General features: G+C 72.1%; 33 protein-coding genes (1 of these 33 cut by a window edge). 16 read left to right on the top strand and 17 right to left on the bottom strand.

The window, feature by feature from the left end; genetic code table 11:
• The first annotated feature begins 114 nt into the window (after positions 1–114).
• From QFW81_RS02375 to QFW81_RS02340, 8 genes are all read left to right on the top strand, one after another.
• Positions 115–3,291: an efflux RND transporter permease subunit gene (locus tag QFW81_RS02375; protein ID WP_280576956.1), complete on the top strand. Its 3,177-nt coding sequence runs from the start codon at positions 115–117 to the stop codon at positions 3,289–3,291.
• Positions 3,292–3,401: 110 nt separating this feature from the next.
• Entirely contained in the window at positions 3,402–4,148 is a 747-nt protein-coding gene (locus tag QFW81_RS02370; protein WP_280576955.1) for an SDR family oxidoreductase, read from the top strand.
• Positions 4,142–5,602 (top strand): efflux transporter outer membrane subunit, encoded by a 1,461-nt coding sequence (locus QFW81_RS02365; RefSeq protein ID WP_280576954.1) that lies wholly within the window; start codon positions 4,142–4,144, stop codon positions 5,600–5,602. The genes QFW81_RS02370 and QFW81_RS02365 overlap by 7 nt, the downstream gene beginning before the upstream one ends.
• Before the next feature lie 227 nt (positions 5,603–5,829).
• Positions 5,830–6,435 carry a GTP cyclohydrolase I FolE gene (gene folE / locus QFW81_RS02360; RefSeq protein WP_280576953.1) on the top strand — a complete coding sequence of 202 codons (606 nt, stop codon included), beginning with the start codon at positions 5,830–5,832 and terminating at the stop codon, positions 6,433–6,435.
• 13 nt (positions 6,436–6,448) lie between these two features.
• On the top strand, positions 6,449–6,832 hold the full coding sequence (locus tag QFW81_RS02355) for a YchJ family protein (RefSeq protein ID WP_280576952.1): 384 nt from the start codon (positions 6,449–6,451) through the stop codon (positions 6,830–6,832).
• 668 nt (positions 6,833–7,500) lie between these two features.
• Positions 7,501–8,694, top strand: a complete 1,194-nt coding sequence (locus tag QFW81_RS02350) for a lytic murein transglycosylase (RefSeq protein ID WP_280577047.1) — start codon at positions 7,501–7,503, stop codon at positions 8,692–8,694.
• Between the two features lie 681 nt (positions 8,695–9,375).
• Positions 9,376–10,149 carry a hypothetical protein gene (locus QFW81_RS02345; protein WP_280576951.1) on the top strand — a complete coding sequence of 258 codons (774 nt, stop codon included), beginning with the start codon at positions 9,376–9,378 and terminating at the stop codon, positions 10,147–10,149.
• Positions 10,150–10,262: 113 nt separating this feature from the next.
• A complete protein-coding gene (locus QFW81_RS02340; protein ID WP_280576950.1) occupies positions 10,263–11,513 on the top strand; it encodes a TCR/Tet family MFS transporter in 1,251 nt (416 codons plus the stop codon).
• A 138-nt stretch (positions 11,514–11,651) separates the two neighbouring features.
• On the opposite strand, the gene QFW81_RS02335 is transcribed toward QFW81_RS02340, so the two are convergent.
• Entirely contained in the window at positions 11,652–12,086 is a 435-nt protein-coding gene (locus QFW81_RS02335; RefSeq protein WP_280576949.1) for an I78 family peptidase inhibitor, read from the bottom strand.
• Between the two features lie 102 nt (positions 12,087–12,188).
• Complete coding sequence (locus QFW81_RS02330; RefSeq protein ID WP_280576948.1) at positions 12,189–13,073, bottom strand: hypothetical protein; 885 nt, start codon at positions 13,071–13,073, stop codon at positions 12,189–12,191.
• A 188-nt stretch (positions 13,074–13,261) separates the two neighbouring features.
• Here QFW81_RS02330 and QFW81_RS02325 point away from each other — a divergent pair, with 188 nt between their 5' ends.
• Complete coding sequence (locus QFW81_RS02325) at positions 13,262–17,161, top strand: patatin-like phospholipase domain-containing protein (protein WP_280576947.1); 3,900 nt, start codon at positions 13,262–13,264, stop codon at positions 17,159–17,161.
• Between the two features lie 211 nt (positions 17,162–17,372).
• On the top strand, positions 17,373–19,040 hold the full coding sequence (locus QFW81_RS02320; protein WP_280576946.1) for a serine hydrolase: 1,668 nt from the start codon (positions 17,373–17,375) through the stop codon (positions 19,038–19,040).
• Positions 19,041–19,155: 115 nt separating this feature from the next.
• Here QFW81_RS02320 and QFW81_RS02315 read toward each other — a convergent pair whose 3' ends face one another.
• Positions 19,156–19,767 carry a hypothetical protein gene (locus QFW81_RS02315; protein ID WP_280576945.1) on the bottom strand — a complete coding sequence of 204 codons (612 nt, stop codon included), beginning with the start codon at positions 19,765–19,767 and terminating at the stop codon, positions 19,156–19,158.
• Positions 19,768–19,794: 27 nt separating this feature from the next.
• Positions 19,795–23,502 carry an indolepyruvate ferredoxin oxidoreductase family protein gene (locus QFW81_RS02310; protein WP_280576944.1) on the bottom strand — a complete coding sequence of 1,236 codons (3,708 nt, stop codon included), beginning with the start codon at positions 23,500–23,502 and terminating at the stop codon, positions 19,795–19,797.
• A gap of 214 nt (positions 23,503–23,716) precedes the next feature.
• On the opposite strand from QFW81_RS02310, the gene QFW81_RS02305 reads away from it, so the two are divergent.
• Complete coding sequence (locus QFW81_RS02305; RefSeq protein WP_280576943.1) at positions 23,717–25,549, top strand: putative bifunctional diguanylate cyclase/phosphodiesterase; 1,833 nt, start codon at positions 23,717–23,719, stop codon at positions 25,547–25,549.
• A 151-nt stretch (positions 25,550–25,700) separates the two neighbouring features.
• Here the strand turns inward: QFW81_RS02305 and QFW81_RS02300 are convergent, their stop codons facing one another.
• From QFW81_RS02300 to ubiK, 3 genes are all read right to left on the bottom strand, one after another.
• Positions 25,701–27,791, bottom strand: coding sequence for a S9 family peptidase (locus tag QFW81_RS02300; RefSeq protein WP_280576942.1), 2,091 nt, complete (start codon positions 27,789–27,791; stop codon positions 25,701–25,703).
• A 94-nt stretch (positions 27,792–27,885) separates the two neighbouring features.
• Complete coding sequence (locus QFW81_RS02295; protein WP_280576941.1) at positions 27,886–29,400, bottom strand: YifB family Mg chelatase-like AAA ATPase; 1,515 nt, start codon at positions 29,398–29,400, stop codon at positions 27,886–27,888.
• Between the two features lie 10 nt (positions 29,401–29,410).
• The gene (gene ubiK / locus QFW81_RS02290; protein ID WP_280576940.1) at positions 29,411–29,686 is read right to left on the bottom strand and encodes a ubiquinone biosynthesis accessory factor UbiK; all 276 of its coding nucleotides are present in this window, start codon (positions 29,684–29,686) and stop codon (positions 29,411–29,413) included.
• Positions 29,687–29,846: 160 nt separating this feature from the next.
• Between ubiK and QFW81_RS02285 the strand changes: the two genes are divergently transcribed.
• The 3 genes from QFW81_RS02285 to QFW81_RS02275 all read left to right on the top strand — a co-directional run bounded on the left by QFW81_RS02285 (position 29,847) and on the right by QFW81_RS02275 (position 31,296).
• The gene (locus QFW81_RS02285) at positions 29,847–30,185 is read left to right on the top strand and encodes a P-II family nitrogen regulator (protein ID WP_280576939.1); all 339 of its coding nucleotides are present in this window, start codon (positions 29,847–29,849) and stop codon (positions 30,183–30,185) included.
• 125 nt (positions 30,186–30,310) lie between these two features.
• The gene (locus tag QFW81_RS02280; protein ID WP_280576938.1) at positions 30,311–30,985 is read left to right on the top strand and encodes an AzlC family ABC transporter permease; all 675 of its coding nucleotides are present in this window, start codon (positions 30,311–30,313) and stop codon (positions 30,983–30,985) included.
• Positions 30,982–31,296 (top strand): AzlD domain-containing protein, encoded by a 315-nt coding sequence (locus tag QFW81_RS02275; RefSeq protein ID WP_280576937.1) that lies wholly within the window; start codon positions 30,982–30,984, stop codon positions 31,294–31,296. The genes QFW81_RS02280 and QFW81_RS02275 overlap by 4 nt, the downstream gene beginning before the upstream one ends.
• A gap of 25 nt (positions 31,297–31,321) precedes the next feature.
• Here QFW81_RS02275 and speE read toward each other — a convergent pair whose 3' ends face one another.
• Complete coding sequence (gene speE / locus QFW81_RS02270) at positions 31,322–32,170, bottom strand: polyamine aminopropyltransferase (protein ID WP_280576936.1); 849 nt, start codon at positions 32,168–32,170, stop codon at positions 31,322–31,324.
• Between the two features lie 172 nt (positions 32,171–32,342).
• Here speE and QFW81_RS02265 point away from each other — a divergent pair, with 172 nt between their 5' ends.
• Together QFW81_RS02265 and speA are read left to right on the top strand one after the other, a co-directional pair.
• Positions 32,343–34,184 (top strand): M48 family metalloprotease, encoded by a 1,842-nt coding sequence (locus QFW81_RS02265; protein WP_280576935.1) that lies wholly within the window; start codon positions 32,343–32,345, stop codon positions 34,182–34,184.
• Between the two features lie 139 nt (positions 34,185–34,323).
• Positions 34,324–36,213 carry an arginine decarboxylase gene (gene speA, locus QFW81_RS02260; protein ID WP_280576934.1) on the top strand — a complete coding sequence of 630 codons (1,890 nt, stop codon included), beginning with the start codon at positions 34,324–34,326 and terminating at the stop codon, positions 36,211–36,213.
• A 37-nt stretch (positions 36,214–36,250) separates the two neighbouring features.
• On the opposite strand, the gene QFW81_RS02255 is transcribed toward speA, so the two are convergent.
• The 9 genes from QFW81_RS02255 to radC all read right to left on the bottom strand — a co-directional run.
• The gene (locus tag QFW81_RS02255) at positions 36,251–36,631 is read right to left on the bottom strand and encodes a DUF6768 family protein (protein ID WP_280576933.1); all 381 of its coding nucleotides are present in this window, start codon (positions 36,629–36,631) and stop codon (positions 36,251–36,253) included.
• Between the two features lie 202 nt (positions 36,632–36,833).
• Positions 36,834–38,198, bottom strand: coding sequence for an FAD-containing oxidoreductase (locus QFW81_RS02250; protein ID WP_280576932.1), 1,365 nt, complete (start codon positions 38,196–38,198; stop codon positions 36,834–36,836).
• On the bottom strand, positions 38,195–38,659 hold the full coding sequence (locus tag QFW81_RS02245) for a DUF4126 family protein (RefSeq protein WP_280576931.1): 465 nt from the start codon (positions 38,657–38,659) through the stop codon (positions 38,195–38,197). Before QFW81_RS02245 ends, QFW81_RS02250 begins: the two co-directional genes overlap by 4 nt.
• 419 nt (positions 38,660–39,078) lie before the next feature.
• Entirely contained in the window at positions 39,079–40,329 is a 1,251-nt protein-coding gene (locus QFW81_RS02240; protein WP_280577046.1) for an MFS transporter, read from the bottom strand.
• Positions 40,330–40,560: 231 nt separating this feature from the next.
• Positions 40,561–41,316 (bottom strand): SDR family NAD(P)-dependent oxidoreductase, encoded by a 756-nt coding sequence (locus QFW81_RS02235; RefSeq protein ID WP_280576930.1) that lies wholly within the window; start codon positions 41,314–41,316, stop codon positions 40,561–40,563.
• A 169-nt stretch (positions 41,317–41,485) separates the two neighbouring features.
• Entirely contained in the window at positions 41,486–41,851 is a 366-nt protein-coding gene (locus QFW81_RS02230) for a hypothetical protein (RefSeq protein ID WP_280576929.1), read from the bottom strand.
• 76 nt (positions 41,852–41,927) lie between these two features.
• Entirely contained in the window at positions 41,928–42,671 is a 744-nt protein-coding gene (locus QFW81_RS02225; RefSeq protein WP_280576928.1) for an SPOR domain-containing protein, read from the bottom strand.
• 11 nt (positions 42,672–42,682) lie between these two features.
• Positions 42,683–44,383 carry an arginine--tRNA ligase gene (argS, locus tag QFW81_RS02220; protein ID WP_425603953.1) on the bottom strand — a complete coding sequence of 567 codons (1,701 nt, stop codon included), beginning with the start codon at positions 44,381–44,383 and terminating at the stop codon, positions 42,683–42,685.
• A gap of 101 nt (positions 44,384–44,484) precedes the next feature.
• Positions 44,485–44,501, bottom strand: partial view of a RadC family protein gene (radC, locus tag QFW81_RS02215; RefSeq protein WP_280576927.1) — the 3' end only. It continues 658 nt past the right edge of the window; the window shows 17 of its 675 coding nt (coding positions 659–675); its start codon lies off the right edge, out of view; the stop codon is at positions 44,485–44,487.

Here is a 44,501-nt window from a genome sequence, read left to right as displayed (position 1 = left end):
CGACGGCCTTCCCGCTCCCTCCCCGACGACGGGAAGGCCGCCGTGCCGGGTTTTTCCTCCGTTTCCCCGCGCCCCGCGCGGACCACGCGGCCGCGCCGCACAGGACACCGCCCCATGGACTTCTCCCGCTTCTTCATCGACCGGCCGATCTTCGCCGCGGTGCTGTCGATCGTGATCTTCGCCGCCGGGCTGATCTCGATCCCGCTGCTGCCGATCGGCGAATACCCCGAGGTCGTGCCGCCCTCGGTGGTGGTGCGCACCGTGTACCCGGGCGCCAACCCGAAGGTGATCTCCGAGACGGTGGCCACGCCGCTGGAGGAGGCGATCACCGGCGTCGAGGACATGATGTACGTCAAGTCGGTCGCCGGCTCCGACGGCGTGCTGCAGCTCACGGTGACGTTCAAGCCCGGCACCGATCCGGACGATGCCACGGTCAAGGTGCAGAACCGCGTGGCGCAGGCGCTCGCGCGCCTGCCCGAGGACGTGCGCCGGCAGGGCGTGACCACGCAGAAGCAGTCGCCGGTATTCCTGATGGTGGTGCACCTGACCTCCGAGGACGGCCGCTACGACTCGCTGTACCTGCGCAACTACATGCGCCTGCACGTGCGCGACGAGCTCTCGCGGATCGGCGGCGTGGGCGATGCGCAGCTGTTCGGCGGCGGCGACTACGCGATGCGGCTGTGGCTGGATCCGGACAAGATCGCCGCGCGCGGCCTGACCGCCGGCGACGTGCTGCGCGCGGTGCGCGAGCAGAACGTGCAGGTCTCGGCCGGCCAGCTCGGTGCGGAGCCGATCGCCAACGGCAGCGACTTCCTGCTGCCGATCAACGCGCGTGGACGGCTGGAGAGCGTCGAGGAATTCGGCGACATCGTGCTCGAGGCCGGCGCCGGCGGCGAGATCGTGCGCCTGCGCGACGTCGCCCGGATCGAGCTGGCCGCCGGCGACTACACCCTGCGCGCGCGGCTGGACGGCAAGAACGCCGCCGCCATCGGCATCTTCCAGGCGCCCGGCGCCAATGCGCTGGAGATCCGCGACTCGGTGGTGGCGAAGATGGACGAGCTGCGCCCGTCGCTGCCGCCGGGAGTGGAGATACAGTCGATCTACGACACCACCATCTTCGTGCGCGATTCGATCAAGTCGGTGATCACCACCCTGCTCGAGGCGGTGGCGCTGGTGGTGCTGGTGGTGATCCTGTTCCTGCAGACCTGGCGCGCGTCGATCATCCCGCTGCTGGCGGTGCCGGTGTCGATCGTCGGCACCTTCGCGGTGCTCAACCTGCTCGGCTTCTCGATCAACACCCTGACCCTGTTCGGCCTCGTCCTGGCGATCGGCATCGTGGTGGACGACGCGATCGTGGTGGTGGAGAACGTCGAGCGCCACATCGAGGAGGGCGCGCAGCCGCTCGAGGCCGCGCACCTGGCGATGCGCGAGGTGTCCGGACCGATCATCGCGATCACCCTGGTGCTGTGCGCGGTGTTCGTGCCGATGGCGTTCCTGGACGGCGTGACCGGGCAGTTCTACAAGCAGTTCGCGGTCACCATCGCGGTCGCCACGGCGATCTCGGGCCTCAATTCGCTGACCCTGTCGCCGGCGCTGGCGGCCAAGCTGCTCAGGGCCCACGACGCGCCCAAGGACGCACCGACGCGCCTGATCGACCGCCTGTTCGGCTGGGTGTTCCGCCCGTTCAACCGCTTCTTCAAGCGCAACTCGGAGCGTTACGAGGGCGCGGTGTCGCGCACGCTGGGCCGTCGCGGCGCGGTGTTCGTGGTCTACCTGGTGCTGCTGGCGGGCGCGGGCCTGATGTTCAAGGCGGTGCCGGCGGGCTTCATCCCGGTGCAGGACAAGCTGTACCTGATCGCCGGCGTGAAGATGCCCGAGGGCGCGTCGATCGAGCGCACCGACACCGTGCTGAAGAAGGTGGCCGCGATCGCCAAGGACGTCGACGGCGTCGCCAGCGAGGTCGCGTTCCCCGGCCTGAACCCGCTGCAGTTCACCAACACGCCCAACAACGGCGTAGTGTTCTTCACCCTCGACCCCTTCTCGGAGCGCTCGCGCACCGCGGAGGAGATCACCGCCGAGCTCAACCAGAAGTTCGCCTCGATCCAGGAGGGCTTCACCTTCGCCTTCATGCCGCCGCCGATCCAGGGGCTGGGCAACGGCTCGGGCTGGTCGCTGTTCGTCGAGGACCGCACCCGGCTGGGCTACGGCGCGCTGCAGGATGCGGTGCAGGCGTTCCAGGGCGCGGCGGCGCAGACGGCCGGGATGGGCTTCCCGATCACCAGCTACCAGGCCAACGTGCCGCAGCTCGACGCCGACGTCGACCGGGTCAAGGCCAAGGCGCAGGGGGTGCCGCTGACCGAACTGTTCGAGACCCTGCAGGTGTACCTGGGCTCGGCCTACGTCAACGACTTCAACATGTTCGGCCGCACCTGGCAGGTGATCGCGCAGGCCGACGGCGGCTTCCGCGACGAAGTCACCGACATCGCCAACCTGCGCACCCGCAACGAAGCCGGCGCCATGGTGCCGATCGGATCGATGGTGGACGTGCGCCAGACCTACGGCCCCGACCCGGTGATCCGCTTCAACGGCTACCCGGCGGCCGACCTGCTGGGCGAGGCCGATCCGCGCGTGCTGTCCTCGGGCGAGGCGATGGCGACGGTGACCGAACTGGCCGAGCAGGTGCTGCCGACCGGCATGGGCATCGACTGGAGCGACCTGAGCTACCAGCAGGCCACCCAGGGCGGCGCGGCGATGGTGATCTTCCCGCTCGCGGTGCTGCTCGCGTTCCTGGTGCTGGCGGCGCTGTACGAGAGCTGGACCCTGCCGCTGGCGGTGATCCTGATCGTGCCGATGACGATGCTCGCGGCCCTGTTCGGCGTGTGGCTGAGCGGTGGCGACAACAACGTGTTCGTGCAGGTGGGCCTGGTGGTGCTGATGGGCTTGGCGTGCAAGAACGCGATCCTGATCGTGGAGTTCGCGCGCGAGCTGGAACTGCAGGGCAAGGGCATCGTGGAGGCCGCGCTGGAGGCCTGCCGCCTGCGCTTGCGCCCGATCGTGATGACCTCGGTGGCGTTCATCGCCGGCACCGTGCCGCTGGTGCTGTCGAGCGGCGCCGGCGCCGAGGTGCGCTCGGTCACCGGCATCACCGTGTTCGCAGGCATGCTCGGCGTCACCGCCTTCGGCCTGTTCCTCACCCCGGTGTTCTACGTCGCGCTGCGCAAGCTGGCCAACAAGCCGCTGGTCTCGCACGGCCCGGCGCACTCCACTGCACCCGCGCAGCTCGACGCCTGAATGACACGTCCGGAACCGGCCAGCCGTCGCCCCGGCCGGTTCCCCACACTGATCCCGCGCGGCGCACGTCGCCGCGCGCTTCCCTTCCCGCATCACAGGACACGTCCCCCATGAACGCTTCCCCCCGAATCGCCTTGGTCACCGGCGCCACCCGCGGCATCGGCCTGGAAACCGTGCGCCAGCTGGCAGAGGCCGGCGTCCACACCCTGCTCGCGGGCCGCAACCGCGAACGCGCGGTCGAGGCCGCACTGGAGCTGCAGGCCAGCGGCCTGCCGGTCGAGGCGATCGCACTCGACGTCACCGACGCGGCCAGCATCGCCGCGGCCGTCGCCGACGTCGAACGCCGCCACGGCCGGCTCGACATCCTGGTCAACAACGCCGGAATCGTGGTCGACGCGGCCGACAAGGGCGTGTCCGGGCAGTCGCTCGAGACCTGGCGCGCCACCTTCGACACCAACGTGTTCGGCCTGATCGCGGTGACCCAGGCCTTCCTGCCGCTGCTGCACAAGTCGACGTCGGGCCGGATCGTCAACGTCTCCAGCGCGCTGGGCTCGGTGACGCTGCACTCCGATCCGTCGTCCTTCATCTACGACTTCAAGATCCCCGCCTACAACGTCTCCAAGAGCGCGGTGAACGCCTGGACCGTGCAGCTGGCGTACGAACTCAAGGACAGCGCGATCAAGGTCAACACCATCCACCCCGGCTACGTCCGCACCGAGATGAACCACGTCGACGGCGAACAGCGCGGCGAGCTCGACGTGCCCGACGGCGCGCGCACCAGCGTGCGCCTGGCGCTGATCGACGACGACGGCCCGAACGGCGGCTTCTTCTACCTGGAGGAGGCGCTGCCATGGTGAGCCGTCTCGCGATCACCGTGCTGGCCGCGGCCCTGCTGAGCGCGTGCGCGGTCGGTCCCGACCACGTGCGCCCGCACATGGCCGTGCCCGAGCGCTTCGGCGGTGCGGTCACGGCGCCGGCGGACGCGTCGGCCAGCGCCGCCACGCCGGCGGCGTTCGACGATGCCTTCCTCGACGGCCTGGGCGATGCACAGCTGGCGCAGCTGGTGGACGAGGCCCTGCACGCCAACCACGACCTGCGCATTGCGCTTTCGCGCGTCGACCGCGCCAATGCCCTGCTGCGCAACGCGCGCCTGGACGCACTGCCCACGGTCACCGCGCAGGGCGAGGCCGCCGACGTACGCAGCAGCGCCGACCAGGCGCCGGGCCTGTCGCGCGAACAACGCGACGGCGAACAGTGGAACGCCGGCATCTCCGCTGCGTGGGAACTGGACCTGTTCGGCCGCGTGCGACGCTCGATCGAAGCCGGGCGCGCCGGTGCCGGCGCCAGCACGGCCGACCTGCGCGCGGTGCAGGTCGCCGTCGCCGGCGAGGTGGCGCGCACCTACGTCGAACTGCGCGGCACCCAGGAGCGGTTGCGGGTGGCGCGCGCCAACCGCGACAACCAGCAGCGCACGTTCGACCTGGTGCAGGCGCGGCTGGACGCCGGGGCCGGCACCGAGTTCGACACCGCGCGCGCACGTGCGCAGCTGGAAACCACCGCGGCGCGCATCCCTGCGCTGGACGCGCAGCAGCGCGTGGCCATGCACCGGCTGGCGGTGCTGACCGGACGCGATCCGGCCGCGCTGGTGGCGGCGCTGTCGCCGCAGCAGGCGTTGCCCGCGCTGCCGCCCCGGATCGATCCGGGTGCGCCCGGCGAACTGCTGCGCGCGCGGCCCGACGTCGCCGCCGCCGAAGCGCGCCTGCACGCGGCCACCGCGCGCATCGGCGTCGCCACCGCGGACCTGTTTCCGCGCTTCACCCTGGGCGGGCTGATCGGCAGCCAGGCGATCGACGCCGACGCGCTGTTCGAACGAGACAGCGAGACCCGCATCGTCGCGCTCGGCATCGACTGGTCGTTCCTCGACATCGGCCGCGTGCGCGCGCGCATCGCCGCGGCGAACGCCGAGGCCGAGGGCGAGCTGGCGGGCTACCAGCAGACCGTGCTGCTGGCGCTGGAGGATGCGGAGAACGCGCTGGTGCGCCATGCCCGCGCACGCACCGAGGACGCGCACCTGGAGCGTGCCGCGATCGACGCCGAGCAGGCGGCGCAACTGGCCCGCGCCCGCTTCGAGGCCGGCGCCTCGGCCCTGCTGGACGTGCTCGATGCCGAGCGCGTGCAGCTGCAGGCGCAGGACGCCTTCGCCGACGGCCGCACCCGCAGCGTGTCCAGCGCGGTGGCGCTGTACAAGTCGCTCGCCGGTGGCTGGCCGCAGGTGGTCCCCGAGCGCGAGCGGATCGCCGGGCGGCGTTGAGCGGCGGACCTGTCGCCACGTCGTCGACCGGCACGGGCTTTCCGCCCCCGTCGGGTGGCGCGGGCGGGTAGGGCGCGAGATCCGTCGCGCCGCCTGCGCCGTTTCCGCCCGCGTCATGTCGTGATGCGGGCCGTCGCGGGCCATCGTCCCGGCAGGGCCGCCACCCAACGACCCGTGCTCGGGCCGCGGTACCATGTTCAGCCCGAATCCGCGCCCAGGACCCACTCGTGACCGACTCCGACGACGCCCGCAACGGCGTGCCGCGCGCGCAGGCCGAGGAGGCGGTGCGCACCCTGCTGCGCTGGGCCGGTGAGGACCCGGGGCGCGAAGGCCTGATCGACACGCCCAAGCGCGTGGCCAACGCCTACACCGAGTGGTTCAGCGGCTATGCGCTGGATCCGGACGAGTACCTGCGGCGCACGTTCGAGGAGGTCGCCGGCTACGACGAGATGATCGTGCTGCGCGACATCGAGTTCGAGAGCCACTGCGAGCACCACATGGCGCCGATCATCGGCCGCGTGCACGTGGGCTACCTGCCCGCCGGCAAGGTGGTGGGCATCAGCAAGCTCGCGCGCGTGGTCGAGGCGTATTCGAAGCGCTTCCAGGTGCAGGAAAAGATGACCGCGCAGATCGCCGGCTGCATCCGGCGCGTGCTGGCGCCGCTGGGCGTGGGCGTGGTGGTCGACGGCAGCCACGAGTGCATGACCACGCGCGGGGTGCACAAGCGCGGCGTGAGCATGGTGACCTCGACCATGCTCGGCAGTTTCCGCGAGGACGCGCGCACCCGCGCCGAGTTCCTGCGCTTCATCGAGTCCGGCAACGGCCGGCGCTGAGGGCGGCGGGCGCGTGGCGGCCTGTCCCTGCGGCCGCGGCGGCGCGTACGCCGACTGCTGCGCCCCGCTGCACGCCGGTGCGCCGGCGACGGATGCCGAGGCGCTGATGCGCTCGCGCTACAGCGCCTACGTGCGCGAGGACGCGGACTACCTGCTGGGCAGCTGGCATCCGTCCACGCGTCCGGACGCGCTGTCGTTCGATGCGCCGAAGTCGCAGCGGCCGGTCTGGCTCAAGCTCGACGTGCTGCGCCATCTCGTGACCGGCGCCGACAGCGCCGAGGTCGAGTTCGTCGCCCGCTACCGCATCGGCGGCGGCTCGGTGGTGCGCATGCGCGAACACAGCCGCTTCGTGCGCGAGGACGGGCACTGGTTCTATCTGGACGCGGTGCAGGATTGATCGGATCGGCGGGCGGCCGCGCATGATCGCGCATCGCGTCGCCCGAGCATCGCATAGCCCGGCCAAGGCCGAAGGCCGCCGCCGGGGCGTGGGGTCGGGACATCGGGTGGGATGCGCGCTCGGGTCCCCCCGGGTGCGCTTCGCTTACCCGGGCTACGCGGGAGGCGCCGGAGTGAGGCGACCGTAATCCGTCGCCCGTGCAAGGCCGCAGGCCGCCGCGGGGCGTCTGGTCGGGGCGTCGCGTGTGGTGCGTGTCCGGGTGCCCCGTGCGCTTCGCTTACCCGGGCTACGTGGGAGGCGACGCGGCCGGAATGGTCGGCGAAACGTAGCCCGGCCAAGGCCGAAGGCCGCCGCCGGGGTAGGGCGTCACACGAGATGGAGGTGGAGGACGTTCCCGCGTGCGCTGCGCCGAGCCGGGTGACGCGCCGGCGAATGCGAGGCGCGGAGGTGGCGAATGCCTCCGGCGCGGTCGCTGCGTGTGAATGCGCCGCGAACCGGGGAGTGCATCGCGGCGGACGGCTCGGGACGCGCGGCTATGCTGCGCGCTCGTGTGCGTGCAGGAGCCTTCCATGATCCGACCCCTCGTCCTCGCCCTGGGCTGCGCCCTCCCCATCCTGACGGCAGCGGCGCAGGTGTCTCCTGCACCGCAGGCACAGCCGCAGTCTCGGATGCAGATTCCTGCACCTGCACCTGCACCTGCACCTGCCCCTGCCCCTGCCGCCGCGCCCGATCCGGCGTACGACACCTGCGTCGCCGACCGCCTGCGCCCGCAGGCGGTCGCACGCGGCATCCCGGGCGAGGCGTTCGACCGCTACATGGCCGGCGTCACGCCCGACCGCAGCGTGCTCGACCTGCTCGACGCGCAGCCCGAGTTCACCACGCCGATCTGGGACTACCTCGCCGGCCTGGTCGACGATCAGCGCGTGGAAGACGGCCGCGCCATGCTCGACACGCACCGCGAGCTGCTGGCGACGGTGTCGTCGCGCTACGGCGTCGATCCCGAAACCATCGTCGCGGTGTGGGGCGTGGAAAGCGACTACGGCCGGGTGCACGGCAAGCGGCCGCTGCTGCAGTCGCTGTCGGTGCTGTCGTGCTTCGGTCGCCGGCAGGAGTTCTTCCGCGGCGAATTCCTCGCCACCCTGAAACTGTTGCACGACGGCGACCTGCGCGACCCGGCGATCACGGGGTCGTGGGCCGGCGCGTTCGGCCATACCCAGTTCATGCCGACCACCTACGCGCGGATCGCGGTCGACGGCGACGGCGATGGGCGGCGCGACCTGGTCACCAGCATTCCCGACGCGCTGGCGTCGACGGCGAACTATCTGAAGCAGTCCGGCTGGCAGACCGGACGTCCGTGGGGGTTCGAGGCGAAGCTGCCCGCGGGCTTCGACACCGCGCTGGCCGGGCGCACCAGCCGGCGACCGCTGTCGGACTGGGTCGCGCGCGGCGTGACCCGTGCCGACGGCAGCGCGATCGCGCCGGCCGACACGCGCAGCGCGCTGCTGCTGCCGGCCGGGCGCACCGGGCCGGCGTTCGTGGTGTTCCGCAACTACGACGCGATCTATTCCTACAACGCGGCGGAAAGCTACGCGCTGGCGATCGCCACGCTCGCCGACCGCCTGCGCGGTGGCGCCGGACTGTCCACGCCCTGGCCCACCGACGATCCAGGCCTGTCGCGCGCGCAGCGCAAGGAGCTGCAGACCCTGCTGCTCGCCCGCGGCCACGCCATCGGCGAGGCGGACGGCATGATCGGCACGCTCACGCGGCGCGCGATCGTGTCCGAGCAGCAGCGCCTGGGCCTCACGCCCGCGGACGGTCGCGCCGGCACCAGGATCCTCGAGGCGCTGCGCGCCGGGCGCTAGCGCTGAACGCTGCTCGCGCCCGCGATCCCATCCGCCGGCATTGTCCAACTGCGAAGGGTGCAATCCCCACCGAGCGGTGGCAGAGCGGTGGGTGTCCCGGGAACGTGCGGAGGGATCGCACAGGACGAGTGAGGCCGCATGGGCGGGACGGACCGGCCGATGGCAAGTCGTAGCCCGGATAAGGCCGCAGGCCGCATCCGGGGTCGCCCATCCAACCATCACGCGCGACTGTGCCGTGCACGTTCTCCATTCTGCCTCCTCCCTCCGGAGCGGAGGCACTTCGGGCGCGCGGAAAGAGCCCCTTGGCCGATTGTGCAAGGCGGGCAGACGCTTCGCGCGGCGCGCCGCCTGACCGCACCACCGGTGGCGGCATCCGGCTGGCGGGGCGGGGACCGCTGCCTGATCGCACGTCTGGCAGGCCCATGCGCACCCGTGATACGGCGTGGGGACGGCTCCCCGGGTGCGCTTCGCTTACCCGGGCTACGAGCTTGGGCAGGCCCACAGGTAGGCCCGCGAACTCCGTAGCCCGGATAAGGCCGCAGGCCGCATCCGGGATCCACGAGTCGGCCATCGCACCCGAACCCGGAAGCACCTTGCACCGCTGGCTGGGGTCAGCCCCAGCTGGCAGCGGGCCGGTGCGTGCCTATGCTCGGGACTACATTTGCAGCCAGGGATGCAGCCATGAGCGATGGCAGCGACGGCGCCGGCGGCGTCGGCAGCAGTGGTGGCGGCAATGCCGCCGGCAACGACACCGGCGCGACCAGCGGCGTCGACGGACTCGGCGATGCCGTGTCCGATGCGGTGAGTGGCCTGGCGAGCGCGGTCAGCGACGCGCTCGGGCTGGACGCCAACGGCTTCTCCGATGCGATGTCCGGACTGGCCGGCGCGCTGGGGCTCGACGCGCAGGACCTGCAGGACATCGTCGGCGCGGCAATGATCGGCGCGCTCACCGGCGGGCTGCCGGGCGCGGTCATGGGCGTGGTCAACGGCCTGGTCGGCGGCAGCCTGACCGAGGCCGCTCGCGACACCGTCTCCAGCCAGATGCCGGCCGCGATGCAGCCGCTGGCGAACCTGGCGATCGACGCCTTCGCCAGCCGCGTGCCGGGTGCGAACACCACGGTCGAAAGCGCGCTCTCGAGCTTCGCCACCGGTGCGATCACCGGACGCGCGCCGTCGATCGGCGACCTCGGCGCGGTGGCGCGTTCGCTCACCGACGTGCAGTCGCTGGCCTCAGGCACGATCTCGGGACTCGACCTGTCCAGCCCGCAGGCCGCGGCGACCAGCCTGGAAGGTGCGCTGGGCACCCGGTTCGCCGGCGCCCGCGACATCGCGGCAGGCGTCGCCGACCGCTTCGCGCGCGATGGCGTGGCCTATGCCGATGGCGGACACGACACGTTCGGCAATGCGGTCGAGTCGCTGGCGGTGGACGTGGCCAGGATGTTCGCCGGCCGCTGAGCCGGCGCATCGCGGCGATATGTCGCGCCGTCTCGCGTGCCGTCCGTTCCCGTCCGGGCCGTCGCTCCGGTTTGCGCGGATAATGCGCGCCTTCCCCGATCCGGCGCCCGCGCGTGAGCGAACCCGTCCCGTCCCGCCGCAAGGCCGCGCTGGTCTTCATCTTCCTGGTGGTGCTGATCGACGTGCTGGCCTTCGGGCTGGTGATCCCGGTGCTGCCGCACCTGGTGGAGGAGTTCACCGGCAGCAAGGCGCAGGCGGCACTGTGGATCGGGGTGTTCGGCACCGTGTTCGCGGCGATCCAGTTCCTGTCCTCGCCGATCCAGGGCGCGCTGTCGGATCGCTACGGGCGGCGGCCGGTGATCCTGCTCTCGTGCCTGGGCCTGGGCCTGGACTTCGCGATCATGGCGCTGGCGCCCACGCTGTGGTGGCTGCTGCTGGCGCGGGTATTCTCCGGCGTGTTCTCCGCCAGCTTCACCACCGCCAACGCGTACGTGGCCGACATCATCCCGCCCGAACAGCGTGCGAAGAGCTACGGCATGATCGGGGCCGCGTTCGGCGTGGGCTTCACGATCGGCCCGGTGCTGGGCGGCTGGCTGGGCGAGGTCGACCTGCGGCTGCCTTTCTGGTTCGCCGCCGGCCTGGCGCTGGCGAACTTCTGCTACGGGCTGTTCGTGCTGCCCGAATCGCTGCCGCCGGAGGCGCGCTCGCGGCGCTTCGACTGGACCGCCACGCGCCCGCACGCCGCCATCGTGCTGCTCGCGCGCTATCCGGCGATCATCGGCCTGGCGGCGGTCGTGTTCATCGCCAACCTCGCCCACTACGTGTATCCGAGCGTGTTCGTGCTGTTCGCCGACGTGCGCTTCGGATGGGGGCCGTGGCAGGTGGGCTGGGTGCTGTTCCTTGTCGGCGTGTGCAGCGTGATCGTCAACGTGGCCGTGGTCGGACGCGTGGTGCGCGCGTTCGGCGAGCGCCGGGCGCTGATCCTCGGGCTCTCATGCGGCGTGGTCGGCTTCCTGGTGTACGCGTTCGCGCCGGTCGGCTGGATCTTCCTGCTCGGGCTCCCGGTCAGCGCGCTGTGGGCGATCGCCGCACCCGCCAGCCAGGCGCTGATCACACGCCAGGTCGACAAGGACATGCAGGGCCGCATCCAGGGCGCGCTGATGAGCCTGGTGTCGGTGGCCGGGATCATCGCGCCGATCGCGTTCGCCAGCGTGTTCGGGCTGTTCATCGGCGAACGCGCGCCGGTCGAGTTCCCTGGCGCGCCGTGGCTGCTCGCGGCCGCGCTGCTTGCGGTCGCCGCGGCCATCGCCTGGCGCTACGCGCCGCACCTGCCGGCGCGCGATCCGGTGGTCGGCGCGGGCTGACCGCACGCGTCCGCCGCGGGATGAGGCGGCGCGTGCCCGCAGACGATCGCGCCCGCGCGACGTTGCCATCGCGCGGGCGCGACACGGGCAGGCGCGAGGCCGGATCGCGTACCGTCCGCGACCCGGTGGGGCAGCGGATCAGCCGCAGCCGATCTTCTCGATCATCCCGGCATCGTCGAGGTTGATGTTCATGCGATCCTGGCGGAAGTCCATGGTGGCCGCATCGCCCGGGCGCAGCACCCGCACGCTGGCCGAATTGCTGTCGGCCGTGGCCTTCGTGACCACCGCTTCGGTCGCTTCCTGGCCGACCAGGCCCTGCACCGCATCGGCGTTGCAGACCCGCTGCATGGTGCTGGCGTCGGTCTCGGTGCCGGCGTCCACGGTGTCCACGGCGTCGGGCGGCACGCGGGCATCCGGTGGCGCGGTCGCGGGCGCCGGGGCGGTTGCGGCCGGCGGCGTAGCCTCGGGATCGGGCGCATCCTCGCGCGGCGCGCAGGCGCCGAGCAGCAGCGCCAGCGTGGCCGCGAGCGCAGTCGCGGCCGGCATCCGGGTTCGACGTGTCAGGTGGATCATGGCGGGCCTCCGGGTTCGATGGATTCGTGGTGTGGGGGCCAACATAGCCTCCCGTTCCTGAAGCGTGTCCCGGCCGCGGAACGGGTGCCGGTCGGGTGATGTTCAGCCCACGGCGGCGCGCTTGACCGCCGGCAGGGCCTGCCGCAGCACCGCGTTGAATCCGGTGGCCAGCAGGCCGAAGCCGGCTTCGGTGGGATGGATCTCGTCGTACCAGAAATCGCGATCGTCGATCGCGCCGATGCCGGAGAAGTCGGCGTAGGAGAACAGCGCCGGCCAGGCCGCGCGCGTGGGCGCCAGCACCCGGTCGCGGAAGCCGTCCACCAGCAGCCGCCAGGCGAAGCGCTCGGCCTCGGCCTTGCTACCCAGCACCGGCTGCATCACCGGCCACAGCCACGGCCCGACCGTGCCCATCACCAGCGCGGCCAGGCCGAGGTTCTGCACCGTCAGCGCACCCTGCTTGCCGATCGCATGGCGCGACAGCGGCGCGTAGCCGTGCGCGACCACGCGGAAGTGGCCGCCCACGCCCGCCATCGTCGACAGCAGGGTGTCGTAGCGGGCGCGCAGCCGGTCGAACACGCCGTGCGCGACCACCGCGTCGAAGGCGGCGTCGGCCGACATCCGGCCGCGCCCGGCGAAGACCTGCGCCAGGCGTTCGCCGAGGCAGTCGTTGCCGCCGATGCTCAGGCACAGCAGGTCGAAGCCGCGCGCGGCGAAGCGCTCGGCATGGTTGCGGCAGGCCGCCGGGGCCAACATCTGCGCCGCGGTCAGGCCCGGGCCTCCGAGTCGGATCGACATGCCGTCGATGCGGGCGAAGCTGTTCCAGCACAGGTTCCTGTAGAGCGGGGTGCTGAACCACGAATCGCCCCAGTACGCGATCAGCGGCCGCCGTTCGAGGTAGGCCTGCCATTCGCGCCGCTGCCGCGAGCGCGGCGTGCCGCTGGCGGCCCGCAGCTGGGCCCAGTTGTCGTAGATGCGCTTGATCGCCATCGTCGCGTCTCCTGGCCCCGAGTGTGTCGCCGCACGGACCGGCCCGCCAGTCCCGCGATGCGCTCCGGTGCCCGCCTCGCCAGTCAACGCGTCGCCCGCGGCCGGGCGGCCATGTCCGCGCACCGTGGACGTCCGCGTTGCACTACAGTGGCGACCGGGGGGATCTGCCAACGCACACGGAGGATGCCGTGCGCCTGCAGGATGTATTGCCCGCGCTCCAGGCCCGCTGGGGCGGGCGCCCACAGACCACCCCGGACATCGATGCGGTCAAGGCCGCCGAACTGCGCACCGTGCTCGGACAGGAGCTGCGCGATCCGGGCGCGGTCGAAGCCTGGGGCCTCGCGCTGTCGGGCGGCGGCATCCGCAGCGCCACGTTCGGGCTCGGCGTGCTGCAGGCGCTGGCGCGGCTGGGCCTGCTGGGTTGCTTCCACTACCAGTCGACCGTGTCCGGCGGCGGCTATGCGGGTGCGTTCCTGCAGGGGCTGATCCGGCGGCACGGGTTCGCCCGCGCATTCGCCACCCTGGCGCCGCGCGGCGACCGCACGCCCGCCGACGACGACGGCCCCGGCCAGCGCCCGATCCGCCACCTGCGCGAATACAGCAACTACCTCAGCCCGCGGAAGTCGCCCTTTTCCGGCGACACCCTGGGCATGGTCGGCACCTACGTGCGCAACGTGGTGCTGGTGCAGGTGCAGCTGTGCGCGCTGATCCTGGCGCTGTGCCTGGTCCCGCTGCTGCTGTACGCCGGCGTGGTGGAAGTCACCACGCGCAACCCCACCCTGATGCTGTCGCTGGCAGGCCTGACCGGGATGCTGGCGATCGTGCTGCTGGCCTACGTGAGCACCTATGCCAACCGCCGGCCGCAGGCCGCCGGCGAGCCGGAGCCGCCGCCGTGGCGGGTGGTGGCAGCGGCGCTGGCGACGATCCTCGCGCTGGCGCTGGCCTCGATGCTGGGGGCGCTGGGGCTGGCGCGCTATGAACGGCTACCCGGGCTGTTCGCGACGGCGCTGGGCTGGCTGCCGGCTTCCTGGGCCGAGAGCGGATTCGACCTGGGCATCGTCACCGCGGCCCTGTACCTGACGGTGTGGCACGCCTGGCTGCTGATGGACCCCTGGTATTCGCGCCTGGTGGCGACCGGCGATGCGCCGCCACCCGCGCTGCAGCGGCATCCCTGGCGCTTCGTGCTGGCCACGGTGGGCGCGGCGGCGTTCGCGGGCGTGGCGATCGTCGCGCTGCGCGACTGGCTCTCGGCGTGGCAGGCGGTCGGCAGCCTCTGGCACGTGCTGGCGTTCGGGCCGCCGCTGGTGGTGGCGGCGGTGGTGCTGACCGCGATCGTGCACCTCGGCCTCGCCGGCCCGGCCATGAGCGACCTGCAGCGCGAGATCTGGGCGCGCGTGGGCGGCAAGACCAGCGCGCTGGTGGCGCTGGGCATGACCCTGACGCTGGCGCTGACGATCTACGGCCCCTGGGCGATGCGCTACGGCGCGGGACAGGGCGTGCGCGCGCTGTCGGGCGCGGGCTGGGCGGGCGTGCTGGCGTGGCTGTCGACCACCGGCATCGGCCTGCTGGTCGCGCACGGCAAGCGCGACGGCAGCGGGCGCTCGAAGCGCTCGCGCCTGCTCGACCTGGTGGCACGGGTCGCGCCCTGGGTGTTCCTGCTCGGACTGCTGATCGCGCTCAGCCTCGCCGGCCACATGCTGCTGCAGGCGGCCGGGCCGTGGCTGGAGCGCGTCGCCGGCGGCGCACCGGCGGCGCTTCCGCCCTTCGCCAGCGAGTCGCTGGCCGACTACCTGGCGCGGCTGCACGCGGCGGTGACCGGGCATCCGCGCGCGCTGGTGCTGCTGCTGGCCGGGGCGCTCGCGGTGTGGCTGCTGTTCGGCTGGGCGGTGGACGTCAACGAGTTCAGCCTCAACGCCTTCTACCGCAACCGTCTGGTGCGCTGTTATCTCGGCGCCAGCAACCTGCACCGCAATCCCGAACCGACCACCAACTTCGACGTCCAGGACGACCTGGTACTGGCCGACCTGGTCGAGGTGCAGCGCCACGACGGCGCGCGCCCGCTGTATCCGCTGATCGGCACCGCGCTCAACCTGGTCGCGGCCAAGCAGCTCGACTGGCAGGACCGCAAGGCGGCCTCGTTCTGCCTCAGCCCGGGCTGGTGCGGCTCGCTGCCGCCGGACTCGCGCTTCGGCGAGCCGCCGATCGGCGACCGCATGGCCGCGACCGCGGGCACGGCCTGCCGGGAGGCGTCGTCGACCGCGCCGCGCGACGCGGGCCACGGCGACTCGCTGGCCGGTTCGCTCACGCTCGGCAGCGCGATCGCCATCTCCGGCGCCGCGGTGAACCCGAACATGGGCTACCACAGCTCGCCGGCGGTCACCTTCCTGCTCACCCTGTTCGATGCGCGGCTGGGCTGGTGGCTGCCCAACCCGCGCCATCCCGAGCGTCCGCGCGCCGACGACGCGCCGTTCTTCGGCCGCTGGCTGCTGGCCGAGTTGCTCGGACGCACCCACGCCGGCGGCAAGTTCGTGCACCTGTCCGACGGCGGGCATTTCGAGAACCTGGCCCTGTACGAGCTCGTGCGCCGGCGCTGCCGCTTTATCCTGTGCGTGGATGCCGCGGCCGACGGCGGCCGCGCCTTCGCCGACCTCGGCAACGCGGTGCACAAGTGCCGGGTCGACTTCGGCGCCAACATCGATATCGACGTGGCCGCGCTGGCCGCGGGCGACGGCGGCCTGGCCGGGCGCAGCTGCGCGGTGGGGCACATCACGTATGCCGACGGCAGCGCCGGCACGCTGCTGTACCTCAAGCCGACCCTGACCGGCGAAGAGCCCGCCGACATCGTGCACTACGCGCGCAGCCACGACTGCTTCCCGCACGAACCCACCTCCGACCAGTTCTTCGACGAGGCGCAGTTCGAGAGCTATCGCCGGCTGGGCGAGGACATCGCGCGGCGCGCGCTGGAGCCGGCGCTCGAACGCATCGACGCCGCGCCCGGCTCGCCCGCGCACGACCAGCTGGGCCTCTATGACTCCGCGCTCAAGGACAAGCTGCTGATCGCCCTGCGCCAGCGCTGGGTGGCGCCGCTGCCGCGGCTGGACGATCGCTTCGCGCTGCACGGCGAGGCGCTGACCCGGCTGCTGGGCGAGCTGCGCGACACGCCCGCGCTGGCGGTGCTCGACGCGCAGTTCCACCCGGCGTGGGCGGACCTGGTCGCCGGCGTGCCGGACGCGCCGGGCGCCGCGCCGCCGTCGCCGCTGGAGCTGCGCACGCGGCTGCCCGCGCCGGAGGATTTCCGCGCCTGCTTCTACTTCTGCCAGGAACTGATCCGGCTGATGGAGGCGGTCTACCACGACCTCGGCCTCGAACACGCCTGGTACCATCCGGACAACCGCGGCTGGGTGAACGCGTTCCGGCACTGGAGCTGGGCGCCGATGTTCCGCATCGCCTGGATCGTGGGCGCACCGACCTTCGGCGCGCGCTTCGTCGCGTTCTGCCAGCAGCGGCTCGACCTGCCGCGGCTGGACAACGACGGCGAGGACCGGCGCCGCGTGCTGCGGCTGGAGCGCCATGCGGTCGCGGCGGACGGCGACTGGCAGGGCCTGTGCGATGCGCTGATGGCCGACGGCACGATCAACCACGTCGAACATTCGATCCTGCTGTCCGATCCGCTGACCAGGCATGCGGTGCGCCCCACCCACCTGTACGTCCTGCGCCTGAAATGGTCGGCGGTGCTGGCGCGCACCGCCACCGGCATGCCCGACACCACGCTCGGCGTGGCGGCGATGGCGGAGGGCACGCTGCGCCTGATGCGGGTGCAGGACCACGTCCGCCGGCTGGGCCTGGCGACGGAATTCCTGCGCCTGCTGATCAACCGCGAGGTGCTGGAGGCGGTCGACATCCGCCCGGGCTATTACGGGCTCGGCGGCGTGTGCCGCAACCGGCGCGCGGACCAGGTGCAGGCCTGGCTGGAGCAGGCGCTGGCGCTGGCCCGCAAGCGCCAGCGCGCGCGCAACGACGCCGCCCGCGCCCGGCGCGAAGCGCGGCGCGCCCGGCACATGGGTCCGCCTGCGACCGGCTCCGCATGAACGGCGACGCGACGGCGCCCGCAGCCGTGGCGCGCACGTCCGTGCCATGCGCGGGAGGTGCGGCATCCGGCCTGCGTGCAGCGGGTCGACACGCTGCACGCGCAGCCCCGGTCACGCGCGTCGCCCCGGCCGCGTCGTGGCGTGACCAGTCGCACGTCCGCCCCGGGGTCCTGCCCGCTACGGTGGCCCGACCGCCCAGAAGGAATGTCCGATGCGCCTGACCCTGCTGTTCTGCCTGCTCGTTCCGATCGCCGCCCACGCCCAGCCGCTGCCGTCGAACGCCGAGGTCGCGGCCTTCTCTGCGCGCAGCCTCGAGACGAACTGCGACCCCGGCGCGCCGGGCATGGCGGTCCTGGTGGCGCGCGGGGACGAGGTGCTCTACCGCGGCGCCTGCGGCCGCGCCAGCCTCGAGCTCGGCGTTCCGCTGTCGCCCGACCACGTGTTCCGCATCGGCTCGGTGACCAAGCAGTTTTCCGCCGCCGCGGTGCTGAAGCTGGCCGAGGACGGCAAGCTGTCACTGGACGATCCCCTGTCGAAGTTCGTGCCCGGCTATCCCGGCGGCGACGCGGTCACCGTGGAGATGCTGCTCAACCATACGTCCGGCATCCGCAGCTATACCGACATCGACTCGATCATGTCCGGCGGCGGCATCATGAAGGACCTGAGCACCGCGCAGCTGATCGACACCTTCAAGGACGAGACCCCCGACTTCGCGCCCGGCGAGGGCTGGCACTACAACAACTCCGGCTACGTGCTGGTCGGCGCGGTGATCGAGGCGGCCAGCGGCAAGCCCTGGCATGCGTATCTCGACGAGGTCTTCTTCCAGCCATTGGGCATGGCGCACACCGGTTACGGCAACGAGGCCGATGCGGTGATCCCGGGACACGTCGACGGCTACACCCGCAAGGGCGAACAGTGGGCACGCGCGATGCATCTGAGCATGACCCAGCCGCATGCGGCCGGCGCGCTGGTCTCGACCGTCGATGACCTGCTCAGGTGGAACCGCGCGCTGCACGAAGGCAGGGTGCTCGAGGACGCCGGCTATCGGGCCATGACCACACCGGTCGGCAAGGCCGCCGAGCACGACTACGGCTTCGGCATCTCCACCGGCACCCTGCGCGGCGAGCCGCAGCTGCAGCATGGCGGCGGCATCCACGGTTTCAGCAGCTATCTGCTGTACCTGCCCGGCAGCGACACCACGGTCGCGGTGCTCTACAACGCCGACAGCGGGCGGCCGGACATGCTCGGCACCGGTCGCATCGCCAATCTGCTGGCCGCGCACGCGATCGGCAGGCCGTATCCGGAGAAGACACCGGTCGAGGTCGATGTCGAGGCGCTGGACGATTACGAGGGCGTCTACCGCATCGACGAGGACGCCGCGCGCGTGCTGCGGGTCAAGGATGGCGTGCTGACCTCGCAGCGCACCGGTGGCGTGGCGCACGCACTGATTCCCGTGGCCAGGGATACCTTCCTGTTCGAAGAGGGTTTCTCGCGCATCGTGTTCGAACGCGATACGGCGGGCGCAGTCGCGGCCATGCGCTTCTTCCCGGAGGACGAAGGCGAGGGCGAAGTGGTGCCGCGCAGCGACGAACCGTTGCCGGCGGCGCGGACGGGCCTGCAATTGCCGCGCGAGGCGCTGGAACGCATCGCCGGCGAGTATGCGGTCGGCGGGATGCTGCTGAAGGTCTTCCTCGACGGCGACACGCCGAAGGCGCAGCTCAGCGGGCAACCCGCGTTCGAGATCTTTGCCGAATCGCCTTCGCGGTTCTTCCTGAAGGTGGTCGACGCGACCCTGGTGTTCGCGCCGGACACGGGCACGCCTGCGTCGGTGACGTTGCACCAGGGCGGCCGGGAGACGGTGTTCACGCGGCAGGACTAGCGGCACGCAGCGCGTCCCCCGTGCGCGCCCTGGTCGTGCCGGCCGGCGCGACGCGGCAAGCCTCGCGGCGTGCTCCGCGTCCCAGCTCAGGCCCGCTTGCGGTGTCGCAGCCCGCTCAGCCGTTCCACAGCACGTCCGGTGCGCGCGGGCACTGGCGCACCGGTTCGGGCTCGTCCTCGGTGCTGTCCAGCACCCAGCAGTCGTCCAGGACCGAGCAGTAGCACACGCGCAGCTCCATCCGGCGGCGCTCGCGGTCGAGCGCGTTCCACAACGGGTGCACCGGCTGCGGCTGCGGCACCCGCAGCAGCGCGATCCACTCGTCCGCGCCGACCACGCGGTGCTGGATGCCGCTGCTGAGGAACTGCAGCCGGTCGCGTGCGGCGGCGCCGCCCTCGGCGGCGCAGCAGCGCGACAGCAACGCATCGATGTCGCCGACCGGGACGCCGTCGTGCAGCAGCTGCGCCCAGCGCACGCGCGCCGGTCCGGTGCCGCGGTTGAGCAGGTCGATGGAGATCTGCGGATCGCCTTCGAGCGTGATGTTGCTGGTGCCGGAGATCAGCGAGGGCCACACGCTCGCGGCGAGCATGCGCTCCTGGGTGCGATTGGCGCTGAGCGCGACGAACAGCGAGATCACCGAGATCAGCACCACGCAGCCGCCCATCACCACTTCGTAGAGGCGCAGCGGGCGGCGGCGGCCGGGGCGGGCGATGCGCGGTTCGTCTGCCATGCGCGACTGCTTCCGGTCGGGTTTGCCTCAGGCGGCCTGCACGATGCGCAGCGGGTTGGCCCACTCGCGCAGCAGTTCGGCCTCGCGCGCCTTGGCCGCGTGCAGGTGCGCGTCCTTGACGTGGCCGTAGCCGCGGATCTGCTCCGGGATGCCGGCGATCTCGGCAGCGAGGCCGACGTTGCCGCCGTCGAGTTCGTCCAGCAGGCCGCCCACGGTGCGCTCGTAGTCGTCGATCAGCTGGCGCTCCATTCGCCGCTCGGCGGTGCGGCCGAACGGATCCAGCGCGCCGCCGCGCAGGAACTTCAGCTTCGCCAGCAGTCCGAACGCCCTGAACACCCAGGGGCCGTACTCGCGCTTGACCAGTTCGCCCTTGGCGTTCTTCTTCGCCAGCAGCGGCGGCGCGAGGTGGAAGTGCAGCCGGTAGTCGCCGTCGAACTGCTGCTCCACCCGGCGCAGGAAATCGCCGCTGGTGTACAGCCGGGCGACCTCGTACTCGTCCTTGTAGGCCATCAGCTTGAAGAAGTAGCGCGACACCGCCTCGGACAGGTCGGTCGAACCGGGCGCCTTGGCGTGCTCGGCCTCGCGCACCCGCGCGACGAAATCCGAATAGCGCCTGGCGTATTTCGCGTCCTGGTATTCGGTGAGGAACTCGACCCGGCGCGCGATCAGCTCGTCCAGCGAGCGTGACAGGCGCAGGTCGTCCAGCGGCAGGAACGCGACCGCATCGGTACCGGCGTGTGCGGGCACGTGACGCAGCTCGTCCTCGGCGCGCAGCGGACGCGGCGCGGAGGTCGCGCCCCATTCGGTGCTCTCCCATTCGCCCGGCGGCAGCGACTGCAGCGCGGCGGGCGTGTCCTCGGCGACGGTGGGCGCGTTGCGCACCACGCCGGCGGCCTCGTACACCGCTTCCGGATCGATCGCGGCCAGCCGGCCCCAGGCGAACGCGGTCTTGTTCATCTCCACCGCGGCGCCGTTGAGTTCCACCGCGCGCATCAGCGACTCGAACGACAGCGGCACCAGGCCGCGCTGCCAGGCATAGCCGAGCATGAACAGGTTCGACGCGATCGCATCGCCCATCAGCGCGGTGGCCAGTTCGGTGGCGTCGATCCGCAGCGGCGCATGTCCGCCCAGCGCCTGGGTCACGGCCTGGACGATGTCGGCAGCCGGGAACTGCATGTCCGGCCGGGTTGTGAACGTGCCGGGCATCGCCTCGTACGTGTTGAGCACCACCTGCGAGCGGCCCGCGCGCAGCTTCGACAGCGCCCAGTAGTCGTTGACCACCACCATGTCGCAGCCCAGCACCAGGTCGGCCTCGCCTGCGGCGATGCGCACGGCGTGGATGTCCTCCGGCGTCCTGGCGATGCGGATATGGGTGGTGACGGCGCCGCCCTTCTGCGCCAGGCCGGTCTGGTCGAGCACGGTCGAGCCGCGGCCCTCCAGGTGTCCGGCCATGCCCAGCAGCGCGCCGATGGTCACCACGCCCGTACCGCCGACGCCGGTGATCAGGATGTTCCAGGGCTGCGCCAGGTCGGTGGCGAAGCCCGGCGGCGGCAGGCTGGCCAGGCGGCCGGCGGTGGCGGCCTTGTCGCCCTTGCGCGGCTTGCCGCCGTGCACGGTGACGAAGCTTGGGCAGAAGCCCTCGACGCAGCTGTAGTCCTTGTTGCAGTTGCTCTGGTCGATCTCGCGCTTGCGCCCGAACTCGGTGTCCTTGGGCAGCACCGAGACGCAGAAGCTCTTCTTGCCGCAGTCGCCGCAGCCCTCGCACACCAGGGTGTTGACGAACACGCGCTTGGCCGGATCGGCGATCTTGCCGCGCTTGCGGCGCCGGCGCTTCTCGGTGGCGCAGGTCTGGTCGTAGATCAGCACGCTCGTGCCCTTGACCTCGCGCAGGCGGCGCTGCACCGCGTCGAGCTCGCGCCGGTCCTCGAACTCGGTGCCGGACGGGAAGATCGAGCGGTCGCGCCACTTGCCGATGTCGTCGCTGACCAGGACGATCGTGTACACGCCCTCGCTGCGCACCTGGTGCGCGATCTGCGGCACGCTCAGGGTGCCGTCGACCGGCTGGCCGCCGGTCATCGCCACCGCGTCGTTGTAGAGAATCTTGTAGGTGATGTTGACGCCGGCCGCGACCGACTGCCGGATCGCCAGCGAGCCCGAGTGGAAATAGGTGCCGTCGCCCAGGTTCTGGAACACGTGCGGGGTGTCGGTGAACGCCGCCTGCCCGCACCACGTGACGCCTTCGCCGCCCATCTGGGTGAAGGTGTCGGTGTCGCGGTCCATCCACGTGACCATGTAGTGGCAGCCGATGCCGGCCAGCGCGCGCGAGCCTTCGGGCACGGTCGTGGAGGTGTTGTGCGGGCAACCCGAGCAGTAGTGCGGCACGCGCGGGAACTGCGCGCGCGGCAGCGCCAGTTCGCCTTCCTTCTGCTCCATCCAGCGCAGCACGTCGCGAATGTGCGCGGTGTCGCGGCTGCCTTCGGGGATGAACTGCTGCAGCCGGCGCGCGATCACGCCGGCGATGGTCGCGGGCGTGAGTTCGCCGGTGCTGGGCAGGATCCACTGTCCGGACTCGTCGTACTTGCCGACGATGGACGGACGGTCGCCGTCGAAGTTGTAGAACAGCTCCTTCATCTGGCTCTCGATGAAGGCGTGCTTTTCCTCCACCACCAGGATGTCGCGCAGGCCGCGGGCGAAGGCGCGGATGCCGAGCGGCTCCAGCGGCCAGGTCATGCCGACCTTGTACACGCGGATCCCGAGCTCGCGGCAGCGCTCGGCGTCGAGGCCCAGGTATTCGAGCGCCTGCAGCACGTCGAGGTAGCTCTTGCCGGTGGTGACGATGCCGAAGCGCGCGTCGTCCGCGTCCAGCACCATGCGGTCGATGCGGTTGGCGCGTGCGAACGCCTGCGCGGCCTTGACCGCGTAGCGGTGCAGGCGCATCTCCTGGTCGAGCGGCGGATCCGGCCAGCGGATGTTGAGCCCGCCCGGCGGCAGTTCGAAATCCTCCGGCGTGACGATCTGCAGCGCCAGCGGGTTGACGTCGACCGACGCGGAGGATTCCACCGTCTCGGCGATGGTCTTGAAGCCGACCCAGCGCCCGGTGTAGCGGCTCATCGCCCAGCCCACCAGGCCCATGTCGAGGATGTCCTGGACCCCGGCCGGGTTGAGGATCGGCATCATCGCGCTGGTGAACTCGCCCTCGCTGCCGTGCGGCAACGTGGAACTGCGGCAGGCATGGTCGTCGGCGGCCAGCGCCAGCACCCCGCCATGGCGCGAGGTGCCGGCGGCGTTGCCGTGCTTGAACACGTCGCCGCAGCGGTCAACGCCCGGGCCCTTGCCGTACCACATCGCGTACACGCCATCGACGGTCGCGCCGGGGAACAGGTTGGTCTGCTGCGTGCCCCAGACCATGGTCGCGCCGAGGTCCTCGTTGAGGCCCGGCTGGAACTTCACGTTCGACTCGGCCAGGTACTTCTTCGCCCGCCACAGCTCCAGGTCGAAGCCGCCCAGGGGCGAACCGCGGTAGCCGGAGATGAAGCCGCCGGTGTTCAGCCCGGCCGCCTGGTCGCGCAGCCGCTGCATCAGCGGCAGCCGCACCAGCGCCTGCACGCCCGACAGGTAGATGCGTCCCTCGGTGCGGATGTACTTGTGGTCGAGGGTGTAGTCGGGGTCGGTGACGCCGTGGGTCAGGCCGGTGTGCGCGGAGGCGGGGGAGGACAGTTCGGCGGTGCTGGTCATGGCGGTTCGCTTGGCGGGCGGCGCGGGCGCCGCTGGCTGGACGCCGCAGGGCGCCGCAGATCCCGGGGGGAAATCGTGTCAAGTGTAACAGTGGCCCCGGCGGCGCCGCCCCGTTTGCGCGGCCCCCGGGCGTGGGTATACAACACGCGCAACGGGGCGGAACCGGTGCCGGCCGTCATGCCAACGAGGCCAAGGGGGCCGGATGTCACCCGACGTGCAGCCGAGTGCGCAACGCGATCGCGGGGCCTGGGTCAGGCGCCACCACCAGGCGCTGGTCTCGCTGGCGCGGCGGGTGTGGCAGGACGACTGCACGCTGGACACCGCGTTCGCGTTGATCTGCGAGACGGCGGCCGAGACCCTCGAGGTCGAACGGGTCAACATCTGGCGGCACGATCCGCAGGCGCGGGTGCTGCACTGCCTGCACCAGTACGAGCGCCGCCGGCATCGCCATTCGAGCACCTGCGACGAATCGCTGCGGGTGGACGCGGGCTACAGCGACGCGCTGCACGAAGTGCGGGTCATCGACCTGGATGCGGTCGAGCGCGCCGGCGACGACAACGGGCTGGGGGCCTACCTGCGCCGGCACGGCATCGGGTCGCTGCTGGACGCCCCGGTACGTTCGGCCGGCGAACTGCTCGGGGTGATCTGCCACGAACACGTCGGGCCGCCGCGGGTGTGGTCGCCGGAGGACCAGGCCTTCGCAGGCAGCATCGGCGACTACGTGGCGATGGCCTACGAGATCGATCGCCGGCGCCGGCTCGAGGGGCGCGTGCGCTACCTGGAACTGCACGATCCGCATACCAACCTGCCCAACCGAGACCATCTGCTGGAAGTGGTGCACGCGGCGCTGCGGCCGATGCACGGCGGCGACAACGGCCTGGTCGCGATCCACCTCCATCTCGACGATTCGCCGCACGTAGGCGATGCCGGCCACGAGCTGCTGGTGGAGGCTGCGGACAGGTTGCGTCGCGAACTCGACGGCAGCGCCACCCTCGCGCGCGTTCGCGGCAACGCGTTTGCGGTTCTGCCGCACCGCCACCTGCACGAGACCGAGGCGCTGAACCTGGCCGAGCGCTGCATCGACGTGGTCCAGGCACACCTGGACGCCAGTGGCACCGCCGCCATCGTGACCGCCGGCATCGCATTCTCGCGCGACCTCGCCGCGCCCTCTGCCGACAACCTGCTGCGCAACGCCGAGACCGCGAGCCACAACGCACGCAGTACGCGCCTTGGCCGCTGCGAGGTCTTCAACGCCGAACACCACCGCGGCCTGGTCACCCGGCTGCGGCTGGAGCGCACCCTGCGCGAGGCGTTCGATGCCGGACAGATGCACGTGTATTTCCAGCCCGAGGTGGACCTGGCCAGCGGCGACTGGGTGGCGGCCGAGGCCCTGCTGCGCTGGCGCGACGACGAAGGTCGCTGCCGTCCCGCGGCCGAGTTCATCGACATCATCGAAGGCTGCGGGCTGATCCTGCCGATCGGACGCTGGATGCTGCAGGAAGCCTGCAGACTGGCGCGGCAGTGGCCGCTGCGCGACGGACTGCGGCCGACGCTGCGGGTGAACCTGTCGGCGCGCCAGTTCGCCCAGGCCAGCCTGGTCGACGACGTCACCGCCGCGATCACGGCGAGCGGCCTGCAGCCCGGCCGGCTGTGCCTGGAACTGACGGAAAGCGCATTGCTGCCGGACGTCGAGGTGGCGGCGCAGACGCTCGCGCGGCTGCGCGATCTGGGGGTCTCGGTCGCGCTCGACGACTTCGGCACCGGGTATTCGTCGCTGGCCTACCTCAAGCGCCTGCCGATCGACGTGCTCAAGCTCGACCGCGCCTTCATCGCCGGCCTGCCGGACGATGCGTTCGACCTGGCGATCGTGCAGGCGATCGCCGGCCTCGCGCGCCGGACCGGCGTGGCGGTGGTCGCCGAAGGAGTCGAAACCCGGGCCCAGGCGCAGACCCTGCGCGAGTGCGGTGTGGCGCGCGCGCAGGGCTACCTGTTCGCGCGGCCGATGGACCAGGCGGCGCTGGTGCAGGGGTTCGAACGCGCGGCGTGAGCGATCGGACAGCGTGGGCGACGCACCGGGCGTGGCGCTGCAGCCGGCGATGACGCGACAGCCATGCGCCCGCGGATGAGCCGCGCGGCGTGGACGGGAGGGGCATCGTGCGCCGCTCCCGCCCGTCGGGTGAGGTCGTACGTGGCGCGGGCTACTTGCGAACGTCCGCCGTGTGCGACTCCAGCGCCTCGGCCAGCCCGGGCACGCCGTCGGCGCCGGTGGGCACGGTGATGCTGGAACCCTTGAACTCCTCGCCGATCGGCTGCGCGCGACCGCCCAGGCACTGCGACAGGAAGCCCTCGGCCACCGCATTGAAGGCCTTGTTGTTCTCGGCCCGCGCGAAGCCGTGGCCCTCGTCGGGGAACAGCACGTAGGTGACCGGGATGTTCTTGGCGGTCATCGCATTGACGATCTGGTCGCTCTCGTCCTGCTTGACCCGCGGATCGTTGGCGCCCTGGCCGATCAGCAGAGGCTTCTTGATCGCGTCCACGCGCGAGAGCGGCGAGCGTTCGGTCAACCAGGCCTTGCCTTCTTCCGTTTCCGGATCGCCCATGCGCCGCACCAGCTGCTGGTAGAAGCTGGCCCAGTACGGCGGCACGGTCGAGAGCAGGGTGTTGAGGTTGGCGGGGCCGACGATGTCGACGCCGCAGGCGAAGGTGTCGGGCGTGAACGTCACCCCGACCAGGGTCGCGTAGCCGCCGTAGCTGCCGCCCATGATCGCGACCTTGTCCTGCGTGGTCACGCCCGTTTCGACCGCCCAGTCCACCGCATCGCCGAGGTCGTCGTGCATCTTGCCGGCCCACTCGCCGTCGCCAGCGTTGGTGAAGTCCTTGCCGAAGCCGGTGGAGCCGCGGAAGTTGACGCTCAGCACCGCGTAGCCGCGGTTGGCCAGCCACTGGTCGTAGCTGCTGTAGCCGTAGGCGTCGCGCGCCCACGGACCGCCGTGCACCAGCAGCACCATCGGCACCGGCGCGTCGGCCTTGCCGTCCTTGTCGGCGTCGGCGTGCGGAGGCAGGGTGAGGTAGCTGACCAGCGTCTTGCCGTCGCGCGACTTCAGCTCCAGCGGCCACATCGGCACCAGCGGCTTGCCCTCCAGCGCGGGCCGGCCGGAGAACAGGCGCGTCAATGTGCCGCCGCCCTGGCCGTCGCGGTCGTAGCGGTAGTACTCCACCGGAGACTCGGCGGCGGAATAGGCCACGATCCAGGTGCGGTCGTCGAGCGTGCGCGTGTTGATCGAGGCCTCGCCCGGGCCGATCGCGGCGAGGCGGTCGAGGTCGGCGCGGATCGCCTCGTCGAGCACGGCCCACTCCTCGCGCAGGTAGTTCACCGACACCGCCTGCACCTGGCCGGTGCGCGGGTCGGCCAGGTTGTCGCCGATATCGGCGCGCGCGTCCTCGTGCAGCAGGCGCCTGTCGCCGCCGGCGGTGTCCACGGCGAACAGCGCGGCGGTGTTGCGCTCGCGCGAATCGCGCATGTACAACGTGGAGCCGTCCTTGCTCAGCCCGGCGAAGCCGGTGGTCATGCCGTCCTCGAACGGAATCTCGTCGTAGGTCTCCCAGGTGTCGCCGGCGCGGCGCAGCAGGTCTTCGCCGCCGTCGGGCCGCGCGCGCGAGGCGAAGCGCAGGGTGTAGTCGGCATCGGCGAGGTAGGCGGAGATCTCCTGGTCGTTGCGCTCCACCAGGGTGCGCTCGCCGGTGGCGAGGTCGACCTCGTACAGGTCGTGCCACTTCGGGTCGCGGTCGTTCATGCCGACCAGGATCGTGCCGGGATGCCGATCGCTTACGCCCACGACCTGCGCGGTGGTCTTCTCGAATGGCGTCAGGTCGCGGCTCTGCCCGGTCTTCAGGTCGACGGCGTAGAGGTGGAAGTCCTCGTCGCCGCCGCTGTCGCGCAGGTACAGCAGGGTGTCGGGCTGGTAGGACCAGAAGTAGCTGCGGATACCGCGCGCGGTGTCGCGGGTCACGGCCTTCGCCGCGGACAGGTCGTCGGCCGGCGCGGCCCACACGTTGAGGGTGCCGTCCAGCGGCGCGATCCAGCTCAGGGTCCGGCCGTCGGGGCTGAGCTGCACGTTGGCACGCTCCGGATTGCCGAACAGGGCGTCGCGCGGAATCAGTTCGACCGCATCGAGCGACACGGCGGCGGCCGCCGCGGCGCCTTCGGCCGGCGCGGGATCGGCGGCCTTGCCGCCGCTGCAGGCGGCCAGGGCGAGGGAGATGGCGGAAGCGAGTACGAGACGCGACATGGACGGGTTCCCCGGGGTGGTGTGCCGACGAGGATACGGCCAGAGACGGCGCGGTTGCGCCGCCGTGTCTCCATCGCGGCTTCCGGCGTCCCTTTCAGGCGGCCTGCTGGCCGGCGCCCTGGTCGGCCTGGCGGTAGCCCAGCGCTTCGGTCAGGTGCGCGGTGGTGATGGCGTCGCTGTCGTCGAGGTCGGCGATGGTGCGCGCCACGCGCAGGATGCGGTGCATCGCGCGCGCCGACAGCTGCAGCGCTTCGACCGCGCGTTCCAGCAGCGCCTGGTCGCGCGACGCAAGCCGGCAGTCGGCCATCGTCTGCGCCTGCGACAGGCGTGCGTTGAGTCGTCCGCCGCGCGCGTGCTGGCGCGCGTGCGCCGCGGTCACGCGCGCACGCACGGCCGCGCTCGGCTCCCCGTCGGGGGCATCGGGGCGCAGTTCGGCCGGCGGCAAGCGCGGCACTTCGACATGCAGGTCGATGCGGTCGAGCAGCGGACCGGAGATGCGCGCCCGGTAGCGCGCGATCGCCTCGCCGTGGCAGCGGCAGCGGCCGGAGCTGTCGCCGGCCCAGCCGCAGGGGCAGGGATTCATCGCCGCCACCAGCTGGAAGCGCGCCGGGAACTCGCTCTGGCGCGCCGCGCGCGAGATGGTGACCACGCCCGACTCCAGTGGTTCGCGCAGCACCTCCAGCGCGCGCCGGTCCCATTCGGGCAGCTCGTCGAGAAACAGCACGCCGTTGTGCGCGAGCGAGATCTCGCCCGGACGCGGCTCGGAGCCGCCACCGGCGAGCGCGACCGCGCTGGCGGTGTGGTGCGGTGCGCGGAACGGACGGATCCGCCAGCGTGCGGGATCGAGCCCGCGTCCGCTGACCGAGGCGATCGCGGCGGTTTCCAGCGCGTCGGCTTCATCGGCTTCGGGCAGCAGCCCGGGCAGGCGCGAGGCCAGCAGCGTCTTGCCGCAGCCCGGGGGGCCGACCAGCAGCAGGTGGTGCCCGCCGGCCGCGGCGATCTCCAGCGCGCGCCGCGCCTGCGCCTGGCCGCGCACGTCGCGCAGGTCGGGCCCGTCTTCCGCCTGATGCGGCGGCGCGACCGCGGCCGGCAGCGGCTTGCGTCCGGTCAGCAGCGCGCACACCTCCAGCAGGGTGCGCGCGGTGAAGGCTTCCAGCCCGGCGGCGAGCGCCGCCTCGGCGCCGTTGCCTTCGGCCACCACCAGCCGGCGCCCTGCCTGCGCCGCGGCCAGCGCGGCGGGCAGGACGCCGTCGACCGGGCGCAGCTCGCCGGTCAGGCCGAGCTCGCCGATGAATTCGCAGTCGCCCAGCGCGTCCTGCGGCAACTGGCCGCTGGCGGCGAGGATGCCGAGCGCGATCGGCAGGTCGAAACGGCCGCCGCCCTTGGGCAGGTCGGCCGGGGCGAGGTTGACGGTGATGCGGCGCGCGGGGAATTCGAACTGTGCGCACTGGATCGCCGCGCGCACCCGGTCCTTGGCCTCGCGCACCGCGGCCTCGGGCAGGCCGACGATCGACATCGAGGGCAGGCCGCCGCCCAGGTGCACTTCCACCTTGACCGCGGGCGCACGCACCCCGGCCCTCGCGCGTCCATGCACGAGCGCAAGTCCCATGGCGGTGGGCTCAGTGGGTCGGAGGCGTGGGCGCGTCGCCGGTGGACTGGCGCGCCTCGAGTTCGGCGACCACCGACTGCAGTTGTTCGAGCTTCTCGCGCGTGCGCAGCAGCACCGCGCGCTGCACCTCGAACTCCTCGCGCGTCACCAGGTCCAGCCGCGCCAGCCCGGACTGCAGCACGGACTTGAAGTTTTCCTGCAGTTCCTCGCGGCTCTCGCGCAGGCCGGGCGGCACCAGGCCGCTGAGGCGGCGGGCGAGGTCGTCGATGTGGTTGAGGTCGATCATGCGCGTGCTCCGTCGGGTCTGCGTCCAGCTTGGACCGGCCCGGGTGACGGCGCAGTCGGCGGCGGACGCGGCCGGGGGTAGGAAAAGCCCGACTCCGGCACCGGGTATGCTAGCGCGGTGCCGCCGGCAGGCACGACCGCCCGCAGACAGGAGCCGCGTGATGAAGATGGTGATGGCGATCATCAAGCCGTTCAAACTCGACGACGTGCGCGAGGCGCTGGGCGAAGTCGGGGTGACCGGCGTCACCGTCAGCGAGGTCAAGGGCTTCGGCCGGCAGAAGGGCCATACCGAGCTCTACCGTGGCGCCGAGTACGTGGTCGACTTCCTGCCCAAGGTGAAGCTCGAGGTGGTGGTGGTCGACGACCAGGTCGACGCGGTGACCGAGGCCATCGTCAAGGCCGCCGGCACCGGCAAGATCGGCGACGGCAAGGTGTTCGTCTACGACCTCACGCGCGCGGTGCGCATCCGCACCGGCGAACTGGACGGGGATGCGCTGTAGGACGGTCCGCCGTCGCCCCTGCGGATGAAGCGGCGGCTGCACGCCCGGTCGAAAGACACGTCGCATCGGATGCGCCGCCGCCGCGGCGCCCTCCCGTGCTCACGCGCCGGCCACCGGGTCGTGCGATGCGCGCACTGACGCCCGCCACCCGCGTCGGCCTGTCGATTTCCGTCGCCACCGGTCTGTACGGCATTTCCTTCGGCGCGCTGTCGGTCGCCGCCGGGCTGGATGTCTGGCAGACCATGGTATTGAGCCTGCTGATGTTCACCGGCGGCTCGCAGTTCGCGTTCATCGGCGTGGTCGCCGGTGGCGGCACGGGCCTGTCGGCGTTCTCGGCCGCCAGCCTGCTGGGCGTGCGCAACGCGGTCTATGCGGTGCAGGTCAACCGGATGCTGCGGCCGGCGGGCTGGCGGCGATGGCTCGCCGCGCACGTGACCATCGACGAATCGACCGCGACGGCCGCGGGTCAGGACACCGCGGATGAACAGCGCCGCGGCTTCTGGACCGCGGGACTCGGCGTCTTCGTGCTGTGGAACGTGTTCACCGCGCTGGGTGCGCTGCTCGGCGACGTCGTGGGCGATCCGAAGCGCTGGGGCCTGGACGGCGCTGCGGTCGCGGCGTTCGCGGGCCTGCTGTGGCCGCGCCTGCACGGTCGCGAGCCGGTGGCGATCGCGGTGGTGTGCGCGCTGGCGACGGCGCTGGCCCTGCCGTGGCTGCCGGCCGGGGTGCCGATCCTGGTGGCGGCGGCGGTCGCCGTGGCATGGGCGCTGGCGTCCGTGCGCCGCAGGCCGCCGCGATGAGCGCGACCTGGGCGTGGCTGCTGCTGGCCTGCGGGGTCGCGTTCGCGACCAAGCTGTCGGGCTACCTGGTGCCGGCGCGCTGGCTGGAGGGTCCGCGCGTGCGCGCCGTCAGCGCGGCGGCCACCATCGGCCTGCTGGCGTCGCTGGTGGTGGTGAACACCTTCGCCGACGGGACCCGTCTTGCCATCGATGCGCGGCTGGGCGCACTGCTGGTGGCGCTGGTCGCCTTGCGCCTGCGGGTGCCCTTCCTCGCCGTCGTCGTGCTCGGCGCGGTGGCGGCGGCGACATTGCGGTGGGCCGCCGGCGCCTGAGCGCGCCGGTCGGTCTTTCCTGCGGTCAGCCGTCCAGCGCTTCGGTCACGAACGGCGGCAGCGACTGCGCGCCCTTGTGGATCTCGGCGCTGTAGTACTTCGTGGCGAACGGCCTGGCGTGCGCATCGGCCTCGCGGAAGTCGAAACCCTGGCCCTTGCGCGCCAGGGTGCAGCTCCACCAGCCGGTGGGGTAGCACGGCTGCGGGAAGGGCAGTGTCTGGAACGAGGTGAATCCGGCCTTGCCCATCTCGGCGCGCATCGCCTTGATGAGGTCCAGCAGCACCAGCGGCGATTCCGACTGCTGCACCAGGATGCCGTCGTCCTTCAGCGCGCGGTGGCAGCTTGCGAAGAAGGCCTTGTTGAACAGGCCCTCGGCCGGGCCGACCGGATCGGTGGAGTCGACGATCACGACATCGACGCTGCCCGGCGCGCAGTTGGCCATGTAGGCGATGCCGTCGTCGAACAGGATTTCCGCACGCGGGTCGCCGTTGGATTCGCACAGCTCGGGGAAGTACTTCTCCGCCATGCGCGTGACCTGTTCGTCGATGTCGCACTGCACGGCCTGCTCGACGCCCGGGTGCCGCAGCACCTCGCGCAGCGTACCGCAGTCGCCGCCGCCGATGATCACCACCCGCTTTGGATCGGGGTGGGTGAACAGCGCCGGGTGCGACATCATCTCGTGGTAGAGGAAATTGTCGCGGGTGGTGACCATCATCGCGCCGTCGATCAGCATCACGTTGCCCCAGTCGGTGCTCTCGTAGATCTCGATCTTCTGGAACGGCGACTGCACCTCGTCGAGCTTGCCGCGCACGCGGAAGCCGATCGACGAGCCGGCGGGTTCGAAATTCTCGTACAGCCAGTCGCTGGCGGTCATGGGCGGTCCTAGTGGGGTGGTCGCGGGGGCGGGCGCAGGTCGCTGGCCCGCGCGCGTGACATGGCGTAGGCGCCGTCCGGGCGGCGGCGCGGCGCGCATTGTAGCGAACCGCCCGCGACGGTTCCGCGACGCATCCCCTACGATGTCCACCGCGATCACGCAGGAGTGCCGCATGACCGAACACGAGCAGCGGGCGCGGGTGCTGCGGCTCGAGGCCGAGGCGCGCGACACGCCCTCGCGATACCGGCTGCGGCTGCTGGCCCTGGCGCTGCTCGGCCACGGCGTGGTGGTCGGGCTCCTGCTGCTGGCCCTGGCGCCGTTCGCGCTGGTCGCGGTGCACCTGTTCGTGCGTGGCGCGTCGCTGGCGCCGCAGCACGCCTATGTGCTGGTGCTTCCGGCGGTGGTGGCCGCAGTGGTGATGCGCGCGCTGTGGGTGCGCTTCGAGTCGCCGGACGGGTACCGCCTGGCGCCCGGCGAGGCACCGTTGCTGCAGGCCGAGGTCGAGCGCCTGCGGCAGGCCACGGGTGCGCCGCCGCTGGAAGGCATCGTCATCGACGGCGACTTCAACGCCAAGGCCGCGAGCGTGCCCCGCGTTCTGGGTCTGCTCGGCCATCGCCATACGCTGGTGCTCGGGCTGCCGCTGATGCGCGTGCTCGACCGCGAGGAGCTGGCCGCGGTGATCGCGCACGAGTTCGGCCACTTCGGCGCGCGCGACGGCCGCTTCGCGGCGTGGATCTACCTCTCGCGCGGGACCTGGTACCGGCTGCGCGACGGCATGGCGCAGCATGGATTCGCGTTCGCCTGGCTGCTGGCCCGGTTCTACGCTTGGCTCGCGCCGCGCTTCGACCTCGACAGCCGTGCGCTCACCCGGCGGCACGAATACGCCGCCGACGCGGTGGCGGCGCGTGCGGCCGGGGAAGCGGCCGCCGCGAGTGCGCTGCTGCGCGTGGAGATCGCCTCGCGCCGGCTCGACGCACGCTTCTGGCCGCGGCTGTGGGCACGGGCGCGCAGCCAGCCGCATCCACCGGTCGAACTGCAGGCACCGCTGCTGCGGGCCATGACAGGCGGGCCGGTAGCGGTCGAGCGCCTGCTCGCGGCCGCCGCACGCGCGCAGGATCCGCGCGATACCCACCCCGCGCTGCCGCAACGGATCGAGGCATTGCGCTCGCCGGCACGCCTGCTGTCGCCGGTCGAACCGTCGGCGGCGCTGCTGGGCGGGCTGGAGGACACGCTCGAGCGTCGTCTGGACGCCGCCTGGCGCGACGATATCCGCCCGCACTGGGAGGCGCTGCACGCCGCCGCCGCGCACGACCGCGCGCGCCTGGCCGAGCTCGACGCGATGGGCGCACCGACGCCTGAACAGCTCGCCGAGCATGCGCTGCTGGTCGAACAGGTGCGGATCGACCTGGACCCGCTCCCGCTGTACGAACGCGCCCTGGCCGCGGACCCCGACCGCGTGCTGGCCCTGTTCCGCGCCGGCCTGCTGCAGCTGCGCCGCGGCGAGGTCGCGGGCGGCAGCGCACGCCTGCGGCGGGCGGTGGAACTGGACCGCGGCGCCGCAGGCGCGGCGCTGGAGGAACTGCGCGGGATCGACCTCGACCCGGACCTGGCGCCCGCGACCGCCGCGGCCGTCGACGCCCTGCGCGACGTCTTCGCGCCGCTGTCCGATGCAGGCCCTCACCCGGCCGGCACGGATCCCGCGCCGCTGCTGCCGCACGACCTCGACCCCGAGGCGTTGCACCGCATCGCGCGCCGCCTGGCCTGCGAGCCGCGCGTCGCCCGCGCCTGGGTCGCGCGCCGGCGCACCGCCCTGCGCGAAGCGCCCGCGCAGTACCTCGTCCTGCTCGACTGGCGCGGCTCCGTGGCCGGCGAGGCTGCCGGCCTGGCGCCGCTGCAGCAGGCGCTCGCCCTGCCCGGCGCGACGCTCGAACTGTTCACCGGCGCGGGCCAGCGGCGCCTGGCCTGGCAGGTGCGCGCCGTGTGCGGCGAACCGGTGTATCGGAAGGGTCACTGAGGCCGCACGCCTGCAGGGATGCCGGCCTGCGGTCCCGCTGCTGCGGGACCCGGGCGGCCGCGGCGCGCCCGGGCGGTGCCGTGGCCGGGTGGTCGCAAGGCCTAGAATGTGCGCCTCCCCCGCCCCCGGATGCCCGCCGATGACCGCCTGGTCGACCGAGCACGCCCGCAAGACCTACTCGATCCCGCACTGGTCGGAAGGCTATTACGACGTCGACGCGGACGGCCGCGTGGTCGTGCGTCCGCTCGGTGCGGACGGGCTGGCGGTGCCGCTGCCGGAGATCGTCGACAAGGCGATGGAGCGCGGCGCCAAGCTGCCGCTGCTGGTGCGTTTCCCGGACATCCTCGGCGATCGCCTGCGCCGCCTGCAGGCCGCGTTCGCGCAGGCGCAGGCGGACTGGGACTACACCGGCGGCTACACCGCGGTGTATCCGATCAAGGTCAACCAGCACGCCGGCGTGGCGGGAACGCTGGCCTCGCACCATGGCGAGGGCTTCGGCCTGGAGGCCGGCAGCAAGCCGGAACTGATGGCGGTGCTGGCGCTGTCGCGTCCGGGCGGCCTGATCGTGTGCAACGGCTACAAGGACCGCGAGTACATCCGCCTGGCGCTGATCGGGCGCAAGCTGGGCCTGGGCACCTTCATCGTGGTGGAGAAGCCCTCCGAGCTGCCGATGATCCTGGAAGAGGCGAAGGCGCTGGGGGTGGAGCCCGGCATCGGCGTGCGCATGCGCCTGGCCTCGCTGGGCGCCGGCAAGTGGCAGAACAGCGGCGGCGACAAGGCCAAGTTCGGGCTCTCGCCGCGCCAGGTGCTGGACCTGTGGAAGACCCTGCGCGACGGCGGCATGGCGCACTGCCTGGGCCTGCTGCACTTCCACATGGGCTCGCAGATCTCCAACGTGCGCGACATCGCCAACGGCATGCGCGAGGCGACCCGCTACTTCGTGGAACTGTCGAAGCTGGGCGCGACCATCAGCCACGTCGACGTCGGCGGCGGCCTCGGCATCGACTACGAGGGCACGCGTTCGCGGAGCTTCTGTTCGATCAACTACGGCGTGAACCAGTACGCCTCCACCATCGTCCAGCCGCTGGCCGACGCCTGCACCGAGCACGGCCTGGCGCCGCCGCGCATCGTCACCGAGTGCGGCCGCGCGATGACCGCGCACCACGCGCTGCTGGTGGCCAACGTGGTCGAGGTGGAGCAGGCGCCGGAAGGCCGCGTGCCCGACGCGCACGACGACGAACCGCACGCGATCGCCTACCTGCGCGAGATCCACGGCGACCTCGACCGGCGCCCGCCGGTGGAACTGTTCCAGGAGGCGCAGCATTTCCACGCCGAGGGCCTGTCCGCCTACGCGCTGGGCCAGATCGACCTGGTCGCGCGCGCGCGCATCGACGACCTGTTCTACGCCATCGCGCATGGCGTGCGCGCGCGGCTGAGCTACGGCGAGAAGAGCCACCGGCCGCTGCTCGACGAACTGGCCGAGCGCCTGGTCGACAAGTACTTCGTCAACTTCAGCGTGTTCGAATCGATGCCCGACGTGTGGGCGATCGACCAGGTGTTCCCGATCGTGCCGATCGAGCGCCTGGACGAGGTGCCCGACCGCCGCGGCGTGATCGCCGACATGACCTGCGACTCCGACGGCAAGATCGACACCTACGTCGAGAACGAGGGCCTGGACGCCTCGCTGCCGCTGCATGCCACCCGCCCGGGGGAGCGCTACCGGCTCGGCTTCTTCCTGGTCGGCGCCTACCAGGAGATCCTCGGCGACATCCACAACCTGTTCGGCGACACCGACGCGGTCGAGGTGCGGCTCAACGACGGCGGCTACGCGATCACCCAGCAGCGCCGCGGCGACACCACCGACGTGATGCTCGATTACGTGGGCTACAAACTCGACGACCTGCGCCGGATCTACAAGGCGCGCGTGGGCGGCGCGGACCTGTCCAAGTCCGAGGCCGCACGCCTGAACGAGGCGCTGGAAACCGGGCTCACCGGCTATACCTACCTCGACGACACGCCGCCGGCCTGAGCCGGCGCGATGGCGATGGCCCAGGTCGGCGACTGGATCATCGCGCCGGGGCGTTCGCCTCCTGCGCCAGCGCGACCCGCAGTTCCACGCGCTTGAGCTCGCGCAGCACGCGGTTGGCCTCCACCCGGGTGCCCATCACCGACTTCATCATCGCCGAGTACTGGAACGCCACCAGCGCCACCACGCCCCAGCGCACGGCGGACAACGTGTCGGTTGCCGACCACAGCTGCCAGAACGCGAACGCGAAGCCCGCGAACGCGGCCAGCGCGGTCACGTAGGCGAGCACGCCCACCCAGCCGTCCGGCCCGCGGAACAGGCCCAGCGACTGGCGGATGTAGCCCGGCTCGCCATGGCGGGCGAGCAGTTCGCGATCCTCCGCGGTGAGGGCGCGGGAAATCAGCTCGTCGGTGTCGTTCATGTCGCATCTCCTTCCAGTCGTGCGCGGATGCGTTGCCGCGCGTGCATGAGCCGGGTCTTGACGGTGCCCGGCGGCATCGCGCGACACCGATCGCTCCCGTGGCGTGGGTCCAATGCAGGAAGGTGCCGCAAAGCGGCCGCGCGGTTCACTGCCCGCGGCGCGACGTGGCCGCGAAGGCCGGGCCGGGTTGGAACAACGGGCGTTAGGCCGGCCGCAAGTCCGACACCAGCGTCGGCAGCAGCTCCGACACCGTCGGGTGCACGGGTACCGTGCGCCGCAGCTGGTCGGCGGTCGCGCCCACGCTGATCATGTCGATCAGGCCGTGGATGGCCTCGTCCCCGCCGGTGCCGAGGATGGCGGCGCCGAGCATGCGGCCGCTGCCGGCATCGGCGACCACCTTCATGAAGCCCCGGGTCTCGTCCTTCTCGATCGCGCGGCCCACCCGGCTCATCGGCCGCTTGCTGACCAGCAGGGGCCGGCCGGTCGCGGCGGCTTCGCGCTCGGTCATGCCCACGCGGCCCAGCGGCGGGTCGATGAACAGCGCATACCCCGGCACGCGGTCGCCGACCTTGCGCGACTCGCCGTCGAGCAGGTTGGCCGCCACGATCTCGTAGTCGTTGTAGGCAGTGTGGGTGAAGGCTCCGCGGCCGTTGCAGTCGCCCAGGGCCCAGATGCCGGGCACGCTGGTCTGCAGGCCGTCGTCGACGGTGATGTAGCCCCTGGCGTCGACCGCCACGCCCGCGCGGTCGAGGCCGAGGTCGTCGGTGTTGGGGCGGCGCCCCACGGCGACCAGCACGTGGCTGGCGTCCAGGCGATCGTCGTCGGCTTCCACCTCGATGCCTTCGCCGGACGGCGCGAAGCGCATGGACGAGACCCCGGTGCGGATGGCGATCCCCTCGCTTTCCAGGATCTCGCGCACCGCCGCCGACACGTCCGCATCCTCGCGCCCGACGAGGGCGGGGCCGCGCTCCAGCACCGTCACGTCGGCGCCGAACCGTCGGTGGATCTGCGCGAACTCGAGCCCGATGTAGCTGCCGCCCACGATCACCAGATGCCGCGGCACGCGGTCGAGCCGCAGGATCGAGGTGTTGGTCAGGTAAGGGATGCGGTCGAGTCCGGGCAGGTCCGGCACCAGCGCGCGGCCACCCACGTTGAGGAAGACCTGGTCGGCCGTGATCGCCTCGTCGCCCACGCGCAGCGTGCGCGGTCCCTCGAAGCGGGCGTGGCCATCGAGCAGCGTGCAGCCGGCCATGTCCTGCAGCCAGTTCTCCACGCCGTGGCGGGCGTTGGAAGAGACCGTGTCGGCGCGGCTGCGGACCCTGGCCATGTCGATCCCGACCGCGCCCTCGGTGAGGACGCCGAAGTCCGCGGCCCGACGCGCCAGGTGCGCCACGCGCGCGCTGGCCACCAGGGTCTTGGTCGGCATGCAGCCGGTGTTGACGCAGGTGCCCCCGGGCAGCTTGCGCTCCACCACCGCGACCGATCGGCCCGCCGCCGTGAGGCGCCCGGCGAGCGGCGGCCCGGCCTGGCCTGCGCCGACGATGATGGCGTCGAAATGGCGGCTCATGCCACCGCCCGCAGCAGCAGCCACGCAGCGGCGATGGCGGTCGCGTCCTCGAGCAGCGCGGCGGGCAGGTCGCGGCCGAACGCGGACGCCAGCCGTGCACGCAGCGCGCGGCCGGCCAAGGTGCCACCGATGGCGCCGGCCAAGCCCGCTGCGAGCCCGCCGATCCACGGCGCGCCGGTGCCCAGCGCCAGCAACGCTCCGGCCGCCGCGCCCACGACCAGCCGGGCGCCGAACTGCACCGGCACGGTGCGGCTCGGGGTCGACGGCAGCTTGTCGGCCACCAGTTCCCCCAGCGCCAGCAGGGTGAGGATCCAGGGCGCCCACGCGTTGCCGAGGAGGGCGAGCCAGCTGTCGCCGAAATCGAGCCAGCCCGCGCGCGTCGCCCAGGCGACGGCGGCGAGCGGCAGCATGGCGCGGAGGCCCGACACCATGCCAAGCAACAGGGCAACCAGGAAGATCATCGTGGACTCCTGTGCCCCGGACGGGGCGGACTTGCCGGCTTCGCGACCGGCAGAGCCAGCCTACTCCTTCCCGACGTCGCGGCGCCCGCGCCACCCGACCATCGCCGGCGCAGCTTGCACTCGTGTCGCCCGGGCAAGCGGAGCGCACCCGGGGTGCCCTCTCCACCCCGGACGCGACGATGTCCATCACCCCGGCGCCCGTCTCCGCCCCTGGCCGGGTGACGCATCGTTCGCGAGCCGACCGCTACCCGGCGCCGATCCAGTCGCACCTGGCGCGGCGCCGCGTCCGCCGTTGCGTCGCCTGGGCAAGCGCAGCGCACCCGGGACCCGACCTGCCTCGATCACGGTGGCGTCCGCCAGCCCGGCGCGCTTCTCCGGCTTCGGCCGGGGCACATATCCTCTAGAGAGCGGCTCGCCCCTCACCGCTGCCGGCCCGGTCGCACCCGCCGCGGCGCGGTTTCCGGCAGCCGCAGCAGGACCGGCAGCACGGCCACGCCGACCACGGCGATCATCGCGCCCGGCGCCAGCGCCCAGCCCGTGCGTTCGACCAGGACCTGCGCCAGGAACGGGGTGAGCCCGCCGAACAGCGCGGTCGCGGTGGTGGCGCCGAACGCGAGGCCGCTCAGGCGCCCCTCGCCCGGGAACTGTTCGGCGGTGGCCACCGCACCGACCGCGCTGACGCCGCCGGCCACGCAGGCCAGCAGCAGCGCCCCGGCCAGCGCCGTGTCGGCCGAACCGGCGGCCATCATCGAGAACAGCGTGATCGGCAGCAGCGCACTGCACAGCGCCAGCGCGACCAGCACCGTCCGGCGGCCGGCATGGTCGGAGACCAGCCCGAACAGCGGGGTCACCAGGATCACCACGACCGCGGCCCACGTGGACAGGCCCAGCGACACGCCTTCGGTGAACATGCCGACCGAGGTCAGGAACGCGGGCACGTAGGTGATGCCGACGTAGTAGGTGATCGAACCCAGCGCGGAGATCGCGAAGCCGCGCGCGATTCCCGCACGGTGAAACCGGAGCGCATGCCGCAGCGGACTGGCCGGGATGCTGCCCGCGCGCTTCTGGCGCTCGAACTCCGGCGACTCCTGCATCCGCGCGCGCGCGATCCAGACCGTTCCCGCGAGTGCGGCTCCGACGAAGAACGGGATGCGCCATCCCCAGGCGTCGAGTGCCTGCGCGTCGAGCAGGTTCACGGTGAGCGCCGAGACCGCGACCGCGAGCAGCGCACCGACCTCGGCCGCGGCGGCGGCAAGCGAGGTGACGAGCCCGCGCCGGCCGCTCGGCGCACCTTCGAGCAGGTAGGCGACCACGCCGGTGTATTCGCCGCCGACGGCGAAGCCCATCACGCAGCGCAGCCCGATGATGGCCACGCCGGCGGCGGAGCCGATCTGCGCATGCGTGGGCATCAACGCCATCGCCAGCATCGCGCCGGTCATCACCGCCACCGACAGCAGCATCATCCGCCGTCGCCCCCCGCGGTCGCCCAGATGACCGAAGAACAGCGCGCCCAGCGGCCGCATCAGATACGCCACCGCGAACCCGCCCAGCGTGGCGATCAGCGAGGCCTCGCCGCCGCCGAAGAACACGCGCGACAGCACGGTCGACAGGTACAGGTAGAGCGTGAAGTCGTACCACTCCACGATCGTCGACAGTGCGGCGACGGCCATCGAGCCGCGGGACACGGGGCGGTGGCCGTGTTCCTGCGTGGCCGGGGATGGACGTGGGGCTTCCGCCATCAGCGGGCCGCAGCGCCGGGCGCGCAAGCGGTGGACATGCTGCTCTCCTGGATCCGGGGGAGATCGCGACGCGACGCCGCCATGCTAGCGGAGGCCCGTGCAGGCACCGCGTATACGACGCCGGCCGGGGCGTCGCCGACGCCTGCGCGAAGGCACGGCGGCTCAGCCCGGGTCGCGATGCACCTGGAACCCGGCGAACGACTGCGACACCGGCATGAGTTCCAGCCGGTTGATGTTGAGGTGCGGCGGCAGCGTGGCGACGTAGTGGATCACGCCGGCGATGTCCTCCGCGGTCATCGGCTGCGCGCCGGTGTACAGGGTGTCGGACGCGGCCCGGTCGCCGCCGGTGCGCACCAGGGTGAACTCGGTCTCGGCCATGCCCGGCTCGATCGCGGTCACGCGCACGCCGGTGCCGTGCAGGTCGCTGCGCAGGCCGAGCGAGAACTGGCTGACGAACGCCTTGGTGCCGCCGTAGACGTTGCCGCCGGGATACGGATAGACCCCCGCGATCGAACTGATGTTGATGATCGCGCCACGGCGTTCGATCAGGCTCGGCAGCAGGGCGTGGGTGAGCGCGACCAGGGCGGTGACGTTGGTGTCGATCATCTGCCGCCACTGCGCGAGGTCGGCGCGCTGCGCCGGCGCGGTGCCGAGTGCGAGTCCGGCGTTGTTGACCAGCACGTCGATGCCGCGGAAGGCGTCGGGGATGGCGTCGAGCGCCGCCTGCATGGCGTCGGCGTCGCGGATGTCGAACGCGGCCGCGTGCAGGCGCGTCTCGCCATGGCGCTCGACCAGCTGCTGCAGGCGCTCGGCGCGGCGGCCGGTGGCCACCACGCGCCAGCCATCGGCGAGGAAGCGTTCGACGGCGGCGGCGCCGAATCCGGAGGTGGCGCCGGTGATCAGGATGGTGCGGGACATGGAGGCGATTCTAAGCCGCGCGCCATCCCTGGTTCACCACGGCCCGGCCGCCCAAGCGGATGCGCGCGCAGGCGGTCCACGGTTCGCTGCCCAACCGGGCAAGGCATGCAGCGGGACGGGCGGAAGCCATGGCATGACCAGCCTCGCGCAGGGTGTCGCGGCCCCGGGTCTAGGAGGCCCCCGCGCCGCCCGGTCTGGGCTTGCGCGCGGATCGTGCGCTGCCGGCGTCGGCCTGTGGCGGCGTCACCCGCCTGCGGCCGGTCGACGACTTGCCCCGCGTCCGCGCCTTCGTGGCGCGGTGCTTTTCCAGCATATCCTCGGCCAGCACCACGTCCTCGGACAGGATGCCCGCGGCCTTGGCGATGGCGATCCGCGCCTGGGCGCGGTTCTCGTCGGGATTGGCCTGCAGCAGTTCGCGGATGGCCTCGCGCACCGCGCGTTCGGCGCTGTGCTTGAGGGTCAGGTCGCTGCTCTCGCGGAACAGCGCCAGCAGCACATCGACGACGGGTTTGATCAGGGCGGCTTCGATGGCCATGGCGGTGCCTCTCTCCAGGCCCGGCAGTGTGCCGGGCGGGCATCGCGCGGCCTGCGACCGGCCTGGGACGGACCGCTCAGTTCGCCTTGATCGCCAGCGCGGGAAGCCCGCCGTTGCCGAGCTTCTGCTTGGCCTGGGCCAGTTCGGTGGCGGTGCCGTAGGGGCCCATGCGGACGCGGTACACGGTCTTGCCGTTGGCCGAGCCGGACTCGACCCGCGCGCTGAGGCCGAGCAGGGCGATGCGGGCCTTGAGGGCCTCGGCATCGCCGGAGGCGCTGAACGAGCCGGCCTGGAGGATGTAGCGGGCGCCGTCGGCCGCCGCTGCGGCCGAGGCGGCTGCGGACGGCGCGGTTGCCGCAGGCGTGGTCGCCGGGGTCGTGGGCGCCTGGCTCGCCAGGTCGGCGGCGTCCTGCTCGCGCTGGCGCTGGGCGGCCAGCGTCCGGCGCTGGCGTTCGGCTTCCTCGCGCGCGCTGGCGGCGAGCTCGGCGTCGGTCAGCGCCACCTCCTGCTCCGGCAGCACGGTGTAGAAATCGTAGTCCGGACTGGCCGGCGCGGGTTCCGCGCCGGGACCCACCGTGGCGGCAGGCGCGTCCTCGTCCGGCGGCGGGACGTCGTCGCCGTCGATCGCGCTCACCGCCGGCTGCGCGCCGGCATCGGGCTGCGGCCGGAAGAAACCGTCGGTGCGCTCGGACTTGAGGTACCGGGGCAGCACCAGCACCGCGACCAGTGCGATCACGATCCCGAGAATCATCCACGCCCAGCCCGGCAACCCGTTGCCGCCGTTGCGCGTCGCCTGTGACCTGCCGCGTTTTGCCGCCATGCCTGCTGCCCCTACATCCGTTCGGGCGCGCTCACGCCCAGCAATGCCAGCCCGTTCGCGAGCACCTGGCGCACGGCCAGCGCCAGCGCCAGCCGCGCGTTGCGTGCGTCGGCGTCGTCGACCAGGAACTGGTGGTCGTTGTAATACGTCTGGAACCCCTGCGCCAGTTCGAGCAGGAAGGCGGCGACCAGGTGCGGCTCGAGCTGCTCGCCCGCGGCGGCCACGACTTCGGGCCAGCGCGAGAGATCGATCAGCAGGTCGCGCAGGGACGCGTCGGCCAGGTTCGGTGCCTGGGCCAGGCCGGCCTCGAGGTCGAACGCCAGCCCGCGTTCGGTCAGCTGGCGCATCAGGCCGCAGATGCGCGCGTGCGAGAGCTGCACGTAGTACACCGGGTTGTCGAGCGACTGGCTGCGCGCCAGGTCGATGTCGAAGGTGAGCTGCGAATCCGGCCGGCGCGCGACCAGGAACCAGCGCACCGCATCGCTGCCGGCCTCGTCGATCAGGTCGCGCAGGGTGAGGTAGCTGCCGGCGCGCTTGGACAGCTTCACTTCCTCGCCGCCGCGCATCACCGTCACCATCTGGTGCAGCACGTACTCGGGGTAGTTGGCGGGAATGCCGGCGTCGAGTGCCTGCAGCCCGGCCTTCACCCGCGCCAGCGAGCCGTGGTGGTCCGCGCCCAGCTCGGTGATCGCGCGCACGTAGCCGCGCTGCCACTTCGACAGGTGGTAGGCCACGTCCGGCACGAAATACGTGTACGTGCCGTCGGACTTGCGCATCACGCGGTCCTTGTCGTCGCCGAAGCCGGTGGTCCTCAGCCACAGCGCGCCGCCGTCCTCGTAGGTGTGGCCCTTGGCGACCAGTTCGCGCACGGTCTCGTCCACCTTGCCGTCGGTGTACAGCGACGATTCCAGGAAGTACACGTCGAACGACACGCCGAACGCCGCCAGGTCCTCGTTCTGCTCGCGCCGCAGCCAGGCGACGGCGAACTGGCGGATGGCGTCGAGGTCGTCGGCGTCGTCCCTGCCGGTGACGGTGTGGCCCTCGACCTCGACGCTGTCGCCGCGCAGGTAGGCCTGGGCCACGTCGGCGATGTAGTCGCCGTTGTAGGCCTCGGCCGGCCAGTCGGCGTCGCCGGGCTTCAGGCCCTTCGCGCGGGCCTGGGTGGAGCGCGCGAGGTTCTCGATCTGCACCCCGGCGTCGTTGTAGTAGTACTCGCGGCGCACGTGCCAGCCGTTGGCGGCGAGCACCCGCGCGATGCAGTCGCCGATCACGCCGGCACGACCGTGGCCCACGTGCAGCGGCCCGGTGGGGTTGGCCGACACGTACTCGACGCCCGCCGTGCGGCCGCCGCCGCTGTCGTTGGCGCCGTAGCAGTGCCCGTGCGCGAACACCGTGGCCAGCTGCCGCTGCCAGGCGGCGGGCGTGAGCCGGAAGTTCAGGAAACCCGGCCCGGCGATCTCGACCGCGGCGATGGTGTCGTTGGCCGGCAGCGCGTCCACCAGCATCTGCGCCAGCGCACGCGGGTTCGACTTCGCGGGCTTCGCCAGCAGCATCGCGGCGTTGGTGGAGAAATCGCCGTGCGCGCGGTCCTTCGGCCGCTCGACGACGAAGTCGGGCGTGGCGAAGTCGGCGGGCAGGCTGCCTGCGTCACGCAGGGCGGCGATGGCCGTCTCGACATGCTGTCGGATCTGGCCGCGGAGCTGGGGATTCACGGAAAAGGCGCGTCGGTTCTGCAGGGCGCTAGTGTACGCGAGCGGGACGTGCGGGGTCCGGCCGCGCGTGGCGCGGCGGTGGAATGAACGGCGCCTTGACGCTACACCCAGCCCCGCG

Origin of the sequence: Luteimonas kalidii (assembly GCF_029887935.1) — a bacterium.
Taxonomy (GTDB): Bacteria; Pseudomonadota; Gammaproteobacteria; order Xanthomonadales; family Xanthomonadaceae; genus Luteimonas; species Luteimonas kalidii.
Note: the sequence above shows the minus strand (reverse complement) of the source record. Positions and strands in the feature narration are given on the sequence as shown.

Bases quoted from the DNA above. Each gene is read 5' to 3' on its own strand.
- QFW81_RS02375 (WP_280576956.1), top strand. From the start codon at position 115: ATGGACTTCTCCCGCTTCTTCATCGACCGGCCGATCTTCGCCGCGGTG.
- QFW81_RS02370 (WP_280576955.1), top strand. From the start codon at position 3,402: ATGAACGCTTCCCCCCGAATCGCCTTGGTCACCGGCGCCACCCGCGGC.
- QFW81_RS02365 (WP_280576954.1), top strand. From the start codon at position 4,142: ATGGTGAGCCGTCTCGCGATCACCGTGCTGGCCGCGGCCCTGCTGAGC.
- QFW81_RS02350 (WP_280577047.1), top strand. From the start codon at position 7,501: ATGCAGATTCCTGCACCTGCACCTGCACCTGCACCTGCCCCTGCCCCT.
- QFW81_RS02345 (WP_280576951.1), top strand. From the start codon at position 9,376: ATGAGCGATGGCAGCGACGGCGCCGGCGGCGTCGGCAGCAGTGGTGGC.
- QFW81_RS02335 (WP_280576949.1), bottom strand. From the start codon at position 12,086: ATGATCCACCTGACACGTCGAACCCGGATGCCGGCCGCGACTGCGCTC.
- QFW81_RS02330 (WP_280576948.1), bottom strand. From the start codon at position 13,073: ATGGCGATCAAGCGCATCTACGACAACTGGGCCCAGCTGCGGGCCGCC.
- QFW81_RS02320 (WP_280576946.1), top strand. From the start codon at position 17,373: ATGCGCCTGACCCTGCTGTTCTGCCTGCTCGTTCCGATCGCCGCCCAC.
- QFW81_RS02315 (WP_280576945.1), bottom strand. From the start codon at position 19,767: ATGGCAGACGAACCGCGCATCGCCCGCCCCGGCCGCCGCCGCCCGCTG.
- QFW81_RS02310 (WP_280576944.1), bottom strand. From the start codon at position 23,502: ATGACCAGCACCGCCGAACTGTCCTCCCCCGCCTCCGCGCACACCGGC.
- QFW81_RS02300 (WP_280576942.1), bottom strand. From the start codon at position 27,791: ATGTCGCGTCTCGTACTCGCTTCCGCCATCTCCCTCGCCCTGGCCGCC.
- QFW81_RS02295 (WP_280576941.1), bottom strand. From the start codon at position 29,400: ATGGGACTTGCGCTCGTGCATGGACGCGCGAGGGCCGGGGTGCGTGCG.
- ubiK (WP_280576940.1), bottom strand. From the start codon at position 29,686: ATGATCGACCTCAACCACATCGACGACCTCGCCCGCCGCCTCAGCGGC.
- QFW81_RS02285 (WP_280576939.1), top strand. From the start codon at position 29,847: ATGAAGATGGTGATGGCGATCATCAAGCCGTTCAAACTCGACGACGTG.
- QFW81_RS02280 (WP_280576938.1), top strand. From the start codon at position 30,311: ATGCGCGCACTGACGCCCGCCACCCGCGTCGGCCTGTCGATTTCCGTC.
- QFW81_RS02275 (WP_280576937.1), top strand. From the start codon at position 30,982: ATGAGCGCGACCTGGGCGTGGCTGCTGCTGGCCTGCGGGGTCGCGTTC.
- speE (WP_280576936.1), bottom strand. From the start codon at position 32,170: ATGACCGCCAGCGACTGGCTGTACGAGAATTTCGAACCCGCCGGCTCG.
- QFW81_RS02265 (WP_280576935.1), top strand. From the start codon at position 32,343: ATGACCGAACACGAGCAGCGGGCGCGGGTGCTGCGGCTCGAGGCCGAG.
- speA (WP_280576934.1), top strand. From the start codon at position 34,324: ATGACCGCCTGGTCGACCGAGCACGCCCGCAAGACCTACTCGATCCCG.
- QFW81_RS02255 (WP_280576933.1), bottom strand. From the start codon at position 36,631: ATGAACGACACCGACGAGCTGATTTCCCGCGCCCTCACCGCGGAGGAT.
- QFW81_RS02250 (WP_280576932.1), bottom strand. From the start codon at position 38,198: ATGAGCCGCCATTTCGACGCCATCATCGTCGGCGCAGGCCAGGCCGGG.
- QFW81_RS02245 (WP_280576931.1), bottom strand. From the start codon at position 38,659: ATGATCTTCCTGGTTGCCCTGTTGCTTGGCATGGTGTCGGGCCTCCGC.
- QFW81_RS02240 (WP_280577046.1), bottom strand. From the start codon at position 40,329: ATGGCCGTCGCCGCACTGTCGACGATCGTGGAGTGGTACGACTTCACG.
- QFW81_RS02235 (WP_280576930.1), bottom strand. From the start codon at position 41,316: ATGTCCCGCACCATCCTGATCACCGGCGCCACCTCCGGATTCGGCGCC.
- QFW81_RS02230 (WP_280576929.1), bottom strand. From the start codon at position 41,851: ATGGCCATCGAAGCCGCCCTGATCAAACCCGTCGTCGATGTGCTGCTG.
- QFW81_RS02225 (WP_280576928.1), bottom strand. From the start codon at position 42,671: ATGGCGGCAAAACGCGGCAGGTCACAGGCGACGCGCAACGGCGGCAAC.